This is a genomic window from Streptomyces sp. YKOK-I1, assembly GCF_054660435.1.
Map to the genome: position 1 here is coordinate 3,342,889 of NZ_BAAGDR010000001.1, position 54,978 is coordinate 3,397,866.

The window sequence follows — 54,978 nt, forward strand, 5'->3', positions numbered from 1 at the left end:
GGACCGGTGCGAGCCGGACAGCCGGCGGACGGCCGGGGGCCGTGCGGGGAGGCACGGACCGCAGCGGACGACCCGGGGCCGGTGGGGACTTGGCGGCGGGACCGGGGCCGAGCGGGGGCTCAGGGGCAGGGGCAGGGGCGGCGGCGTACGCCGTCGATGCGACCATGCCCTTGCGTGCGGTACCCGGCGCCGACGTGACCGCACCGCTGGGGACCACCCCGGCACCCGCCCCCGCACTCACACCCGCCCCCGACGAGACGATGCGGCTCCAGCGGATCCTGCCCGGCGCCGACGGGTTCCTCTCGGGCGCCGCGGACGAGACGCGGCCGCTCCAGCGGGTCCCCGCGGCCTCCGTGGACGAGACGCGGCCGTTCCCGCAGGTGCCCTCGAACTCCACGGACGAAACGCGGCCGTTCCGGCGGGGTCCGTCGGGCGGTGAGCCCGGTGGTGGCGAGTCGAGGCTGTTCGAGGGGGCGGAGGCGGCCGGCCGGCCCCGCGCGGGGGACGAGGAGCCGGTGCGGGGGCGGCGACGACGGGTCCTGGTGATCGCGGCCGCCGGCGCCGCCGTGGCGGTGGTGGCCGCGGCCGGGTTCGCGAGCGGGCTGTTCACCTACGAGAAGCCGACGCGCGACGGGGCCGCCCCGAAGGACGTACGGGCCGCCGTGCCCGACTCCTCGACCAGCGCGGCCTCCTCGTCCGCCACCGGCGACTCCGCCTCCCCCTCCGTGTCGAGCGCCCCACCCTCCGAGCAGAGCGCGCGCCCCTCACCGACCCCCACGGAGTCGAGCGCCTCCCCTTCGGCCGCGCCGTCGGCCACGACGAGCACCGCGGCCCCCACGGCTCTGGCCACCGGCACCATCGGCGCCGGCAGCCAGGCCGACGACGGCCAGGAGACCATCTCCGCGCCCGTCCTGCGTCTGGGCGACAAGGGTGACGAGGTCACCGAACTCCAGCTCCGGCTCGGCCAGTTGTACCTGTACAACGGCGAGGCGAACGGCACCTTCACCAGCGAGGTGGAATCCGCCCTGCGCAACTACCAGTGGTCCCGCGGCGTCCAGGAGGACGAGCTGGGGGTCTACGGCGCGGCGACGAGGGCGCGCCTGGAGTCGGAGACCAAGGAGCCGTAGAAGCCACAGAAGCCGTAGGAGCCGCAGAAGCCGCAGAAGCCGCGGGACTTGCGGAACTCACGGCAGGCGCGGAAGGCACGGAAGCGGTCCGGGAGGACTCCCTCGCGCTCACCCCACGTGAATCCGCACCCCGCCCGCCACGGCCTCCACCCGCACCTCGCGCAGGTCCCGCACCACCGCGTCCGGCCCGTGCAGCCCGGCTCGCGCCCCGACGCCCACGACCCGCATCCCGGCGGCGCGCCCGGACTCGATGCCGGCCCCCGAGTCCTCGAACACCACGCAGTCCTCCGGCGCGATACCGAGTTCCGCCGCGGCCTTGAGGAAGCCCTCGGGGTCCGGCTTGCTCGCCCCCACCGACTCCGCCGTGATCCGCAGCCCGGGCAGCGGCAGGCCCGCCGCCGCCATCCGCGCCGTGGACAGCGGTACGTCCGCCGAGGTCACCAGGGCGTGCGGCACCCCGTGCGCGATCAGGGAGGCGAGGAACTCCGGCGCCCCCGGCACCGGCACCACACCGTCCAGGTCGGCGGTCTCCTCCGCCAGCATCCGCGCGTTGTCCGCCAAGTTCTGCTCCATCGGCCGGCCGGGCAGCAGGACGGCCATCGAGGCGTACCCCTGGCGGCCGTGGACGACCTGCATCACCGCGTCGCCGTCCAGCCCGTGCCGTTCGGCCCAGCGCCGCCAGATGCGCTCGACGACGGCGTCGGAGTTCACGAGGGTGCCGTCCATGTCGAGCAGGAGGGCGCGGGCGGACAGGACCGGCATGAGCAGCTCCCCACAAAAGCGTCCGCCCGAAGCAGGGCGGCACGGGACAGGGCGGTACGGGACAAGGCGGCACGGGACAAGGCGGCACGGGACAAGGCGGCCCCGCCCGCCGGTCAGGGAAAACGGGCGGGAGCCACTTTGTTCACCCACGGTACAAAACAATCGGCACCCACCGCCACCCGCCCCGGAAAGCGTTCACCGGGCGTTCAGCTCCACGCCCCGCCCGATGCCCGGCAAACCCGCCTCAGCCCGCGACCGCCTCCCACAGGCTCCACACGCCGAGCGCGAGCATCAGCAGCGCGGCGATCTGCGTGATCAGCTTCAGCGGCACCCGCTTCATCAGCGCCTTTCCGCCGACGATCCCGAGTCCGGCCACCGCCCACAGCGCCAGTACCGCGCCGAGGCCGACGGAGAGCGGGTCGTCGTAGCGGGCGGCGAGGTTGGCGGTCATGATCTGGGTCAGATCGCCGAACTCGGCGACCAGGATCAGCATGAACCCGGCGCCGGCGACCTTCCAGAAGGACTGGTTCTCCGGCCGCCGGACCTCCTCCTCGTCCTCGCCCTTCTTCATCAGCAGCACCGCCGCGCCACCCAGGAACAGCACACCCGTCAGCGCGTGCACGATCTGCTGCGGCAGCAGGGTGAGCACGCTGCCCGCCGCCACGGCGAGCGCGACATGCAGGGCGAAGGCGGCGGCGATACCCGCGAAGACGTAGGAGGCCCGGTAGCGGGTGCCGAGGACGAGGCCGGCGAGCGCGGTCTTGTCGGGCAGCTCGGCCAGGAAGACGACGCCGAAGACGAGCGCCGTGACGGTGAAGCTGATCAAGGTTCCTCAATCGGTCGGGGGCCGCCCCACCGAGAGTCCGCGCACTTCGCGAGCAACGACACCTCGGCACGGCAGCACACGGCATCCGTGCCGTGGGGCACGGATGTGCACTGCTTTGCCGAAGGTCTCGCTGGCCGGCCCTGGAAAACGGGCCTGCCTCCGGGCGCCGGCTCAGACGAGCTGAGCAGTATGTCGACGGTCCGGCGAAGAGCTACTCCCCTTCTGCTGCCCCCAGTGTACGAGAAACCGGCAGAGATCGTTTCGCCGTAAACCTTGTCGTGTCATGTACCCGTCACTAACTTCTTACCGGACACACACCTCCCCGCAATACGGCGCGACGAGCATTCCAACCGCTCGCGCTCCAACACCCCCACCCTTCAAGGGAGTTCGCATGCCCAAGTTCTACGCGCGTCGACGCCTGAGCATACTCGCGGCACTCACCGGACTTCTAGCCTCCGTCGCGCTGTTCAACTCCCCCACCGCCTCCGCCGCCCTCCCCACCCCGGTCAGCGCGGCCACCGCCCGCACCTACCTCGCCTCGCTCACCGTGGCCACCGAGGACCGCACCGGCTACGACCGCGACCTCTTCCCGCACTGGATCACCATCTCCGGCACCTGCAACACCCGTGAGACGGTCCTCAAGCGCGACGGGACGAACGTCGTCACCAGCTCCGCCTGCGCCGCCACCAGCGGCACCTGGTACTCCCCGTACGACGGCGCCACCTGGACCGCCGCCTCCGACCTGGACATCGACCACCTGGTCCCGCTCGCCGAGGCCTGGGACTCCGGCGCCAGCGCCTGGACCACCTCCGAGCGCCAGGCCTTCGCCAACGACCTGACCCGTCCGCAGCTCATCGCCGTCACCGACAACGTGAACCAGGCGAAGAGCGACCAGGACCCGGCCGAGTGGATGCCGTCCGTCACCTCCTACCGCTGCACCTACGTGCGCGCCTGGGTGCAGGTGAAGTACTACTACGACCTCTCCGTCGACTCCGCCGAGAAGTCCGCGCTCACCAGCTACCTCGCGAGCTGCTGATCGAACGGTCGGTGCCGGGCCCTCCCCACACTCCTCCGCCGCTGCGTACCGTACGGGGCGACGGAGGAGAGTGATCTCGTGGCCGGACTGCGCCTTGGCCCCCTGCTGAGATACGCCGACGCCTCGTCCGCGACCGTCTGGGTCGAGGCGAGCCGTCCGTGCGCCGCCGAGGTGCGCTGCACGGACGGCGCCGGCGGCACGGCCCGCACCTTCCAGGTGGCGGGCCATCACTACGCCCTGGTCCCGGTGGGCGGTCTGACGCCGGGGACGACGACGGCGTACGAGGTGCTCCTCGACGGCCGCCGCGTGTGGCCGCCGCCCGACTCCCGTTTCCCGCCCTCCGTCATCCGGACCCCGGCCGGGGACGGCGGCGACCCCGTCCGGGTCGCGTTCGGCTCCTGCCGCTGGGCCGCGCCCCCGGCCGACTCGGAGGACCCCGTCGGCCCCGACGCCCTAGACAGCCTGGCCGCCCGGCTCGCCGCCGACCCCGCCGCCGAACGGCCCGACGCGCTCCTGCTGCTGGGCGACCAGGTGTACGCCGACGAGGTCTCCGACGCCGTCAGGCAGCGCATACGGGCCCGCCGGGGCCTCGCGGACCCGCCAGGCGCCGAGGTCGCGGACTTCGAGGAGTACACCTGGCTGTACTACGAGTCCTGGCTGGACCCCGAGGTGCGGTGGCTGCTGTCCACCGTCCCCAGCTGCATGATCTTCGACGACCACGACGTCATCGACGACTGGAACACCTCCGCCGCCTGGCTCGCCGACATGCGGGCCACGCCCTGGTGGCGGGAGCGGCTGCTGAGCGGCCTGATGTCGTACTGGGTCCATCAGCACCTGGGCAACCTCTCCCCCGCCGAACTGGCCGCCGACCCGCTCTACGCCGCCGTGCGCGCCACCCCCGACGCCACCGACGTCCTGCGCGCCTTCGCCTGCCGTGCCGACGCCGACCCGGCGTCCACGCGCTGGAGCTACCGGCGGGACTTCGGTCGGGTGCGGCTTCTGATGGTGGACACCCGGGCCGCCCGGGTCCTCGACGAGGACGAGCGGGCGATGCTCGACCCCGGGGAGGCCCGGTGGCTGCGCGAGCAGGCCCTCCAGGACCGGGGCTCCTACGACCATCTCCTCATCGGCACCTCGCTGCCCTGGCTGCTGCCGCATCTGGTGCACGACGCCGAGACCTGGGACGCGGCCCTGTGCCGGGGCGAGCGGGGTGCGCGCTGGGCGCGGTTCGGGGAGCGGGTCAGGCGGGCGGCGGATCTGGAGCACTGGGCGGCCTTTCCCGCGTCCTTCGCCGCGCTGACGGCACTGATCGCCGAGGCCGGCACGGGGGCTGACGCGCCGGCGACGGTGCTGGTGCTCTCCGGTGACGTGCACCACGCGTACGTGGCCGAGCCGCGGTGGCCCGGCGACAACTCCGGCGCCGGTGGCAACGGCGGGCCGGACGCGCGGGTGCTTCAGCTCACCTGCTCGCCGGTGCACAACTCGATCCCGCTGTCGATCCGGGCCGGCTTCCGGTTCGGCTGGAGCGCGGTGGCCCGGGCGCTCGGGCGGCGGTTCGCCGCGCACGGCGGCTGCGCCCGGCCGCCGGTCGCCTGGCGGAAAACGGGCGGGCCCTGGTTCGGCAACCAGCTCATGACCCTGGCCCTGCACGGCCGTTCGGCCCGGCTGAGGCTGGAACAGGCGCGCGGCACGGGCGGGTTGGCCACGGTGGAGGAGTCCGACTTGACCTCCCGATGAGGGTCATCCGGGACAACTGGGTCCGGTGGGGCCCGCGTTGGCTTCTGTGACGGCCACCGGCATGATGAGGCGGACCGTCCGCTTCCAGCACCTCGCGCGGACGGTCCACTCCATCGCGCCCCACACGCCCGGGAGTCATCCCCTTGCCATCAGTGAACGCGGAAGTGCAAGCGCCGACGGCGTCCGTCGCCCTGGCCCTGGTCGGCGCGGGGCCGCGCGGGACCAGTGTCCTGGAACGCCTCTGCGCGTCCGCGCCGGAGCTCCTCCCGCCGGGGGTGCGGCTCACGGTCCACGTCGTCGACCCCGATCCGCCGGGGCCCGGCCGGGTGTGGCGCACCGCGCAGTCGCCGGAGCTGCTGATGAACACGGTGGCCTCGCAGGTGACCCTGTTCACCGACGACAGCGTGGACTGCGCCGGCCCGATCCGCCCCGGCCCCAGTCTCCACGCGTGGGCGGGCAGCACGCTGGACCCGGACGAGTACCCGACCCGCGCGCACTACGGCCGCTACCTGGAGTGGGTGTTCGCGCGGACCGTGCGCGAGGCGCCGCCCGCGGTGCGTGTGGAGACGCACGCGGCCCGTGCCGTGCGCCTGGACGACGCGGCCGACGGCCGCCAGGTCCTCACCCTCGACGACGGCCGGGTCCTCTTCGGCCTGAGCGCCGTCGTCCTGGCCCAGGGCCATCTGCCGCTGGTCGCCGACGGCGCGGAGCAGCGCCACACGGCCTACGCCGAACGCCACGGCCTGCGCCACATCGCCCCCGCCAACCCGGCCGACGTCGACCTCTCCCCCGTCGCACCCGGCGAACCGGTCCTGCTGCGCGGCCTGGGCCTCAACTTCTTCGACCACATGGCCCTGCTGACGACGGGGCGGGGCGGCCGCTTCGTCCGGGCGGAGGGCGGCCCGGGCTCCGCCGGGCTGCGCTATCTGCCGTCCGGCCGGGAGCCCCGGATCCACGCCGGGTCGCGGCGCGGGGTTCCGTACCAGGCGCGGGGGGACAACGCGAAGGGTCCCTACGGGCGGCACCTGCCGCTGGTGCTGACGCCTGAGGTGATCGCGGGCCTGCGCAAGCGGGCGGACTCCGGGGAGGCGCCCGACTTCCTGGCGGACATCTGGCCGTTGGTGGCCAAGGAGGTGGAGACGGTCTACTACACGGCCCTGACGGGCCGGGCGGAGTTCGCGGACCGGTTCCTCCCCGTGCCGCACCGGGATCCCGAGGAGGCCCGGATCCTGGACGCGTTCGGGGTGGCGCAGGCCGACCGCTGGAGCTGGGACCGGATCTCACGGCCGTACGCGCGGCGGCGGTTCGCGCACCCGGGGCAGTGGCGGGAGTGGCTGCTGGCCCATCTGCGGCAGGACGCGCGGGAAGCGGAGCGCGGGAACGTGGCGGGCCCGCTGAAGGCGGCCCTGGACGTGCTGCGCGATCTGCGCAACGAGCTGCGGCTGGTCGTCGACCACGGCGGGCTCGCCGGGGCCTCCCGCCGGGACCACCTGGACCGCTGGTACACCCCGCTCAACGCCTTTCTGTCCATCGGCCCGCCCCGGCGCCGCATCGAGGAGCTGACCGCGTTGATCGAGGCGGGTGTGGTGGAGGTGCTCGGCCCGCGTCTGGAGGTGCGCGAGGAGGACGGGGCCTGGGTCGCCCGCTCCCCGGAGGTACCGGGCTCGGCGGTCCGGGTGACCACGCTGGTCGAGGCCCGGCTGCCGGAACCGGAGCTGCGCCGCACCGCCGACGCCCTGCTGGCCCGGCTGCTGAAGACCGGGCGGTGCCGTCCCCACACGGTCGACGGTCATGTCACCGGTGGACTGGACGTGACACAGCGCCCGTACCATCTGATAGACCGTCAAGGTCGGGCGCACGCACGGCGGTTCGCGTTCGGGGTGCCCACCGAGGGGGTGCACTGGGTGACGGCGGCGGGTGCCCGTCCGGGCGTGGATTCGGTCACGCTTTCGGACGCGGATGCGGTGGCGAGAGCCGTCCTACGTGCGGCGACGGCGGAATCGGGGCCCCGGACGGAGCCCGGCCCATGGCCGAATGTTGAACTTGCAAGCATTGATGGAGTGCGCCTAGCGTTGATCGCTCGTTCGGTACCGCCGCCCCCACCGACGGACCGCCCCGTGCCCCACTCGGACGGTCCGCCCGACCCGACACCGAAGGAGCACCCCCCACCATGTCCGCTCGCCTCAACACCGCACAGCCCTATGCGTTAGGGCTGTTCCGCATCGTCGTGGGCCTGCTGTTCGCCTGCCACGGCGCCGCCTCCCTCTTCGGCATCCTGGGCGGAGCCGTCGGCACGTACGCCGGGTGCCCTCGCCACGACGACCGGGAGGGCACCCGTGTTCACAGGCACGGCGTCCGGGGACTGCGAGCGGGTCCGGGAGTGAATGCGCCCTGCGAACACAAACACCCCCCGTGACCCTTCTGTCACCTCTCCCGCGTACGCTGTATGGCTGTCATTGTCACGGGGGAGAGAACGGTGTTCGAGAGTGTGGGGGCCTTGCTGGGCAGCCCTTGGATCTACGCGTTGGTGGGCCTGTCGGTCCTTCTGGACGTGTTCCTGCCGGTCCTGCCGAGCGGGGTGCTCGTCATCACGGCGGCCACCGCGGCGGCCGCCGGCTCGGGCGCGGCGACCGGTCGGGTGCCGCACGAGGTGCCGGACATCCTGGCCCTGATCCTCTCCGCGACGACCGCGTCGGTCCTGGGCGACCTGGTCGCCTACCGGCTGGCCTGGCGGGGCGGTGAGCGCCTGGACCGGGCGATCTCCCGCTCCCGGCGGCTGACCACCGCGCAGGAACGTCTCGGCGAGGCCCTGGCCCGGGGCGGCGGCGCCTTGGTCGTCCTGGCCCGGTTCGCGCCCGCCGGCCGCTCGGTGGTCTCCCTGATCGCCGGTGCCGCGCACCGCCGCGCCCGTGACTTCCTGCCCTGGTCCGCGCTGGCCGGGCTGTCCTGGACCGCGTACAGCGTGGCCCTCGGCTACTTCGGCGCGCACTGGCTGGGCGCCACCTGGCTGGCGACGGGGGTCTCCGTACTGGCCCTGTTCGGGGCGGGCGCCGGAGCGGCGTACGTCATGCGCCGCCCGGCGGCATAGCCCGGCCTAGGGCGTGTTGCGAAAGTCCCGTCGTCCGCCCGGAGGGCGGGCCGACCGGCGTCCGGTGCGTGCTCTGGGGGTCCCCCCGGCCGAAGGCTGGGGGAGTGCCGGGCGGAGGCCCTCGTACTGGATGTACTTGGGTTTTCGCCCGGTGCGGCGAGAGTGCGTGCCGGGCGTCGGGCGGCAGGCGGGACTTTCGCAACACGCCCTAGGACGCCCGGCTCGCCGCGCCCCTCACCTCCAGCCCGCCCAGCAGCTGGGCCGTGGCCTCGGCGATCGCCTCGACGGCGTGGTCGAACACCTCCCTGTTGTGCGCGGCCGGCGCCCGGAACCCGGACACCTTCCGGACGTACTGCAGGGCGGCGGCGTGGATGTCCTCCCGCGTGGCCTGCTCGGGCAACGCGGGAGGACGCAGCGTCTTGATACTCCGGCACATGTCACCAGTCTCCCTCGGACCGGGCGGGGCCGCGCAGGTCGACGTACCAGTCGTTGGATCGGATCGGGTTGCCCTTCGGGTACTCGAAGTCGGCCTGGCCGCGCAGGGTGAAACCGGCCTTGCGGCACACGGCGTTGGAGGCGGCGTGGTCGACCTTGGGGAAGGCGTGCAGGGCGAGGTGACCGCCGCGCGCGGACTCCTCGCGGACGACGGATATCAGCCTGCGCGCGGCCGAGGCGGCGAGGCCTCTGCCCTGGAACTCGGGCAGGACCCCCCAGCCGGTCTCCCACACCTCGGCCCCCTGCCAGACGCACTCCCAGTGACCGATCGCCCCGACGCTCTCCCCGCCCTCCGCGAGCACGACCCGGTACATCCGGCCCGCCGGCAGCTCCAGATAGCGCCGGTGCCGGTCCACGAGCTGCTCCTCGCTCTCCGGTCCGCCGAGATGGCCGGTCATCTCCGGGCTGTTCTGCCGCCGCAGCAGCCAGAAGTCGCCCTCCGCCCAGGGCACCAGCCGCACCTGCTCCACACCTGTGGGGTCCATGCCTCCACCGTAGGACGGGGGTCTGACAATCGACGGTCCACCGAAGGACCTTGGCTTTACTGACCTGGCACCGGCCTGCCCCCGACCCCGAAGGATCCCCATGCGGCGCCGTGTCCCGACCTGTGTCCTGACCTCCGCGGGTCCGCCCGCCCTCGCCGACGGTCACGCCGTCGACCGGTACGTGCAGATCGGCTCGCTCACCAAGGCCGTCACCGGGACGGTGCTGACCCGGATGGCGGCGGCGGGGGCGCTGTCCCCGGACGACCCCCTCGAACGGTGGCTGCCCGAGGCCCCCGCGACCGGGATCACCCTGCTCCAGCTCGCCCGGCACACCTCCGGTCTGCCCCGGCTGCCGCCCGTACCGCTGCCGCGCCGGGACCCGTACGCCGCCTTCGACCGCCCCGCGCTGCGCACCCTGGTCCGCCGCCTCGACACCCTCGTCACCCGTCCCCCGGGCCAGGAGGAGGAGTACTCCAACCTCGGGTACGCGGTGCTCGGCGCGGCGCTGACCGCCGCCGCGTCCGGGGCGTCGTACGAGGAACTGGTGACCGAGCACGTGCTGCGCCCGCTGGACGTCACGGAGGTCGGCGCGCACCCCGCTGCGGAGCGGCGGCTGCTCGCTCCCGGGCGGTTCGGCAGCACCGTGCGGCCCTGGACGATGGACGGCGCGATGCTGCCCGCGGGCGGTCTGTGGGCGACGCCCCGGGCGACGGCCGAGCTGGTCGTACGGCTGCTGGTGGAACGCCGGCTGGGGGATCCCGCGCCGAGCTGGCAGACGGCCGGGCCGCTGCGCTGGCACAACGGGGCGGTGGGCCGCGCCTCGGTCTTCGCCGGGGCCCTGCCGGACGGCACCTGGGTCGTGGTCCATCGCCTCAACGGGGACGCGGACGCCACGGACCACATGGGTGTCGCCACCCTCGAGCAGGGCCGCACGGCCGCCCCCTGACCCCTTCATCGAACATACGTTCACACGAACACCTCAAAGGAGCTCGCCCCTCAAAATCGAACAGGCGTACCATTGCCGTGTGGCTAAGACCTATGACTTTCCCAGCGACCTGCGCGCCGGTCAGGAGGAGCTGCATCAGGTCCGGGCCGAGCTGTCGGCCCTGCTGAAGCGGCTCCCCTGGTCGGTGGAGCCCCTGGACGGATTCAGCGACGCGGGCGGCTGGCGCAAGATCGAGCGCCCCGCGTCCCCGGGCTGGACGGCCGACGAGCAGGCCGAGGTGGAGAAGCTGCGGCGGCGCGAGCACGAGCTCGCGGTGTTCGTGAGCTGCCACCGCTTCTGGTCGGAGGTCGCCGCCGAGGACCGGGTGGAGGCCCGCACGCACCTCAAGCACGTGCACGGCACCCCACCCGGCGGGGCGGACTAGCTCTTCCCGGCGAGCAGCCCCTTCATCTCGGCGATCTCCGCGGTCTGGCCGGTGACGATGTCGTCGGCCGTGTCCTTGGCCGCCTGGTAACGGCCCTTGTCCCGCTCGGTTCCGGCCATCGCGACGGCGCCCTCGTGGTGCTCGACCATCAGGGTCAGGAACGCGGTGTCGAAGGCCGCGCCGGACGCCTTCTCCAGCGTCTTCATCTCGGCGTCGTCCATCATCCCGGCCATGCCGCCGGAGCCGGAGTGGTCCATGCCGGGCATGGAGTCGTCCGCCGACGCGCCCTCCTCGGGCACGTCCTCGCCCCAGGCCTCCAGCCAGCCGGACATCTTCTCGATCTCCGGGTCCTGGGCCTTCTCGATCCGGGCCGCGAGGTCCTTGACCTGGGCGGAGGAGGCGCGGTCGGCGGCGAGCTCCGCCATCTGCAGGGCCTGCCGGTGGTGCGGGATCATGCCCTGCGCGAAGGTGACGTCCTGGGCGTTGTGCTCACCGCCGGAAGCGGCCGCGGAGGCCGAGGAGCCCGAGGAGGCGGACTCGCCGTCACCGCCGCACGCGGTGAGGAGCAGCGCGGCGCTCACGGTCACGGCCGCCAGCGCGGCACGGCGGAACGGGCTGCGGGTGGTGCTGGTCATGCGGGAACTCCTGGGGAGAAAAGGGTGCGTGGACACGTCGGCGCAACCCCGCCGGCCCGTCGTACGGGGGCGTGGCGCGCGAAGCGGTGTCTAGATCCGCAGGAGTTGGAGTTCCGCCAGGGAGGGTGGCGCGCGGGCGCCGTCGGGGGCCGCGACCGCGTACGGGCACGGCGTCTCGTCCGGAACGGCCACGGGGGCGGGGTCGGGCACCAGGCCCGGCAGCACCGGTCCCCCGCTCACGGCGGCCGAGGCGCAGGTGGAGTCGGCGTGCCGGGCGTGTCCGCCCCCGCAGTGGCCCTCGTCCCCCGCACAGCCGTCATGGCCCTCGGCGAAGGCGACGGACAGGCCGGCCGCGACGGCCGGCATGGGGCGCGGCTCCGTATGCGCGGACGCCACTCCCCCGGGCGCGAGGCCGTGCATGCCGAGCAGGCCCACGAGGAGCCCGAGCACGCACACCGCCCGCCGCCACAGTCCGTTCACAGCCGCCATCCTAGGCACAGCGTGCCCCGGACACGCGCAGGGCCCCCGGATCTCTCCGGGGGCCCTGCGGTGTTCCTGGTGGGCGCGGACGGTTTCGAACCGCCGACATCCTGCTTGTAAGGCAGGCGCTCTACCCCTGAGCTACGCACCCAGGACGAGTCGACAGCCTACATTGCCCTGGGCCGTGTCCCGCAAACGTGTATCGGCGCCGGTGGGAAAGTCACGGTCCGAAGTCACGGTCCGCACGGTGAACTGACCGGCCCGTGTGTTCGTCTTCAACCGGTGGGAGAATGAACACCGGTTCAGGCGAATCACAGCACGGGAGAGGGATGTGACGGCGACACCACCGCAGCCGCACTCGCCGTTGGTGCCGCGCGCACACCGCCCGGTGAAGGACGCCCTCACGCTGCTCGCCCTGCCGCTGATCGTCGCGCTCGCGCTGCCCGCCGCGTTCGCCGGCGGCGGCACCCGGCGCTGGTTCGGCGGGCGGGCGGAGGGCCAGCGCGCCGAGGCGCAGGCCGCGAAGGACGCGGCGGCGGCCGCGTTCTACGAGCTGGACACCGCCCAGCGGGATCTGCGGATCTCCATCGAGACGATCACGGCGGTGGACGACAGCCCGGCCGCCCGGCGCGCGGTCTCCGGCTTCGAGGAGATCGGCCGGCGCATCGACGAGGCCAGCGGCCGGTACATCGACGCGGTCGACGCCCATGACCTCGACCGGGACGACCTGGAGGCCTCGGCGGCGGCGCGGGCGCGCACCGAGCTGACCCGGGCCAGGGACGAGCTGGGCAACGTCAAGAAGGAGCTGGATCGTTTCGCCGAGGGGCTCGGCCCGCTGCTCGGCAAGGCCGAGACCCAGCTCGCCCGGCTGGCGCCCGCCGTGGAGCGGGCCCGGCAGGCGCTGCTGGCCGCGTCGAACGCACTGGACGCGGTACGGCGGACCGGGCTGACGGCGGACGACCTGGCGGCCCGGCTCGCCGCCCTCGGGCCCGAGCTGACGCGGATGAACCAGGGCGCGGGACAGCACGGCGTGCCGCAGACGCTGGAGCGGGCCGAGCGGGTCTCGCGGGAGGCCGCGGCGGTGCGGGCGGAGGCGGAGCGGCTGCCGGAGAAGGCCGCGGAGATCGACCACCGGCTGGTGTCGCTGCGGACGCGGGCACAGGCGCTGACGACCCGCGCGGGCCAGGTCGACCCGATCCTGAGCGAGCTGCGGCGGCGGTTCGCGGCGGCCTGCTGGCAGGACCTGCAGCGGGTGCCCGAGCAGGCCGCGGAGAACATACGGCAGGCGGAGGCGAGGCTGCGGGAGGCGCAGACGGCGCGGGACGCCCAGCGCTGGCCGGACGCCACCTCGCTGCTGTCCACCGCGCGGGCGCTGCTGAACACCACCGACGAGGCGGTCTCCGCCGCCGGTGACCGGCTGAACCGGCTGAACGCCGTGCAGAAGGACCCGCAGGCCGAGATCGACCGGACCCGGTTCGCGATCCGGGACGCGCAGCGGCTGGCGATGGCCGGGCGCAACACGCCCGATCCCCGGGACGCCCGTCCCCTGGACGAGGCGGTGGCCCGGCTGGAGCGGGCGATCGGCACCCTGGAGGGCCGCCACCCGGACTACTGGCACTTCCTCACCGAGACGGAGGGGGTGCGGCAGGCGGTGGCCGCCGTGGTGTCCCGGATCCGCGAGGAGCGCGGCGCGGCCCACTGACGGCCGCCGGCACGGACGTTTGCCGCGGGAGCCGGGCGGGCGGATATTGGGGTAGGTACGGGCCTCCCTCGGCACATCCACGCGCAAGGAGGCGGAGATGGCCGCACACGCACTGCACGCCCGTCGGCGGATCCGGCTCGACGACCACCTGCCCGTCGACCACCGGCTGAACCTGGTCTACCGGATCGGCGCCGGGCTGATGGGCCTGGGGCTCGTCGTCTTCGGGATCTTCGGGGTGATCGACGAGATCGGTTTCTTCGACACCGGCGGGGACGAGGTCTGGAGCCTGAACACCAACGGCGCGCTGAGCTGGCTGTCCATCGGGGTCGGACTGCTGCTCTTCGTGGGCATGGTCATCGGCGGGAACTTCGCGTCCACGCTGAACATGACCCTGGGGATCCTGTTCATCCTCAGCGGCTTCCTGAACATGGCGCTGCTGGAGACGGACTACAACTTCCTGGCCTTCAAGATCCAGAACTGCATGCTGAGCTTCGTGATCGGGATCCTGCTGCTGGTCTTCGGGATGTACGGCAGAGTCGGTTCGGCCCTGCCGCACGACAACCCGTACTGGCGGGCCCGCCACCCGGAGGCGGCGGACCGGCCGTCGATCGAATGATCAGGTGCGGTAGGCGTAGTAGTACGCGTTCGGGTACGACGCGACGAGGCTCGCCACCGACCGGCGCAGCGTGTTGTTCGAGTGATAGGTCACGTACGGGATGCCGTTGGCCTTGTACGTGACGATCATGGTGTGGTCCTTGGACCCGTCCCGGTCGAAGTCCATCTGGAGGACGTCGCCGACCTCGAGCTGGTAGACGTTCGCCAGCGCGGTCGTCCGCTTGGAGTTCTGGGCGAACCACGACCACTCGTTGACGCCGACGAACGAGTCCGACTGGATGTCGGCGTTGCCGAACCACTTGGTGTAGTCGTAGACGTAACCCGGGACGTGCTTCCAGCCGCCCGCCTTCAGCGACTGGCTGACGAAGTTGGTGCAGTCGCCGCCCGCGGTGTGGTTGTTGAAGTCCGGGTAGTCCTTGTTGTACGTGTACACGTACTTCTCGGCGTAGGCCGCCATGGCCTTGTAGTCGTACGTGGTGCCCGTCTTCGGCACGGCGACCGGGTTGCGGGTGGTCGCCGCGCGCGCGGCGTTCGGCATGGTGTCGTCGGCCGTGGTGGCCTTGACGGACGCCACCGGCTTGGACAGCGTGTTCACCGCGAGGCCACCCTGGGCGGTGTCCGTGATGCCGGCGAGCTGCCAGTTGCCGCTGCGGTCCGCCTTGAACGTCAGCTCGTGCTGCGCCTGGAAGCCGGTGGTCTTCGGCTGGCCGGCGGCGGCGCTCGCGTAGGTCAGGGTCGTGGTCTCGGTGACCGAGGCCTTGGCCGTACGGCCCGTCACACGCGTGGCGTTCAGCGTGACGGTGGTGGCGGCCTTGCTGTACTTCTCGCCGGCCTTGGCCAGCTTGTCCTTGCGCTGTCCCAGCGAGGACAGGGTGGCGTCCTCGGTGCGGGCGGTGCCGGCGGACAGCTTGACGTCGCCGGAGAAGCCGTTGGTCAGCGGCTTCTCACGGTCGCCCTGCTTGCCGGTGACCAGGGCGTCGGTGCGGTCGGTGAAGACCGCGTCCGCCAGCCGCTGGAAGGTGGCCTTCGTCTTCGCGTCGACCGTGGGGTCGTCGACGACCGCGGCGCCCGCGGACCAGTTCGGGAGCAGCGCCGCCCCCGCCACGACCGAGGCGGCGGCCGCCCCGAATATCGTGGCGCGGCGCCTCGAACGGCTCAATTTCCTTGACTTCACTGATGTTTCCCCTCTTGCCCGGCGGAGGGATGCCGGGGAGGGCATCTTTGCATGGGGTGTGTGGGTGATGTGAAGAGGGGTACGGTTGAGGTTTGGTTACTTCACCGTCGCCTTCGCCGTCAACTGCGCCGTCACTTCACGACGGTCGACCAGTCGGCCGGCGACTGGGCCGGATCCAGGCTGCGCAGCGCCGCCAGCGTCTCGGGCTTCTGCACGTCCATCCAGTCGGCCAACTCCTTGAAGGACACGCACTTGACGTCCTTCTTGGTGCACACGTTCTCGATGACGTGGTCGACGGCCTTCATGTAGATGCCGCCGTTCCAGTTCTCGAAGTGGTTGCCGATGAACAGCGGTGCGCGGCTGCCGTAGTAGACGCGGTTGAAGCCGGACATGTAGGAGTCGATGGTCTCCTGCTGCCACTCGGCGTACTTGGCGGGGTCGCCCTCGGTCTCGCCGTTCGACTGGTTGTAGAGGAAGTTGAAGTCCATGGACAGGGCCTGGATGTCGCCGTACGGGAGTCCCTGGAGCGGGAAGTCCCACAGGCCGTCCTTCTTCGTCGGCCAGACCTGCAGACCGCCGGGGTTGGAGGCGTCGTAGCGCCAGCCGTAGCTCTTGGCCGCCTTGAGCAGGTTGGTCTGCCCCTCCAGGCAGGGCGCCCGGCCGCCGGTGACCTCCTTCTTGAAGTCGAAGGGCAGCGGATCCATGTCCGTGTAGCCGGTGTTGGTCTTCCAGTTCTCCACGAACTCGTAGAACTGGTCGATCTCGCTCTTCCACTGCGCGACGCTCCAGTCGCCGCCGCCCTTGGCCCCGCAGAAGTGCCCGTTGAAGTGGGTGCCTATCTCGTTGCCCTCCTCCCACGACGCGGCGAGCTCCTCCAGCGTGGTGCGGATGTGCTCGTCGGTGGGGAAGCTGATGGCCGCCGCGCCCTTGTCGTGCATCGGCGGGGAGTACAGGTCCCGCTTGCTCTTGGGCAGCAGGTAGATGCCCGTGAGGAAGAAGGTCATGTGGGCGTTGTACTGCTTGGCCATCTCGCGGTAGTGCTCGAAGAGCCCGTCGTCGCCCGCGAGCGCGCCGTCCCAGGAGAGGACGACGAACTGGGGCGGCTTCTCACCGGGCTTGAGGGGTTCCGCCTTCAACTGGTCCTTCTGCGGACCGGTGTACGAGGTGGAGCCGTCCCCCAGGACGTGGGTCTTGCCGTCCCACACCGGCTCCTTGCTCGCCTTCGCCGACGCCTTCTTGCTGTCCCCCGAGGACGCCGTGGGCTGGGTGTTGTCGGTGCGGTCGAGCACCAGGTAGCCGCCCATCAGCGAGGCGACGACGAGAAGCGCCGCCAGGGTGAGGAACCCTGGGTGCGCGGCGGCGGTGCGGCGCGGTTCCGCGGCCTTGCGGCGGCGGCCCGACGGTGACTTCATGTGCGGCTCATTCTCCGGGTTGGGGACGCGGGGCCCGTTCGGTGGTCAGCCGAGCGGGCTCATGGCACTGGACCAGATGCCGTACGGGACGCTGTCGTCGGTGGCTCCGGCGATGCCCTCCAGAGGCAGTGGTTCAAGGCTCTTGGTGAGGTCGATGCGGTACGCGACGACCGCGGTGGAGACCTTCTTGAAGGTGCCGACGTACCAGGCTGCGGTGTCCTTGTCGGTGGTGCCGGCCTTGCCCGCCGGTACGGACCCGGTCGAGGAGACGGGTACGTCGGACGGGTGGGCGGTGCGGAAGGAGTCGGTGAGCGCGGAGGTGACCTCCTCGGCCACCGCGGTACGCAGCGCCCGCTTGGGCTTCGGCGTGTCCAGGGGCAGGTCGGAGCCGTTCCGGGTGATCCTCAGCACCGAGTACGGCTCGGTGTGCCTGCCGTCCGCGGCGAAGGTGGAGTAGCCGCTCGCCATCCGGATCGCGCTGGGTGTGGAGCTGCCCATGGACAGCGCGGGCACCTGGGCGCCGATGCTGGACGCCAGGAAGCCGGAGGCCTCCGCGGTCTGGCGCACCTTGTCCAGGCCGGTGTCCATGCCGAGCTGCATGAACGGCGTGTTCACCGACAGCTCCAGCGCGCGGTGCAGGGAGATCTGCCCGTAGGACCTGCCGCCGTCGTTCTCGGCGGCGACCCGTTTGCCGCTGCGGTCCCAGTAGTAGCCCTCGGGGGTGGTCAGCAGGACCTTGTCGTCGCCGTTGTAGAGCGAGTCGCCGGTGACCTCGACGGCGTCCCCGTCGTCGCGGGTCTTGTGGACGCCGTTCTCCAGCCCGGCGGCGTAGACGAAGGGCAGGAAGGCGGAGCCGGCCGGGACGGTGGTGGCGTTGGACTCGTTGTAGCCCTGCGTACGGTGGTCGGGGCCGCCGTAGACGGCGAGGATCCGTCCGTCGGAGGTGACGGAGGCGGCGCCGTAGTGGGCGGCCTTCGCCTTCTTCGGGTCGTCCTTGAGGGCCTTCTTGCGGGCGGCGGTGACGGCCTTGGTGAGCTTGTCCTCGCGCTTCTTGTCGAAGGTCGTGTAGATCTGGTAGCCGCCCAGGTCGAAGTCCTTGTCGGAGATGCCCCCGGACTTCTTGGCGTACTGGGTGGCGAGCTCCACCAGGTAGTCGCTCTGCTCACCGGTGTCGTACAGCGGGTTGCTCTTCAGCGGCTCGGGGAACTTCGTGTACTTGGCCCGCTCGGCCTTCGACAGCTTGCCGATCTCGACCATCCGGTCCAGGGTCCACTGCCAGCGCTCGACGGCGCGGGCGCGGTTGGCGCTGGACAGGGTCGGGTCGTACAGGCCGGCACCCTTGAGCAGGGAGGCGAGGAACGCGGCCTCGCTGGCGTTGAGCTCGCCGACGTCCTTGCCGTAGTAGGCCTGGGCGGCGCGCTGGATGCCGTAGGTGCCGCGGCCGAACCAGCTGGTGTTGAGGTAGCCCTCGAGGATGTCGTCCTTGCTCATCTGGTTGTCCAGCTTGAGGGAGATCATCGCCTCGGTGAACTTGCGCCCGATCGTCTGTTCCTGGTTCAGGTAGACGTTCTTGACGTACTGCTGGGTGATCGTCGAGCCGCCCTGGGTGTCGCCCTGGCCGATGGTGCGGAACAGGGCGCGGCTGATGCCCTTGACCGAGATGCCGGGGTCGCTGTAGAAGCTCGCGTTCTCGGCGGCGAGGACCGCCCAGCGGACGTCCTCGGGGATGTCCTTCAGCGGCATCGCCTGGCGCTGCACCCAGCCGGTGCGGGCCATGGGCGTGCCGTCGGACCAGAAGAACACGTTGTCCTGCTGGGTCGCGTAGGAGTTGAGGTTCTGCGGCACGTCGGTGGCCGCGTAGGCGACGACGAGGAGGAAGGTGCTCAGGCCCAGGGACGCGAAGAAGCCCCCCAGGCACTGCCGCCAGGAGGGTATCCAGCGCCGCCAGTCGCTGCGGCCGGGGCGCGGGTACTGCGGGCGGAGCTTGCGGGCGTAGGGAGTGACACGAGTCACATAGGGGCCCAGCACCGCGACAAGGGGGGCGAAACGGGATCCCAAAACCCTAGATATTCGGGCAAACAGGGAGGGGCGTGGGGCCTTGCGGCGATTTCCCGAAGTACGCGTTTTCTCCGAGGTTCCCGAAGTCCCCGACGTGTCGGGCACTTGAGGAATGTCCGACACCCGCAGCTGCATGGTCTCGTCCGCCCGGAAAGCGGCGGGGAGCTTCAACTGCATGGTTTCGTCCGGCCTTTGGGGCTCCTCCCCCTGCCCCACCTGGTCCACTACGCGTCTCCCTCCGCACCTTCGTGTTGCTCGCACAGGCAGACGTACAGACGTACGAGGGTCTGACATGGTTGCCGTGGACTCGGCTGCAAACCCTGAATCCCCCCGACCTCGCGGTTCATCGCGGCACCCTCAAATTACCAGCGCCCTTCGCAAATTCTCCACATAAGAAATCGACAGAAGCAAACAGAGGGAAAACTCTGATGGGGTCTGCCCGGCATATGAGGATTAACCTGTCGCCATGCCTCGCTACGAGTACCGCTGCCGGACCTGCGACGACACATTCGAACTGAGCCGTCCCATGGCCGAGTCCGCCGCCCCCGCCGCCTGCCCGGCCGGCCACGACGACACCGTGAAGCTGCTCTCGGCCGTGGCCGTCGGCGGCACGGCGAACGCCCCCGCGCCCAGGGCGGGCGGCGGGGGCGGGGGTGGCGGCGGCTGCTGCGGCGGAGGCTGCTGCTCCTGACCTCAGGGCCTGTCGCCCTACCGGGGTCCTCGGACCTCCTTCAGGAACTCCCGCAGGATGCGCTCCCCGGCGAGGACGCCCCGCTCGGGCAGGGCGGTGATCCCGGGGGCCGTCCACTCCGTCTCGGCCAGCTCGCCGTGGCCCGGCCGCCAGCCGCGGTCCACGGCCAGCAGCAGATCGGCGTCGAGCAGGGAGTCCCCGGCGCCCAGGGTCAGCTCGGCGCCGGTGCGCCGGGCCACCTCGCGCACGGCCGCGCTCTTCGTCAGCGGCTTCGGCACGGCGTAGATCTTGCGGCCCTGCAGCGACACCGTCCAGCCCCGGTTCTCCGCCCAGGCCGCCAGCTCCTTCACCCACTCCTCCGGCAGCAGCTCGCGCTCCACGACGAGATAGGCGAACAGGTCCTCGGCGACCCGGTGCTTGCGCACCCACAGCGGGTCGGCGGTGGCCTCCAGATGCGCCCGGACCTCGTCCAGGGGCGCGCACTGCTCCGCCAGCCGCGCGAGCACCCCCGCGTGCCAGTCCTGGTCGGTGACCCCGTCGACCAGGATGTGGCCGCCGTTGGCGCAGATCGCGTACTTCGGGGCCGGCCCCGGGAGGTTGATCCGCAGATACTGCTTGCGGGTCCGGGTGGTCGTCGGCGTGAACACCGCCGCGTCCCCGAGGTCGGTGAGCAGCCCGGCCGCCGTCTCCGTCATGAACGACAGCGGCCTGGCCTCGTGCACCTCCACGCACAGCAGCCGGGGCGCCCGCGCGTCCGGCATGGTCAGCGCCAGCGCCGCCGGGGAGTAGATCAGCGTTCGGTCGAGGTCGCTCGCCACCAGCACGGCCATCAGAGTGCCACCGCCTTGCCGTCGGCGCCGGTCGCCCCGCGCGTGTACTTCGGATGGATCAGCCCCACACAGGTGTACGGCAGCTCGCCGACCTCCTCCACGGGCACCCCTCTCTGCTCCGCCAGGAGCCGTACGTGGTCCAGGTCGGCGCCCGCCCCGGCCCGCGCCAGGATCTTCCAGGGCACCCGGCGCAGCAGCACCCGGGTGGTCTCGCCGACGCCCGGCTTGACCAGGTTCACATCGTGGATGCCGTACTCCTCGCTGATCCGCTCGACGGCCGCCCAGCCCTCCCAGGTGGGCGTACGGTCGCTCGCGAGCAGTTCCTTCACCGCGGCGGCCACCGCCTCCGCGACCTCGGCGAACCGGTCGGCCACGGCGTCCAGGAAGGCCACGGACACATCCGCGCCGGCCAGCTCCCGGTAGAACTTCGCACCGTGGAAGTCGTCCGGGCCCACCAGGTCGGCCCGCAGGACCGTCCGCGAGATCAGCCCCGAGACCGTCGAGTTCAGGCAGGCCGAGGGGATCAGGAAGTCCTCGCGGGTGCCGTACGTCCGCACGCACGAGCCCGGATCCGCCAGCACCGCGATCTCCGCGTCGAACCCGGCCGCGCCGCCCGCCGCCTCGAACTCCTCGATCGCCGCGGCCAGCTCCCGGGTGATGGCGCCCTTGCCGGTCCAGCCGTCGACGAACACCACGTCCCGCGGGTCGTGGTGGGCGGCCAGCCAGCGCAGCGCGTTGGCGTCGATGCCCCGGCCGCGCACGATCGACACGGCGTAGTGCGGCAGGTCGAGACCGTGGCGGAACTGGGCCCAGCGGCGCATCAGGACGCCCACGGGGGTGCCGGCGCGGGCGAGGGAGACCAGGACCGGCCGGGGGGAGCGCTCGGCGATCACGGTCTCCGTGACGACGCCCACCGCCTGCGCGATCCGCGCGGCCGAGGTCTCGAGCGCCGCCTGGAACAGCTCCTGGTACTGCTCGCTCGGCTGGTACTCGACCGGCAGCGACTCGGCGTAGTGCGCGCCGCCGCTCTGGATGGCCTCCTCCCGCTCCTCGGTCGGTGCCTCCAGGGTCACGTCCGAGAGGTCCTGGAGCAGCCAGCCGACCTCCTCGGGCGCGTACGAGGAGAAGGCGGGGCCGCGGAGGGGCTCGGGCAGCATGGGGAGCCTTTCGGGGACGTACGACGGGATGACCGCCAGGACCACGTGCGGGGTGTGTGCGGCGAGCTGGGCCAGCAGGCCGTCGGGGGCGTGCAGCGCGGGGGTGTCGGCGGCCGAGTCGACGACGGCCACGACGGCGTCGAAACCGGCGCCCGCGACGTTGTAGGCGTACCGGTCGCCGGGGCCGTCGGCGGGGTCGTCGTGGGCCGGGAAGACGAGGCGGCTGCGGATGGCGTAGCCCGGGTCGTCGACGGCGAGGACGGGGGAGCGGGTGGTGGTGCTGTAGCGGACGTCCGTGTTCGTGAGCTGTTCCAGGGCTTGGGCGAGGCGGAGGGGGGCGTACATCAGCTCTTCGAAACCGAGCACCAGGACGCGGCCTGCGTCCTGGGGTAGTGCCTCCGCGAGGCGGGCGGCCATCGCGGGGAGTGCGGTTTCCAGGCGTATTCGGTGCTCGGGGGTGAAGCCGTGGCGACCTCCGTCGGGGAGGTTCGGGGGCCATTCGAGATCGATCGTCTGCGGGCCGGTGGGGGCCTTTCGCGCAGTTCCCCGCGCCCCTGAGTCGGCACACGCGTACTCGGCCACAAGGCTCTGGCCCTTTTCCAGGACCCCCTCCGGCAGTCGTACCGTGCCCGTCGCCGTGGCCACCAGGTCGACGCGGGCGCCGATCTCGCCCGCGAACGCCTCCAGGCGGCCCGTGTCCTGCGGGGACCTCATGTCCACCAGGGCGACCACCACGTAACGCTCCCGTGGGTAGCGGTCGTGCAGGTCCCTGATCGTGTTCATGATCGTGTTGCCCGTGGAGAACTCGTCGTCGACCAGGACCAGGGGGCCGGTGCCGACCAGCAGGGTCGCGTCCTCCGGGAGGAGCAGGTGGGACGTCGCGTGGGAGTGGGACTCCTCGAAGCCGCCCGCGGGGGCGACGCCGGCGACCGGCCGGCGGGTCGAGTGCAGGTAGGGGGCGAGACCGAGGCCGTCGGCGACGGAGTGGCCGAGGCCCGTGGCGGTCTCGGCATAGCCCAGGACGACCGCCCGGCCGCTGTCCGCCTCGCCGAGCAGGTCCCGCACCCTGCGGCCGAGGGCGAGGCCATGGCCGTACACGACGGACGGGGACTGCGGGACGTGCTTGCCCAGCACGTGGGAGACCAGCAGATGGGCCCGCTTGGGGTTGCGGCGCAGGGCCAGTCCCAGCATCTGCGTGAGCGAGTCGTCCCCCGCGATCTCGACCCCGAGCCGCTCGGCGACCCAGCTGCCGGACCAGACCCCGTTGTTCACTGCGTTGTTCATGCGTCCCTAGAGAGTGAGGTGGTATTTCAGCCGGGGATGCCGGCGGCGAGCAGGTCGACGAAGCTGACGTCCTCGTTGGCCACACCGAAGACCTCGGCCCGGAGCATCGTGCGCTCGGCCCAGGCGCGGTGCGGCTTCACCTCGTTCATCTTGTTCGTGTACTGGGACCTGAGCACACCCCCACCGCCGCGTTCCGGCCGCAGGATGTCCGCCGCGTCGCTGTACTCCTCGTGGCTGACGACGGACAGCGCGTGCACGGCCGGGACGTGGGAGGGGTGGATGCAGGTCTTGCCGAGCAGACCGTTGGCCTGGTCGAGGGAGATCTCGCGCAGCAGCCCGTCCATGGCGTGCTCGATCAGTCTCTCGCGCAGTTCCACGGCCTGTCCCTCCAGGAAGGGGCTGTGCCGCAGCATCGGCTTGAACATGCGCTCCGGGACCCGGAAGTACTCCCACACCGGCCCGGTCACCGTGAACCCGGTGCCGTCGGCGCGGCCCAGCATGTTCACCACGTCGGCGATCACGGAGGCGACGATCTGGACGTCGTAGGCGGTCATGTCGGGCGCCCGGCGCAGACCGTACGAGGAACAGAAGTCGGTCACCCCGAGGCGGAGCGCCAGGACCCGGCCGCGGTACTTGTCGACCGCGCGGGCGATGCCCTCCAGGGCGTCCACCCGGGACTCCCGGTACATCAGCTCGGGGGTCTCCAGGACGGGCATGCCGAAGAGCCGGCGGCCGCTCGCGTTCTCCGCGGTGGCGAGGGCCTCCAGGAAGGGGATGCCGCGCTCCTCGGTGAACTTCGGGAACACGAACCCGCTCAGCAGGCTCGTGTGCGGGCCGAGGCGGCGGACGAGGTCGGGGATCTGCTCGGGCGTGCGCACCCGGATGAACAGGAGCGGCCGGTCCAGGTCGGCGCGGCCCGCGAGGTCGGCGAACTGGCGGACGAGGTTCTCCTCGCCCGCCGGGACGTCCTCGTCGCCGATGGAGTCCTCCAGGCACAGCACCATCGAGACCACGCCGCGCGCGGTCTGCTTGACGATGTCGTCGGCCAGCCGGGGGCGGGTGGCCGGGCTGTAGAGCGTGGCGCCCAGGGCCGCGGAGAGCAGCCTGGCCGGGGAGTCGGCGTCGAAGACGCAGGGCTCCCGGTGGAAGAGACGCTGCCGCACCTCGGGGGCGAGGTGCCCGAAATGACGCATAAAACTCCCCCGTGTTGCAGGTCAGGCTGTGGATTCCACCTGAGGTGGCCGGTAATAGTACGTAGAAGTCCATGTCAGGGGTTCCCGCGGGGCATGAATTTCAGGTAACTCGCCCGTGTGGGTTCCGCTGTGTCTCCGTGTACCCCGCGTTGTCGTGATCAGGACCGAGAGGGCAGGATGACCGCATGACGCACGCGATGCTGAAGGGGTCCAACGTCCCGCTCAAGGCAACCACGGTACGCGCTGTACTGCGCTGGACGCCCGGGCAAGGGGTGCCGGACGTCGATGCCTCCGCACTGCTCCTCGGTCCCGACGGCCGCGTGCGCTCCGACGAGGACTTCGTCTTCTACAACCAGCCCCGGCACCCGTCCGGGAAGGTCTGGCGGCTCGGCAAGAAGCGGGGCGCCGAGGGCCTCACCGACACCATCCAGACAGATCTGGCCGGTGTCGAGCCCGGCGTCGGTCAGATTCTCCTGGTCGCTTCGGCGGACGGTGCCACCTTCGACGGCGTACGGTCGCTCAGCATCCTGCTGTACGACGCGACGACCGACGGTGACCCGATCGCCACGTTCGACATCCGTCCCGAGACGGGTGAGGAGACCGCGCTGATCTGCGGCGAGCTGTACCGCCGCGGCGAGGGCTGGAAGTTCCGCGCCCTGGGCGAGGGCTACTCCAACGGGCTGAAGGGCCTGGCGACGGACTTCGGCATCTCGGTGGACGAGTCGGAGGAGGCGGCGGCGGGCGCCGCGGACCCGGCCCCGCTCCCGCCCACCCCGAGCCTCTCCCAGCCCCTCCCGCCGGAGCAGCCCACCGCGCAGGTCCCCCAGCAGCAGCCGGCCTACGGCTACCCGAACAACCTGCCGACCCACGGCTACGCCTACCCGGACGGCTCCTTCCAGCTACCGCCGCAGGGCCCGCAATTCATCGGGCGGTGAGTGATCGCCCTTGCTTTTCTATTTCTCCACCTTCGTCTTGTAACCCCGCCCCCACTGCAACCCCCACCCGTACAGCCGGTCGAGCTCCGCCTGGAACCCGTACACGAACCGCACCTCCCGCCGCACCACCAGCTCCCCCTTCACGTTCTCGATCATCACCACCGCACACGACCGGGCCTGCGGATGCCGCTCGTCGAGGCCTATCTCGATCCGCGGCCCGTTGCTGGGGTACAGCGTCACCATCGCGTGCGTCCGGTCGAACGCCGGCGTCTGGTCGTAGATGTAGACGAACACCAGGAGCCGCTTGATGTCGTCGCGGTGGTCGAGGTTGACGTACATCGTCTCCCCCGACGCCGACCCGAACCGGTCGTCCCCGCTGAGCTTCACGTACGGCGGCGCGTTGACGTCCCCCAGCAGCCCGCCCAGCGGCTGTACGACCCCTTTCGTGCCGTCGGACAGCTCGTACAGGCATCCCAGGTCGAGGTCGACGTTGACCATGCTCTGGCTGTGCCCGATGACCTCCGGCGGTTTGAGCGCCTTGAAGGGGTGCCGCAGCAGACTCTCCCGCTGGGGCCCGCCGATGTCCGAGGTGCGCATCCGCCAGGTCAGGTTGACCCGCAGGTTCCCCGTGGCCGCGCCCTGTTTGGTCAGGGAGACATAGTGATGCCGCTTGGTCAGTTCGATCGCGTTGGTCGCCGCGCTGCCCGAGTCGAACTCGGCCGTACGGCTGCCCAGAAGCCCGTCGAAGAAGCCCATTCCCGCCCCCACGTTTCTCGCACGACATACCGGCGGGGCGGCCGTGGAGGACAGGTGTCCTCACCGACCGCCCCGCAAAGAGCGTTCCTCGGCGCAACCCGGTTCACACCGTGTCTAGACCCCGGACGAGACCTCGGTCTTCTCGTCCGAGCCCTCAGCTTTTCCCTCGGCCGCCGCCAGTGCCTTGTTGCGGCGCACGGAGGACCAGAACGACCAGGCGATCAGGACGACGCCGACGAGACCGGTGATGACCTCGTTGATCTCGTACTGGATGGTGACCATCAGGATCACGGCCAGGGCGCCGATCGCGTAGTGGGCGCCGTGCTCCAGGTAGACGTAGTCGTCCAGGGTGCCCTGGCGGACCAGGTAGACGGTGAGCGAACGGACGTACATCGCGCCGATGCCGAGGCCCAGGGCCATGAGCACGATGTCGTTGGTGATGGCGAACGCGCCGATCACACCGTCGAAGGAGAAGGAGGCGTCCAGCACTTCCAGGTAGAGGAACATGAAGAACGCGGCCTGGCCGGCCAGCAGCACCGCGGATTTCGGCTTGCCGGTGCGCGCGGCCTCTTCCTCCTCCTCGTGCTCGCGTTCCTCCTCTTCCTCGAGTTTGTCCTCGAAGTAGCCGGAGAGACCGCCGACGACCATGTAGGTGATCAGACCGGCGATGCCGGAGATCAGGACGGTCTGGGCCTTGTCGACATGTCCGCCGCCGTGCTGGTGGGCGTGGGTGGCGAAGGTGAAGGAGGTGATCAGCAGGACGATCAGGGCGATGCAGACCGACAGCATGTCGACCTTGCCGAGCTTGGCGAGCGGGCGCTCGATCCAGCGCAGCCACTGGATGTCCCGGTCCTCGAAGATGAAGTCGAGGAAGATCATCAGCAGGAACATGCCACCGAAGGCGGCGATCGACGGGTGCGCGTCGGTGACGAGCTCCTGGTAGCGGTCCTTGTTGTTGAGCGCGAGGTCGACGGCCTCGATGGGGCCCATCTTGGCGCTGATCGCGACGATCACGACGGGGAAGACCAGCCGCATGCCGAAGACCGCGATGAGGACGCCGACGGTGAGGAAGATCTTCTGCCAGAAGGCGTTCATCTTCTTCAGGATTCCGGCGTTGACCACCGCGTTGTCGAACGACAGCGAGATCTCGAGGACGGAGAGGATCGCCACGATGCCGAAGGCCTCCCACCCCCCGTAGAAGACCGCAGCGGCCAGGCCGAGCGCGGTCACCGCGAACGACCAGCCGAAGGTTTTCAGAAGCACTGGCTACCCAATCCCTGTGTGTACGGGTCTCCCCCGCGCCGTACTCGGCTTTACGAACTTTTGAAGCCGAAGTCTAGTCCCGCCCCCCTCGCAGCCCACGGGGGACCGGCTTTTGCTCATAACGCGTTATGTGACGTTGACCCCGAAGTCCATGGCGATGCCCCGCAGCCCCGACGCGTACCCCTGTCCGACCGCCCGGAACTTCCACTCGCCCCCGTACCGGTAGAGCTCGCCGAAGATCATCGCGGTCTCGGTGGAGGCGTCCTCACTGAGGTCGTAGCGCGCGAGCTCCTGGCCGTCGGCCTGGTTGACGACGCGGATGAAGGCGTTGGACACCTGGCCGAAGGTCTGGCCGCGCTCGTCGGCCATGTGGATGGAGACGGGGAAGACGATCTTGTCGCAGTGGGCGGGCACCTTCGCGAGGTCCACCAGCACCGACTCGTCGTCGCCGTCGCCCTCACCGGTGAGGTTGTCGCCGGTGTGCTCGACCGAGCCGTCGGGGCTCTTGAGCTGGTTGTAGAAGACGAACCACTGGTCCCCGAGCACCCGGCCGCTGTTGCACAGCAGCGCGCTGGCGTCGAGGTCGAAGGGGGCTCCGGTGGTGGAGCGCGCGTCCCAGCCGAGCCCGACCATCACCTGTGTGAGGTTCGGCGCGGCCTTGGACAGGGAGACGTTGCCCCCTTTGGCGAGCGTGACGCCCATATTGCTGGTCCTCCCCTGGTGCTGCCACGTGGTGCTTCTTCGGTTGTCCTGCGCGTCCGGCGCCGCCCCTAAACGGTGCGGCGCCGGACAAGGGTGAATCCTTCGGGCGCCCCCGGACTCAGACGTTGACGCCGAAGTCCTGGGCGATGCCGCGCAGGCCGGAGGCGTAGCCCTGGCCGATGGCGCGGAACTTCCACTCCGCGCCGTGGCGGTAGAGCTCGCCGAAGACCATGGCGGTCTCCGTCGAGGCGTCCTCGCTCAGGTCGTAGCGGGCGATCTCGGCGCCGCCGGCCTGGTTCACCACGCGGATGAACGCGTTGCGCACCTGGCCGAAGGACTGCTGGCGGTTCTCGGCGTCGTAGATCGACACCGGGAAGACGATCTTCTCGACGTCGGCCGGGACCGTCGCCAGGTTGACCTTGATCGCCTCGTCGTCGCCCTCGCCCTCACCGGTGGTGTTGTCACCGGTGTGCTCGACGGAGCCGTCGGGGCTCTTGAGGTTGTTGAAGAACACGAAGTTGGCGTCGCTGCCGACCTTGCCGGCGTTGTTCAGCAGCAGCGCGCTCGCGTCCAGGTCGAAGTCGGTGCCGGTCGTGGTGCGGACGTCCCACCCCAGACCGACGATGACCGCGGTCAGGCCCGGGGCCTCCTTGGTCAGCGATACGTTGCCGCCCTTGCTGAGGCTGACTCCCACGAGTCCTCCATTGGTGTCCAGGGGCGGGGAGCCCCGCCGTGCGTGGATAACGGATCTATCGGATCAACGAGTCGATCCTAGTGACGGGTTCCCGGCCCCCGCATGCCCTGGAGCCGATGAATCAGAGGGTGTCGAGCGCCTTGACGTACTCGCCGAGGTCACGGGCGTCCGGCAGCGCGTTGACGACGGTCCAGCGGACCACGCCCTCCTTGTCGATGACGAAGGTGCCGCGCACCGCGCAGCCCTTGTCCTCGGCGAAGACGCCGTAGGCGCGAGAGACCTCGCCGTGCGGCCAGAAGTCGCTGAGCAGCGGGTACTCCAGGCCCTCCTGCTCGGCGAAGACGCGCAGGGTGTGGATGGAGTCGTTGGACACGGCGAGCACCTGGGTGTCGCGGTCGGCGAACTTCGGCAGGTTGTCGCGCACCTCGCACAGCTCGCCGGTGCACACGCCGGTGAAGGCGAACGGGTAGAAGAGCAGGACGACGTTCTTCTCACCGCGGAAGTCGGAGAGCTTCACGGTGGCGCCGTGGTTGTCCTTGAGCTCGAAGTCGGGGGCCTTGTCGCCGACCTGGATCGCCATCGCGTGGATGTCCCTTCGGGTGGGGGCTGTCTGGGTGGGAACACCCTACGCAGCCGCCGCCCGAAGCCGACGGACGGGCCGAGCACGAGGGCTCGGCCCGTCCGAGGACGGTCTGCTTCCTACTTCTTGGACTTCGCGGCCTTGGGCGTCACCAGCCGGCTGCCGCTCCAGTCCTTGCCCACGCTGACGCTCTTGGAGGCGGACAGGCCCGCCGTCGTCGCGGCTTCCGAGATGTCGCTCGGCTCCACGTAGCCGTCACGGCCGGTCTTCGGCGTGAGGAGGAGGATCGAGCCGCCTTCTTCGATGTACGTGGTGGCGTCCACCAGCGCATCGGTCAGGTCACCGTCCTCGTCGCGGAACCACAGCACCACGGCATCGGCCACGTCGTCGTAGTCCTCATCCATCAGCTCGCTGCCGATGGTTTCTTCGATGGACTCGCGGAGCTCCTGGTCGACGTCGTCGTCGTAGCCGATCTCCTGGACCACCTGCTCGGGCTGGAAACCCAGCCTGACGGCAGGGTTGGTCCGCTCCTCCGCGTGGTCCGCGGTCGCGCTCACGGGTTGCCTCCTGATCATGTCTTGGGAATAACTCAGCCACGCGCGTGCGCGAAGCATTGGCCGTAGTCCACACGGGCGGGGCGGATCGCGCAAGTACCCGGCGGTTCAGACCGCCGAAACGGTGACGATCCTGGCCGTGTCGACGCAACTCCAGGCACGAGACCGGGACGGATGGTGACGTACACCACACCTATCTGCCCCGTTTGCGTATTTGAGAACCATCCAAGGGTACGAGACTCGAACGGGCACCGGTTACCACGGGGTAGAGATGACGTTTGGACTTCCGAGGTACACGATGGGGGCGGTGCAGATACTGGAGAACCAGCGAGATTAACAGCGAGAGTAAGGAACAGCGTGGCTTCCGGATCCGATCGCAACCCGATCATCATTGGCGGCCTTCCGAGTCAGGTTCCTGACTTCGATCCCGAGGAAACCCAGGAGTGGCTCGACTCCCTCGACGCCGCGATCGACGAGCGCGGCCGGGAGCGGGCCCGCTACCTCATGCTGCGGCTGATCGAGCGCGCCCGCGAGAAGCGCGTGGCCGTGCCGGAGATGCGCAGCTCGGACTACGTCAACACCATCCCCACCCGGGCCGAGCCGTTCTTCCCCGGCAACGAGGAGATCGAGCGCAGGATCCTCAACGCGACCCGCTGGAACGCGGCGGTGATGGTGTCCAGGGCCCAGCGGCCCGGCATCGGCGTGGGCGGTCACATCGCCACCTTCGCGTCCTCCGCGTCCCTCTACGACGTGGGCTTCAACCACTTCTTCCGCGGCAAGGACGAGGGCGACGGCGGCGACCAGGTCTTCTTCCAGGGCCACGCCTCCCCCGGCATCTACGCCCGGGCGTTCCTGCTGGACCGGCTCAGCGAGCAGAACCTGGACGCGTTCCGCCAGGAGAAGTCGAAGGCGCCGTACGGGCTGTCCTCGTATCCGCACCCGCGGCTGATGCCGGACTTCTGGGAGTTCCCGACCGTGTCGATGGGCCTCGGCCCGATCGGCGCGATCTACCAGGCGCGGATGAACCGCTATCTCCACGCGCGCGGGATCGCCGACACCTCGAAGTCGCGGGTGTGGGCGTTCCTCGGCGACGGCGAGATGGACGAGCCGGAGTCGCTCGGCCAGTTGTCCCTGGCCGCCCGTGAGGGCCTGGACAACCTGACCTTCGTGGTCAACTGCAACCTGCAGCGGCTCGACGGCCCGGTGCGCGGCAACGGCAAGGTGATCCAGGAGCTGGAGTCGGTCTTCCGGGGCGCCGGCTGGAACGTGATCAAGCTGATCTGGGACCGCACCTGGGACCCGCTGCTCGCGCAGGACCGCGACGGGATCCTCGTCAACAAGATGAACACGACCCCGGACGGCCAGTTCCAGACGTACGCCACCGAGTCCGGCGCTTACATCCGCGACCACTTCTTCGGCGACGACCAGCGGCTGCGGGCGATGGTCCAGGGCATGACCGACGACCAGATCCTGCACCTGGGGCGCGGCGGCCACGACCACAAGAAGATCTACGCGGCGTTCAAGGCGGCGGTGGAGCACACCGGCCAGCCGACGGTGATCCTCGCCAAGACGATCAAGGGCTGGACGCTGGGCCCGAACTTCGAGGGCCGCAACGCCACGCACCAGATGAAGAAGCTGACGGTGGCGGACCTCAAGGGCTTCCGCGACCGGCTGCACCTGCCGATCTCCGACAAGGAGCTGGAGTCCGGCCTGCCGCCGTACCACCACCCGGGGCGGAACTCGGAGGAGATCCAGTACATGCACGACCGGCGCCAGTCGCTGGGCGGGTACGTCCCCACCCGTGTCGTGCGCTCCAAGCCGCTCGCACTGCCCGCGGACAAGACGTACGCGAGTGTGAAGAAGGGCTCCGGTCAGCAGTCGATCGCGACGACCATGGCGTTCGTCCGGCTGCTCAAGGACCTCATGCGGGACAAGGAACTCGGCAAGCGGTTCGTACTGATCGCGCCCGACGAGTACCGCACCTTCGGCATGGACTCGTTCTTCCCGAGCGCGAAGATCTACAACCCGCTGGGCCAGCAGTACGAGTCGGTCGACCGTGATCTGCTGCTCGCGTACAAGGAGTCACCGACCGGCCAGATGCTGCACGACGGCATCTCGGAGGCGGGCTGCACGGCCTCGCTGATCGCGGCGGGTTCGTCGTACGCCACGCACGGCGAGCCGCTGATCCCGGTCTACGTCTTCTACTCGATGTTCGGTTTCCAGCGCACCGGCGACCAGTTCTGGCAGATGTCGGACCAGCTGGCGCGCGGTTTCGTCCTGGGCGCGACCGCCGGCCGCACCACGCTGACCGGTGAGGGTCTCCAGCACGCGGACGGCCACTCCCAGCTGCTGGCCTCGACGAACCCGGGCTGTGTGGCGTACGACCCGGCGTACTCGTACGAGATCGCGCACATCGTGCAGGACGGGCTCCGGAGGATGTACGGCAGCTCGGCGGAGCATCCGCACGGCGAGGACGTCTTCTACTACCTCACGGTCTACAACGAGCCGATCCAGCACCCGGCCGAGCCGGACGACGTGGACGTCGAGGGCATCCTCAAGGGCATCCACCGGCTGAGCGTGGGCACGGCGGGCTCGATCCCGGCGCAGATCGTCGCCTCGGGTGTGGCCGTGCCGTGGGCGGTCGAGGCGCAGAAGATCCTCGCCGAGGAGTGGAACGTCAAGGCGGACGTCTGGTCGGCGACCTCCTGGAACGAGCTGCGGCGCGAGGCCGTCGAGGTCGAGCGGCACAATCTGCTCCACCCGGAGGAGGAGCAGCGGGTGCCGTACGTGACGCGCAAGCTGTCCGGGGCCGAGGGGCCGTTCGTGGCCGTCTCGGACTGGATGCGGGCGGTGCCGGACCAGATCGCCCGGTGGGTGCCGGGGACGTACCAGTCGCTGGGCGCGGACGGCTTCGGCTTCGCCGACACCCGTGGCGCGGCGCGGCGCTTCTTCCACATCGACGCGCAGTCGATCGTGGTGGGTGTGCTGACCGAGCTGGCCCGGGAGGGCAAGCTCGACCGGTCGGTGCTGAAGCAGGCGATCGACCGGTACCAGCTGCTCGACGTGGCGGCGGCCGACCCGGGGGCTGCCGGAGGCGACGCGTAGCTCCTGGCGCACGAAGGGGTGGTGGGGCCGATGGCTCCACCACCCCTTACGCGTTCTTTACGATGCGGGCATGCACGAACGAACGGCGCAGGAGCGTTGGGAAGAGCTGAGCCAACGGCCGCTGCTGGCCCTCGCCCTGGTGTTCGCGGTCGCCTACGCCGTGCCGATCGTGGACACATCGGCCGGGCACACGGTGACGTCCGCGTGCACCGTGGTCGAGTGGGCGGTGTGGGGGGCGTTCGCCACGGACTACCTGGTGCGGCTGGCACTGACGCCCGACCGGCGGACCTTCGTCCGGACCCACTGGCTGGACCTGTGCGCGGTGGTGCTCCCGCTCGTCGCGGAGCTGCGGCTGCTACGGCTCGTCTCCACGCTCCTGCTGCTGGGGCGGCGGGCGAGGATGGCCACGCAGATCCAGGTGACGACCTATGTCGCGGGGGTGGTCGTCGGGCTGCTGATGTTCGGGTCGCTCGCCGTGCTGTCGGTGGAGCGGGAGTCACCGGAGGGGAACATCCGCACCCTGGGTGACGCCCTGTGGTGGTCGTTCACCACGATGACCACGGTGGGGTACGGCGATCACGCGCCGACCACCGGGATGGGCCGGCTCATCGCGGTCGGGCTGATGCTGTCGGGCATCGCGCTGCTGGGTGTGGTGACCGCCAACATCGCCGCCTGGTTCATCGAGCGCTTCGAGAAGGACGACGTGGAGGAGCGGGCCCAGACGGAGGCGATCCTCGCGCTGGCCGAGGAGGTCCGCGCGCTGCGCGCGGAGGTGGCGGAACTCAGAGGGGCCGACAAAACGATCAAGTCCGGCTGAGTCTGGCCGCCACGGCGTCGAGGACCCAGTCCAGGCCGGTCGCGAAGGATGTCCCGGCGTCCACGTCCGTGCCGTCGTACACGGCCTTGGACAGCGCCGGGAAGCGGCCCGTGGCCAGCATCCTCGTCAGATGCGGGCCGTGGGCGCGCTGCCAGTCGTGCTTGGACAGGCCCGTGACGCGCTCCGCCCGCAGGTTCGCGATCTCGCGCCGGATCGCGCCGGTCCAGTAGGCGCTGACCGTCTCCACGGCGCGCATGACGGTGTCGACGTCGGCGAGGCCGTCGAGGCTGGCCAGGGTGGCCTCGGCCACGGCGAGGCCGTTCGGGCCCAGGGCCGGGCGGCCGCCGAGCAGGTCGGCCAGCCATTCATGACGGAGGGCGGCCTGCCGGGTGCGGTGGGCGAGGACGCGCAGCGCCTCCCGCCAGTCGCCCGGCTGCTCCTCGGGGAGGATCTCGCCCTGGACCTCGTCCACCATGAGGTCGAAGAGCTCCTCCTTGGTGGAGATGTATCCGTACAGCCGCATCGGGCCGGCGTTCAGCCGGGCGGCGACCTTGCGCACCGACACCGCCTCCAGCCCGCCCTCGTCGGCCAGGGCGACGGCGGCGGCGACGATCCGCTCCCGGTCGAGCGGCACGGGGCGAGTCGGCGGCTCCGGCCGGTCCCAGACAGTCATGGCCACATCGTACTGTTGCGATGCACCGTACCGGGAAAATACAGTGTATCGACATGAGACAACGCATCGCCGTAGTCGGCAGTGGCCCTGGCGGCCTCACCTTCGCCCGTGTCCTGCACCGCCATGACCACCCCGTCACCGTCCTGGAACGCGATCCCGGGCCCGATGCGCGCCCCCCGGGCGGCACGCTGGACCTGCACGAAGGGCTCGGCCAGCCGGCGCTGGACAAGGCGGGGCTGCTGGCGGAGTTCCAGGCGCTGTCCCGCCCCGAGGGTCAGGCCATGCGCATCCTGGACACGGACGGGACCGTCCTGCGGGACTGGCGGCCCCGTGCCGACGAGCGGGCCAATCCCGAGATCGACCGCGGGCAGCTGCGCGACCTGCTGCTCGGCCCTCTCGATGTCCGGTGGGGGCGGGAGGTGACGCAGGTGGTGCCGGGGACCCGGGACGGCGTCCTCGTCCGTTTCGCGGACGGGCGGCAGGAGACGTTCGACCTCGTGGTCGGCGCGGACGGCGCCTGGTCCCGGACCCGCCCGGCCGTCTCACCGGTGATGCCGCACTACACCGGCATCACCACGGTCGAGACCTCCCTGGACGACGTCGACACCCGTCACCCGGACCTCGCCCGGATGATCGGCGACGGCTCCATGGCCGTGTACGGCGTGAACCGCAAGCTCGTCGCCCAGCGCAACAGCGGCGGCCACGTCAAGGTGTACGCCCAGTTCCGCGCGCCGCTGGACTGGCACACGGACCTGGACCCGGCCGACGCCGGGGCCGTGCGAGCGAGTCTGCTGGCCCTGTTCGACGGCTGGGCCGCTCCCGTCCTCGACCTGCTCCACCACGGCGCCGTCTTCGCCCACCGCCCCCTCCACGTCCTGCCCGTGTCGCACACCTGGGAGCACGTCCCCGGGGTGACGCTCCTGGGCGACGCCGCCCATCTGATGCCGCCGCTGGGGGCGGGCGCGAACCTCGCGATGCTGGAGGGCGCCGAGCTGGCCGAGTCCCTCGCCACCGGCACCGGGGATCCGGACGACGTCGTTCGCGCGTTCGAGGAACGGATGTGGGCACGGGCCGGCCGCTGGGCGGAGATCACGACGGCCGGCCTGGAACGCCTGGTGAGCCCGGATCCTGCCGCAGCCGTCGCCCTCTTCGACCAGGTCCAGCCGTCCTGACGCCCGGACGCAGGCCAGGGCCGCGGCGCGCCGTCCCCCTCCGGCAGCGCGTCGCGGCCCTGACCGCCCTCCCATCCGGAGGGCTTGACTAACTGTGACCCGTGGCGTGTTCCGGAGGCGAGGGGCCTTTAGCCTCATCACCCGGATAGGGGAAATCCTTTGAAAATCCGTCAGATTTCCCCTGCCGGGGGTGGCCTCGGATCGTGACCCTCGGATCGTGGCCTCAGATGTGACCGACCCCGGCGCCCGCCTCCGCGTTCTCGCCGCGCTTGGTGAGCAGGGCGACGCACACGGCGACGACCGCGACCCCGGCCGCCACCAGGGACGCCAGGCTCATGCCGGAGATGAAGGTGTCGTGGGCGACGTCGGTGATCTTCGCGGCGACCTCGGCCGGAGTCTCGGGCGTCACCGGCGCCACCCCGACCTGGACCGCCTCGGAGGCCTGGTCGAGCTGGGCGGGGGTGAGTGCGGGCAGACCCGCCGCGGTCCAGTTGCCCGGCAGGTCGCCGTCCACCTTGGAGGCCATCACGGCGCCCAGCACGGCGGTGCCGAGGCTGCCGCCGATCTGCATCGCCGCCTGCTGGAGGCCGCCCGCCACGCCGGACAGCTCCATCGGCGCGTTGCCGACGATGACCTCGGTGGCGCCGACCATGACCGGGGCGAGCCCGAGGCCCAGCAGGGCGAACCACAGGGACATGACGGCGCTGCCGGTGTCCGTCTCCAGCGTGGACATGCCGTACATGGCGATCGCGGTGGCCGCCATGCCGCCGGCCAGCGGGATGCGCGGACCCAGCCTGGTGATCATCGCGCCCGCGAGCGGGGAGCCGACGATCATCATGCCGGTGAGCGGAAGGAGGTGCAGACCGGCGTCGATGGGCTTCATGCCGTGCACGTTCTGCAGGTAGAACGTCACGAAGAACAGGCCGCCCATGAAGGCGATGGCCATGAGGACCATCAGGACCACGCCCGCCGACAGCGGGACGGAACGGAACAGCGCCAGCGGGATCAGCGGCTCCTTCACCTTCGTCTCCCACAGGGCGAAGGCGGCGAACAGCACGACGGACCCGATGACGAAGGCCCAGGTCTTGCCGTCGCCCCAGCCCCAGGTCGGGGCCTTGATCAGAGCCCAGACCAGGCAGAACATCGCGGCCGACAGCAGGGCGATGCCGAGCAGGTCGAACGAGCGGGGCGCGTTCTCGGCCCGGTGGTCGAGCAGGATCAGCACGCCCAGGACGAGGGCGACGAGGCCGACCGGCACATTGATGAAGAACACCGACTGCCAGCTGACGTGCTCGACGAGGACACCGCCGAGGATCGGGCCGCCCGCCGTGGAGGCGCCGATGACCATGCCCCAGATGCCGATGGCCATGTTGAGCTTCTCGGCCGGGAAGGTCGCCCGCAGCAGACCGAGCGCGGCCGGCATCAGCAGCGCGCCGAAGAGGCCCTGCAGCACACGGAAGGTGACGACCAGCGCGATGCTGTCGGACAGGCCGATCGCGCCGGAGGCGGCGGCGAAGCCGACGACGCCTATCAGGAAGGTCTGGCGGTGGCCGAAGCGGTCACCGAGCTTGCCCGCGGTGATCAGGGAGACCGCGAGGGCCAGGAAGTAGCCGTTGGTGATCCACTGCACCTGGGCGAAGGTGGCGCCCAGGTCCTTCTGGATGGCCGGGTTGGCGATGGCCACGATGGTGCCGTCGAGGGCCACCATCATGACCCCGACGGCGACGGTGATGAGGGTGAACCACGGGTGGCCGCGCAGCCCCTGGGCCGGGGGCAGGTCCGACGGGGCCGCCGGCGCCTTGTCCCCCGACCCCGTCGTGTCGATGGTGGTCTGACTAGTCATGCGCTCGAGGCTAAGGACAGCCACTGACAATTGACAAACGAGTTCACAAGTCAGTAACTGACACGTATGCACACACTGCGCGAACAGACCCTGCGTGAACGCAAGAAGCGGCGCACCCGGGACGCGCTGCTGCGGGCCGCGGTGGAGCTGTTCGTGTCGCGGGGGTACGAGCACACCACCGTGGACGCGATCGCCGAGGCCGTCGACGTCTCGCCGCGCACCTTCTTCCGCTACTTCGCCGGCAAGGAGGAGGCCGCGCTCGGCCTGGTGGAGCTGACCGTGGAGCGGTTCGTGCAGGCGGTGCGGGAGCGTCCGGCGCACGAGCCGCCGATGGAGGCGCTGCGGCAGGCCGTGCTGGACGGCTGGTCCTCCCTCAACGAGGTCGTGGAGAGCGTCGTACCCGTGGAGCTGTATCTGCGGATGTACCGGGTGATCGAGTCGACGCCGGTGCTGCTCGCCGCGTATCTTCGGCGGTCGACCGAGGTCGAGGAGGCGCTCGCGGGCGTGATCGCCGAGCGGGAGGGCCTGGACGTGGACACCGATCCGCGGCCGCGGCTCGCGGTGGCGGTGTTCAGCGGGGTGATGCGGGTGACCGAGCGGCAGTGGGTGACAGCGGCGGAGGGGGAGTTCAGCCCGGCCGGTATGCACGCGCTGACGACCCGCCATCTCGACCAGGTCGGACCGGCCCTGCTGGGGGACTGGCGCAAGGCCTGAAGAGGTCTATGACCATCGACACGCCGGTCGAAACGTGATCCCCGCCACTTTATTAACCTGAGACCCGGTCGTTCTCCTAGTGTGTCCTCCCAGTGACTTCCTTCGACACCTCCCCGCAACTGAGCCTCTGGCGCGCGCTCCCCGCGCTGGCGGTGGTGTTCGTGATGCTGGCGACCGCCGGCTGGACCGCGGTACGCCACCACGAGGGGACCACCGCGCTGAAGGCCTCGCGCTCGGCCTGGGAGCACGGCCGGGTGGACGGCCGCGCCCTGCCGGACCCGGACGCGGCACCGGGCCGGATCGCCCGCTTCTTCGCCTCGCTGACCGCCGCCGAGCGCACCGGGCTCGCCCATGACTACGCGCTCGCCGTGGGCAACATGAACGGCGCCCCGGTCGAGCTGCGCTACCGCGCCAACCGGATCGCGCTGCACCAGCAGATCCGCGTCGAGCGGGGGCGGATGCACGACAGCCGCCTCACGCCCGCCGGACAGCAGGAGGCCGGGCGGCGCATGCACCGCTACGAGGCGATGAGCGGCGCCGGCCGGCACATCCTCGCCTTCGACCCGGAGGGCTCGGGCCGGGCCGCCGAGGTCTTCGGCGACCTGGACACCGCCGAGCGGATCTCCGTCGTCGTCCCCGGCGTCGACACCGATCTGCTCACCTTCCAGCGCACCAACCGCAGGTACTCGGCGCCCGTCGGCATGGCCGAGGCGCTGTACGCGGCCGAGCGCGAGGCGCGCCCCTCCGCCCGGACCGCCGTGATCGCCTGGGCCGACTACACCTCCCCCGACGGCCTCGGCATCGACTCGGCGACCGCGATGCGCGCCGAGAGCGGCGCCGTACGGCTGAACGCCCTGCTGCGCGCCCTGCCCGGCACCTCGCCCGTCTCGCTGTTCTGCCACAGCTACGGCTCGGTGCTGTGCGGGGTCGCCGCGCACACGCTGCCGGACCGGGTGAGCGACATAGCGGTGGCCGGCAGCCCCGGCATGCGGGTGGAGAAGGCGGCCGAGCTGGGCACCGACGCCCGGGTGTGGGCGATGCGCGACGCCGACGACTGGGTGGGGGACGTCCCACATCTGGAGGTCGGCGGGCTCGGGCACGGCGAGGATCCGATGGCGCGGGCGTTCGGGGCGCGGGTGCTGTCCTCCGAGGACGCGCAGGGCCACGGCGGCTACTTCGTGCCGGGCACCGACAGCCTGCGCAACCTCGCCGACATCGGCTCTGGCGCGTACCGCTCCGTGGAGTGCGCCGACGACTCCGGCGCCTGCCGGGAGGGTTTGTCCGACACGACGACGGCTGGACGCGCGTAGAGACGCAGGAATTGCGGCATGCGCGAGGAGGGGACGAAGATGCGTGTCCCGCATACGATGAGCCGCATGGGTGACGTACTGGCCGGATTTCATGCCGCCTGGGAGTTCGAGTCCGACTCCGTCCTCATCCGCTACGAACGGGGGATGCGCACGCCCAGGCTGCTGTCGGCGCTGGGTGAACGAAGAATTCCGCTCACTGCCCTGTCCGGGGTGACGCTCTCCCCGGGCCGGCGCGGGACCGTCGTGCTGCGCGCGGAGCCGCGGGCGGGGGCCGATCCGCTGATCGAGGCGGCGGCGGGCCAGCTCAAGGACGGCTCCGACCCCTACCGGCTGGTGCTGCCCGCCGAGCGGGAGGTGCTCGCGGAGTTCTACGCCGACGAGCTGCGCTCCCGGCTGACGGAGTCCGGTCCGGCGGAACGATTCCTCGTCCCGCCTCCCGAGGCGCCGCTGTCGTTCAAGGCGTACGACGGGAAGGCGTCCTTCGACGGCCGGACCGTGCGGTTCCGGTGGTTCTGGACGGGGGCGTCCTCGGCGAAGTGGAAAGCCGGCGACCAGAGTTTCGCCGTGTCCGAGCTGAGCGGGGTGGAGTGGCGCTCGCCGGAGGTGTTCGAGGGGCATCTGCGGCTGGTGCGCGGTGCGGACTCCCCGGCGCAGGCGCAGGCCGACCAGGACCCGGGGACCGTGGTGTTCGGGCTGGGGTACGGGCCGGTGCACGAGTCTCTGCCGTTCGCGGCGGCGGTCCTCTCCGCGGTCCGGACGCGGGGGCCCGTGGCCTCGGTCACGGGCCCCCGTCGCGATCCCTCGGACATCGCCGAACGGATCAGGCATCTGGGAGAACTGCATCAGGCCGGTCTGGTGACCGATGAGGAGTTCTCCGCGAAGAAGGCCGAGTTGTTGGCTGAGCTTTAGGGGTGCGTGGTCGGGTGCGGGTCGGTGGGGGTTGATCGCGCAGTTCCCCGCGCCCCTAAAGGCAAAAGACCCCTACTCGCGGCCGGCTGAAGCGAACCGCATGTCCGCGTACCTGTCTCCTGCCACCTTGCCCGCGATCGGCTCCAGCAGCACCAGTTCCTCGTCCGTGAGTCGGATCGTGGCCGCCGTCGTGTTCTCCTCCACCCGGCCGGGCTTCCTGGTGCCCGGGATCGGGATCACCGGGAGGCCGAACGCCTCCGACCGCTGGTGGACCCAGGCCAGCGCGATCTGACCGAGGGTGGCCCCGTGGGCCGCCGCCACCGCGCGGATCGGCTCCAGGAGGGCCCCGTTGGCGGCCGCGTTCTCGCCGGTGAAGCGCGGCTGGGTACGGCGGAAGTCGTCGGCGCCGAGGTCCTGGGCGGCGTCGGCGAAGGAACCGGTGAGGAAGCCGCGACCGAGCGGGGAGTACGGGACGAGGCTCACGCCGAGTTCGGTCGCCGCCGGGACGACATGGGCCTCGATGTCCCGGCTGAACAGGGACCACTCCGACTGCACGGCGGCGATGGGGTGCACCGCGTGCGCCGCGCGCAGTTCGGCGGCCGTCACCTCGCTCAGGCCCAGCTGCCTGACCTTGCCCTCGCGGACCAGCTCCGCCATCACGGCCACGGTGTCCTCGATCGGCACGTCCACATCGCGCCGGTGCATGTAGTAGAGGTCGATCACATCGACGTCCAGCCGCTTCAGGCTGTCCTCGACGGCCTGGCGGATGTACGGCTCGTCGTTGCGGATGATCCGCCGGGACGGGTCCTCGGGCGGGATCCACAGCGCGAACTTGGTCGCGATGACGACCTCGTCGCGGTGCGCCCTGAAGAAGGGGGAGAGGAAGCGTTCGTTGTCCCCCGCGCCGTACGCGTCCGCCGTGTCGTACAGGGTGACACCGAGCTCCAGGGCGCGTTCCAGGGTGTCCCGGGACTCCTTCGCGTCCGGGGGGCCGTACGCGAAACTCATGCCCATGCAGCCGAGGCCCTGGACACCGACCTCGGGGCCGCTCTCGCCGAGTCGCGCGGTCGGGATCCCGCTGTCGGTCATCGGGTGGTCCTCTCCCCTTCGTACGCCTGGACGCGCGAGGCGTCCGCGTAGAACATGATCTTGCGGTCGAGCACGGCGAGCGTGTCCTGGAGCTCGGCGATCCGGGCCATGACGTCCCGCCGTGTCGCCTCCAGCAGCTCGTAGCGCTCCCCGTACGTGCTGTCGCCCTCGCGCACCAGCTCCGCGTACCGCACCATGTCGGCGACCGGCATCCCGGTGAGCCGCAGCTTGCCGACGAGGTCGAGCCAGTCCAGGTCCCGGTTGCTGTAGCGGCGCTGGCCGGTGTGCGAGCGGTCGATGTGGGACATCAGCCCGATCCGCTCGTACCAGCGCAGGGTGTGGGCCGTCAGGCCGGTGAACGCGACGACCTCGCTGATCGTGTAGCTGTCCTGCCCGTCGGGGCGGGGATGCCGCGGTGGTGGCGCGGAGCAGACGTCTGCGGGGCTCGGGTCCTGCTCGGTGGTCACGGGCGTGGTCTGCAACACCGTCATGGCCTCCACGCTATGACCTTGGAGTGGGCTCCAAGCAAGCGGAATCGGTAAGAATTCGGGGGACGCGGCCTGATCATGACGGTTAGCGTGCGGGGCCATGACCGTTGTGCGCCGGGCGCTGCCCGAGGACGCCGCCGAGGTACTGCGGCTGCGTCAGGTGATGATCGACTCCCTGGCCGGCACCAACGCCGGGCCGACCGACTGGCAGAGGGAGTCCCTGCCCGGACTGCGGGCCCGGCTCGCCGAGCCCGACGGGGACTTCGGCGCGTTCGTCGTCGACCATCCCGCACGGGCGGGGGCGCTGGCCGCGCTGGTGGTGGGGACGGTGGAGTACCGGATCGGACGGGCCGGCAACCCGCTCGGCGCCGTCGGGTACGTCTTCAGCGTCGCGACCGACCCGGACGCCCGCCGCCGGGGCTACGCACGGGCCGGGATGGACGCGCTGCTGGCGTGGTTCCGGGAACGGGGGGTGCGCCAGGTGCACCTCACCGCGTCCACCGAGGCCGAGCCGCTGTACGTGTCCCTGGGCTTCCGCCCCAAGCCGGACCCCTTGCTGGAGCTGCTGTTGTGAGGGACATAGGCTCGTCGGCATGTCGCTGCAGAGCCTCGCGCTGATCGAGAACTGGCCGGTTCCCTCCGCCGCCGCGGGTGTCGTACGGGCCGACGGCACGGTCCTGGGCACCCAGGGGCCGGTCGGGCGGCGGTTCCCGCTGGCCTCGGTCACCAAGCCGCTGGCCGCGTACGCCGTGCTCGTCGCGTACGAGGAGGGGGCGGTGGAGCTGGACGAGCCGGCCGGGCCACCCGGGGCGACGGTACGGCACCTCCTCGCGCACACCTCGGGGCTCGCCTTCGACGAGCACCGGGTGACGGCGGCGCCCGGGGAGCGGCGGCTGTACTCCAACGCCGGGTTCGAGCAGCTCGGCGACCACCTCGCGAAGGCCACGGACATCCCGTTCGCGGAGTATCTGCGGCAGGCGGTGCTGGAGCCGCTGGGCATGACGGCCACCACCCTGGAGGGCTCCCCCGCCAAGGACGGCGTCTCGACGGTTGAGGACCTTCTCCGCTTCGCGGCCGAGGTGCAGGCGCCCCGGCTGCTGGACCCGCGCACGGTGGCGGAGGCGATGAGCGTCCAGTACCCCGGCACGAAGGGCGTCCTGCCGGGGTACGGCCATCAGAACCCCAACGACTGGGGTCTCGGCTTCGAGATCCGCGACGGCAAGTCCCCGCACTGGACGGGGAGTTCGTCCTCCCCGCGCACCTTCGGCCACTTCGGCCAGTCCGGTACGTTCCTGTGGATCGACCCGGCCGCGGGGCTGGCGGCCGTCGCGCTGACCGACCGCGCCTTCGGGCCGTGGGCGGTGGAGACCTGGCCGGCGTTCACGGACGCGGTGCTCGCCGAGGCGGGGGCCGACGGCCACTGATCAGCCAAGATGCGCCGCCCCTTCCCTGCCCACAGGATGGGAAGGGAATCGACGTCCCGACAGCTTCCCCGGACAGCTGGAGAAGACGGTGAACGCTGAACGACTTCCGCCGTCGTGGCTCTTTCCCCCGGTCCAGCCCCAGGGACCGCGCACGGCGGTCACCGACCGTGCGGCGACGCTCTATCTGTACGTCAATCCCGCCTGGTCCCAGGCCACTGGCCTGCCCGCGTCCTGATCGAGGTGCTGGTGGACGGGCGCCCCCGGGAGGTGACGCTGACCACCGTCCTCACCCCCGCGCCGGGCGGACGCCGGCTGTGGCGGGCGGTGATCCACCGGCTGGAGTCGCACGCGAGATGACAACGTTCTCCTTCGAGCCCGGAGACGTCCTGCTGCTCTACACCGACGGTCTCGTGGAGCAGCGCGGGGTGGACATCGACGACGGCATGCGCTCCCTCACCGAGATGGGCCTGTCGGCCGACGGCCCGCTGGAGCAGCTGCTCGACACCCTGCTCACGCGGCTGACCAGCGGCATGTTCGAGGACGACATCGCGTTGCTGGCGGCCCGCAGGAGAACACCGGCGCCCTAGCCGGACAGCTCCCAGATCAGCGCCTCCGCCGGGCCCGTCAGGGTGTGCAGGTCGAGGTCCTTCTCGTCCGCGGCGCGCACCGCGTCCCCGGGGCCCAGCTCGTGCGGGCCCATCCGGACGGTGCCGCGCACCACGTGGACGTACACCCGTGGCGCGTCCGGCACCGCCGTCCGCTCCCCCGGCACCAGCCGTCGTACGTGGAGCATCGCCCCGGCGCCGGGGACGGCGTAGGGCGTGGAGTCCGCGATGCCGTGGACGATCTCGTACGACGGGTCGCCGCCGGGGTCCAGCGGGGCCAGCCACATCTGCACGAAGGTGAGGGGGGCGGTGCCGTCGTTGCGCTCGACGTGCCGGACGCCGCCCGCCGCGCTGAGGCGCTGGACGTCCCCCGGCCGGACCGTCGTCTCGTGGCCCTGTGAGTCGCGGTGCGTCAGCTGACCCTCCACGACCCAGGTGACGATCTCGGTGTGGCTGTGGGGGTGCTCGTCGAACCCGGCGCCGGGTGCGAGCCGCTCCTCGTTGCAGGCGATCAGCGCGCCGAAGCGGAGGTTGTCGGGGTCGTAGTGGGACCCGAAGGAGAAGGCGTGCCGTGTCTCGATGCCGGCCGCCGGGTCCCCTCCGGGATAGCGCGCGTCGGCGCGGCGTACGTCCATCACGCCCCCACGGTAGCCCCAGGGCGCGTGAGTCGGACCACGCGAGGCCCCGCCCACGCACATCGCCCTCGCGATAAGGCAACCTTGTGCACGTGCCCGAACCCGAAACCACCCACCCCGACACCGCAGCGCACCCCGACCACCCGCACCCCGCGACCCTGAAGCGGCTGGTGAAGTCCTCCGGGAGCCTCGCCGCGCAGGCCATCGCGCGGATGGACGAGACGCTGCCGTGGTACCGGGCGATGCCCCCGGAGAACCGTAGCTGGATCGGGCTGGTCGCCCAGGCCGGCATCGCCGCCTTCACGGAGTGGTTCCGGCACCCGGACGCCCCACAGGCGATCTCCACCGATGTGTTCGGGACCGCGCCCCGGGAGCTGACCCGGGCCATCACGCTGCGCCAGACCGTGGAGATGGTCCGCACCACGATCGAGGTCATGGAGTCCGCGATCGACGAGGTCGCGGCCCCCGGTGACGAGGGTGTGCTGCGCGAGGCGCTGCTCGTCTACGCGCGCGAGATCGCCTTCGCGACCGCCCAGGTGTACGCCCAGGCCGCAGAGGCGCGCGGCGCCTGGGACGCCCGGCTGGAGTCGCTGGTCGTCAACGCGGTGCTCAGCGGGGAGGCCGACGAGGGTGCCGTGAGCCGGGCCGCCGCGCTCGGCTGGAACGCGCCGGAACATGTGTGCGTGGTGCTCGGCACCGCCCCGGACGGGGACTCCGAGCTGACCGTCGAGGCCATCCGGCGCGCTTCCCGGCACGCCAAGCTCCAGGTGCTCACCGGGGTGCTGGGCTCGCGGCTGGTCGTCATCGCGGGCGGCAGCGACAATCCGATCGCCGTCGCCAAGTCGCTGATCGGGCCGTTCGCCGCCGGTCCGGTGGTGGCCGGGCCCGTCGTGCCCGATCTGCTGGCGGCCACCCGGTCCGCGCAGGCGGCCGCCGCGGGCCTCAAGGCGTGTTCGGCCTGGCAGGACGCGCCGCGCCCGGTCCTGGCGGACGATCTGCTTCCGGAACGCGCGATCGCCGGTGATCCCAGCGCGCGCGAGCAGTTGGTGGAGGAGATCTACAGACCGCTGGAGGAGGCCGGCTCCGCGCTGCTGGAGACGCTCTCCGTGTATCTCGAACAGGCGAGCAGTCTGGAGGGCGCGGCGCGGATGCTGTTCGTGCATCCCAACACCGTGCGCTACCGGCTCCGACGTGTGACTGACGTCACCGGCTGGTCACCATCCGATGTACGCTCCGCATTCACCCTGCGGATCGCGCTCATCCTGGGGCGCCTCGTCGACGGAGATCCCCAGACGTAGGCTTTTGTCGGGGGTCCACAAAACCCCCTGCCGTTCTTCGTCCCTGTCCCCACGGGCGGCCCCGGCCGTCCACAAGAGAGAGTGTGAGAGTGCTCGTACTCGTCGCTCCCGGCCAGGGCGCCCAGACGCCCGGCTTCCTGACCCCCTGGCTCGACCTCCCCGGTGTCGAGGACCGCCTGCGTGCCCTGTCGGCGGCCATCGACCTCGACCTGGTGCACTACGGCACGCACGCCGACGCGGACGAGATCCGTGACACCGCGATCGCCCAGCCGCTGCTGGTGGCGGCCGGGATCGTCTCGGCCACGGCGCTCGGTGACATCACGCCCGGCGCGGTCGCCGGTCACAGTGTCGGCGAGATCACCGCGGCCGCCTTCGCGGGTGTCCTCGACGACACCGCCGCGCTGACCCTCGTACGCCGCCGTGGCCTCGCGATGGCCGAGGCCGCCGCGGTCACCGCGACCGGGATGTCGGCGCTGCTCGGCGGCGACCCCGAGGTCACCGTGCCGCATCTGGAGAAGCTCGGGCTGACCCCGGCGAACGTCAACGGCGCGGGCCAGATCGTCGCGGCCGGCACCCTGGAGCAGCTCGCCGCGCTGAACGAGGACAAGCCCGAGGGCGTCCGCAAGGTCGTCCCGCTGAAGGTCGCCGGCGCGTTCCACACGCACCACATGGCCCCGGCCGTCGAGACCCTCGCCAAGGCCGCCGCGGAGCTGGCCCCGGCCGACCCGACGGTCGTGTACGTCTCGAACAAGGACGGCAGGACCGTCGCGACCGGCGCCGAGGTGCTGGAGCGGCTGGTCGGCCAGGTCGCCAACCCGGTCCGCTGGGACCTGTGCATGGAGACCTTCAAGGAGCTCGGCGCGACCGCGATCATCGAGGTCTGCCCCGGCGGCACCCTGGTCGGCCTCGCCAAACGCGCCCTGCCCGGCGTCAAGACGCTCGCGCTGAAGACCCCCGACGACCTCGACGCCGCTCGTGAGCTCCTCTCCGAGCATGGCGCCGCCTGACAAGGAGCCCTGATGGCGAAGATCAGGCCCAGCAAGGGCCATCCGTACGCGCGCATCCTCGGCGTCGGCGGCTACCGGCCCACCCGGGTCGTGCCCAACGAGGTCATCCTGGAGACGATCGACTCCTCCGACGAGTGGATCCGCTCGCGCTCGGGCATCGAGACCCGGCACTGGGCGAACGACGAGGAGACCGTCGCCGCCATGTCGGTCGAGGCGGCCGGCAAGGCGATCGCCGACGCCGGGATCACCGCCGAGCAGGTCGGCGCCGTGGTCGTGTCGACCGTCTCGCACTTCAAGCAGACGCCGGCCGTCGCGACCGAGATCGCCGACAAGCTCGGCACCGACAAGGCCGCCGCCTTCGACATCTCGGCCGGCTGCGCGGGCTTCGGCTACGGCCTGACGCTCGCCAAGGGCATGGTCGTCGAGGGCTCCGCCGAGTACGTCCTCGTCATCGGCGTGGAGCGGCTGAGCGATCTGACCGACCTGGAGGACCGGGCCACGGCCTTCCTGTTCGGCGACGGCGCCGGCGCGGTCGTCGTCGGTCCTTCCACCGAGCCGGCGATCGGGCCGACGGTGTGGGGTTCCGAGGGCGACAAGTCGGAGACCATCAAGCAGACCGTGCCGTGGACGGACTACCGCGACGGTGACGTGGCGAAGTTCCCCGCGATCACGCAGGAGGGCCAGGCGGTCTTCCGCTGGGCCGTCTTCGAGATGGCCAAGGTCGCCAAGGAGGCGCTGGAGGCCGCCGGCATCACCGCCGACGAGCTGGACGTCTTCATCCCGCACCAGGCCAACGAGCGGATCATCGACTCGATGGTCAAGACTCTCAAGCTGCCGGAGTCCGTCATGGTCGCCCGTGACGTGCGCACCACCGGCAACACCTCGGCCGCCTCGATCCCGCTCGCGATGGAGCGGCTCCTGGCGACCGGTGAGGCGAAGAGCGGCGACACCGCGCTCGTCATCGGTTTCGGGGCGGGTCTCGTCTACGCCGCGACTGTCGTTACCCTCCCCTAGGCACTCCGTGCCGGATCATGCGATCCGGTCGCGGAAAAGCACCACTGCCACACCCTCTGGAACACAACGAAGGAGCGCCATCATGGCCGCCACTCAGGAAGAGATCGTCGCCGGTCTCGCCGACATCGTGAACGAGATCGCCGGCATCCCGGTTGAGGACGTCCAGCTGGACAAGTCCTTCACCGACGACCTGGACGTCGACTCGCTGTCCATGGTCGAGGTCGTCGTCGCCGCCGAAGAGCGCTTCGACGTCAAGATCCCGGACGAGGACGTCAAGAACCTCAAGACGGTCGGCGACGCGACCGAGTACATCCTCAAGCACCAGGGCTGATCTTCCGATCCTCTGGGCTGAACTGCCCCGCCACCCGGCGGTGGCGCCGCTGAATCCTCGTAACGTTGGAGAAAGAATCCGTGAGCCCGACCAATCGCACCGTGGTCGTCACCGGTATCGGCGCAACCACACCGCTGGGTGGCGACGCAGCCTCTACCTGGGAGGGCCTGGTCGCCGGCAAGTCCGGTGTCAAGGTCCTGGAGCAGGAGTGGGCGGCCGACCAGGCCGTCCGGATCGCGGCCCCGGTCGCCGTGGAGCCCCTCGAGGTCATCCCGCGCCCGCAGGCCCGCAAGCTGGACCGCTCGGCGCAGTTCGCGCTGATCGCGGCTCAGGAGGCCTGGAAGGACGCCGGTTTCACCGGCAAGGCCGGCGAGGACGGCGGTGACGGCAAGGTCGACCCCGACCGGCTCGGCGCGGTCATCGCCTCCGGCATCGGCGGTGTCACCACCCTCCTCGACCAGTACGACGTGCTGAAGGAGAAGGGCGTCCGCCGGGTCTCCCCGCACACCGTGCCGATGCTGATGCCGAACAGCCCGTCCGCCAACGTCGGTCTGCTCGTGGGCGCCCGCGCCGGCGTGCACACCCCGGTCTCCGCCTGCGCGTCGGGCGCCGAGGCCATCGGCTACGCCATCGAGATGATCCGTACCGGCCGCGCCGACGTCGTCGTCGCCGGTGGTACCGAGGCGGCGATCCACCCGCTGCCCATCGCCGCGTTCGGCAACATGATGGCGATGTCCAAGAACAACGAGGACCCGCAGGGTGCCTCCCGTCCCTACGACGTGGCCCGCGACGGCTTCGTGCTGGGCGAGGGCGCCGGTGTCGTCGTCCTGGAGTCCGCGGAGCACGCGGCGAAGCGCGGGGCCCGGGTGTACGCCGAGGCCGTCGGGCAGGGCATCTCCGCCGACGCCCACGACATCGTGCAGCCGGAGCCGGAGGGCCGCGGCATCTCGCACGCCCTGCAGAACCTGCTGGAGCGCACCGACCTGGACCCGGCGGAGATCGTGCACGTCAACGCGCACGCGACCTCGACGCCGGCCGGTGACATCGCCGAACTGAAGGCGCTGCGCAAGGTCTTCGGCGACGACGCCGACCACATGGCCGTCTCGGCGACCAAGTCGATGACCGGGCATCTGCTCGGTGGCGCGGGCGGTGTCGAGACCGTCGCGACCGTGCTCGCCCTGTACCACCGGGTGGCGCCGCCGACGATCAACGTCGAGAACCTCGACCCCGAGGCCGAGGCCAACGCGGACATCGTCCGCGGCGAGGCCCGCAAGCTGCCCGTGGAGGGCCGTATCGCCGCGCTGAACGACTCGTTCGGCTTCGGCGGGCACAACGTGGTGCTGGCGTTCCGGACGGTCTGAGAGACGTCCCTACGCAGGTGAAGGGCCCCCGCCTCGAGAGGTGGGGGCCCTTCACGCGTTCACGTCTCAGACGACCTGGTGCAGCCAGCGGACCGGGGCTCCCTCGCCCGCGTGTCTGAACGGTTCCAGTTCGTCGTCCCAGGGCTTGCCGAGGAGTTTGGCGAGTTCGGCCTCGAGGTCGGTCTCGCCGCGCCGGCTGCGCAGCAGGGCCGCGCGCAGCCGGTCCTCGGGGATGAGGATGTCGCCGTGGATGCCGGTGACGGCGTGGAAGATGCCGAGGTCGGGGGTGCAGCTGTAGCGCTCGCCCTCGGCGGTGGCGCAGGGTTCGGCGGTCACCTCGAAGCGGAGCATCTGCCAGCCGCGCAGCGCGGAGGCGAGCTTGGAGGCGGTGCCGGCCTCGCCCTTGAAGGAGAACTCCGAGCGCCAGGTGCCGGGCGCGGCGGGCTGCCGGATCCAGTCGAGGTTGACGCGCGTGCCGAGCACCCCGGCGATGGCCCACTCGACGTGCGGGCAGAGCGCGCGCGGCGCGGAGTGCACGTACAGAACTCCACGTGTCGTCACCGGGACCTCCGGGCAGAGCGGGACATCTTGCAGGCGGGCAGGGCGGCGGTGTCGGGGCAGCCGCGTTGATGGCGAGGCTACCGTGCGGCGGCGCAAGGAGTGTGACGTACCGTCGGTCCCGGTGCCGTGAACGTCCGCCTTTCACTCGGCAGGACGCCTGTACGGGTGTGAAGCGTTCCATCTTGTGGGTCCTGTTGTGTCCCGGTCCCGGCGCACGGTCCGGGCGCGCGGGAACTCCTGTGCGTTGTCATGGGTGGGGCCTGTCATGGGTGGGGCCGCCCGTCCGAGCAGCGAGGGGATCACCAGGGGATGCGGATGCGAAACCGGCGGGTGCGGGCGGTGCTGGCCGTCACCGGCGCGGCCGTCCTGGGGCTGGCCGGCTGTGACGTGCTGGGCGGGGGCGGCGGCTCGGGGGACACGGGGGCAAGGAAGGCGAGGGCGGCCCAGGCGCCGTTGTGGGACACGAGCCCGGCGTCGATGGCGGCGGTGGGCGACTCCATCACCCGTGGCTTCGACGCCTGTACGGTCCTCCAGGACTGCCCTGAGGTGTCCTGGGCGACGGGGGCGAGCGCCGAGGTCGACAGTCTCGCGGTCCGGCTGCTGGGTGCTTCGAAGGCGGCCACGCACAGCTGGAACTACGCGGTGACCGGGGCCAGGATGGCGGATGTGGCGGACCAGATGACCCGTGCGGCGGCGGAGAAACCGCAGCTCGTGACGGTGATGGCGGGGGCGAACGACGCCTGCCGGGAGTCGACGGCGGCGATGACGCCGGTGGCGGACTTCCGGGCGGAGTTCGAGGAGGCGCTGCGCACGCTGCGCCGGTCGCTGCCGAAGGCGCAGGTGTATGTGGCGAGCGTGCCGAACCTGAAGCGGCTGTGGTCGCAGGGGCGGACCAACGCGCTGGGCAAGCAGATCTGGAAGCTGGGCATCTGCCCCTCGATGCTGGGCGACGCGGACGCGCTGGACGCGGCGGCGACCGCGCGGCGGGACACCGTGCAGCGGCGGGTGGAGGACTACAACCGGGTGCTGGAGGAGGTCTGCGCGAAGGACGCGCGGTGCCGGTTCGACGGCGGCGCGGTGTACGACTTCCGGTTCGGGACGGATCAGTTGAGTCATTGGGACTGGTTCCATCCGAGCAGGGACGGGCAGGCGCGGCTCGCGGAGATCGCCTACCGAAAAGTCACCGCGCGGGTCATGTGACTTAGTGTTCCGACCATGAGCGAACACTTCGGAACACTTTCCGATGGCACCCCGGTACACCGCTGGACACTGGAGCGGGCGGGCACCCGGGTGCGGGTGCTGTCGTACGGCGGGATCGTGCAGTCCGTGGACGTCCCCGACCGGGACGGGCGGACGGCGGACGTGGTGCTGGGGTTCGCGGACCTGGACGGCTATCTCTCCCACCCCGAGCCATTCCTGGGCGCCCTGGTCGGCCGGTACGCGAACCGGATCGCCGGCGCCCGCTTCCCGCTGGACGGGCTGACGTACGCGCTGGAGCCCAACAACGCGCCCAACTCGCTGCACGGCGGTCCGCGCGGCTTCGACAAGCGGGTGTGGGAGGTGGAGCCGGTCGAGCACGGGCTCAGGCTGAGCCGGGTGAGCCCGCACGGCGAGGAGGGCTTCCCGGGGCGGCTGGAGGTCTCGGCGACGTACACGCTGGACGCGTCGGGGGCGCTGCGGCTCGGGTACGAGGCGGTCACGGACGCGCCGACGGTGGTGAACCTGACCAACCACAGCTACTTCAATCTGGGCGGGCCGGACAGCGGGGACGCCGGGGGCCATGAACTGCGGCTGGCCGCCGCGCGGTACACCCCGGTGGACGCGGATCTGATCCCGACCGGGGAGCTCGCGGAGGTGGCGGGCACCCGCTTCGACTTCCGTACGGCCCGCAAGACCGGCTCCGGCTACGACCACAACTTCGTGCTGGACAAGGGCGTCACGGCCGTGGCGCAGGAGGTGGCGGAGCTGCACGATCCGGCGAGCGGGCGGGTGCTGACGGTGTCGACGACCGAGCCGGGCATCCAGGTGTACACCGCGGACCACCTGGGCGAGCCGTTCGCGCCGTGCCGGGGGATCGCGCTGGAGACCCAGCACTTCCCGGACTCGCCGAACCGCCCGGAGTTCCCCACGACCGTGCTGCGGCCGGGTGAGGTGTACCGGTCGGAGACGGTGTACGGGTTCGGCGTCCGGTGAGAGGCGTCCGGTGAGAAATAGCCCCGGCCCAGGGGTCAGGTCCCGGGCCGGGGCTGTTCATGGGGTGAGGAGTACCCGCCTCAGACGTTAGTCGTCGCGGTGATCCTGCGGTCCGCGATGGACCTACCCACCTGGATTTCGTACGAACCCTTCACAAAGAACCACCGGTGGTCGGCCTCGTCCCAGACCTCGAAGGCGCGCTGCGGGATCTCCACGGTGACCTCGGCGTTCTCCCCCGGTCCGGCCTCGACGGCGGCGAATCCGGCGAGCCGGCGGGCGGGGCGGTCGGGGCCGGGCTCGCTGGGCGCCAGGTACACCTGGACGACCTCGCGGCCGGCCCGCTCACCGGTGTTGCGCAGCCGCACCGTGACCGTCGTACCGGCGACCTCGACGGACTCGTAGGCCCAGTCGGTGTAGCCGAGGCCGTGGCCGAAGGGGTACGTGGGGGTCCTGCCCTCCCTGTCCCAGGCGCGGTAGCCGATGAAGAGGTCCTCGGTGTACGGCAGTTCGCCGTCGGCCGGGGTGACCCGGGTGACCGGGGCGTCGGTGAGGGAGCCCCAGGTGGTGGGGAGGCGGCCGCCGGGCTCGCGGGCGCCGGTGAGGACGTCGGCGAGGGCCGCGCCGCCCTCCTGGCCGGGGAACCAGGTGAGCAGCACGGCGGCGACCTCCTCGCGCCAGGGCAGTTCGACCGGGGAGCCGGAGTTGACGACCACCACGGTGTTCGGGTTGGCGGCGGCGACCGCGCGGACCAGGTCGTCCTGGCGGCCGGGGAGGGCGAGGTCCTTGCGGTCGAAGCCCTCGGACTCGACGCGGTCGGTGGTGGCGACCACGACGACCGCGGTGTCGGCGGCGCGGGCGGCCTCGACGGCCTCGGCGATCAGCTCGTCCTCGCCGCGCTGCGGCTCCTGGTGGGCGAGGGCGAAGGCGACGACCTTGAAGGGGATCTCGTCGGGGAGGGCGAAGACATAGGTGAGGGAGACCTCGACCGGTTCGCCGGCGGTCAGGTCCACGCGGGCGTGCGGCACGGGGGCGCCGAAGAAGGCCTCGAAGGGGTCGCCGTCGTCGGCGGGCAGCTGGGGGCCGTCGAAGTACGTCGTCCCGGCGACGGTGAGGGTGAAGGCGCCGGTGCCCTTGACGCCGAAGGAGTGCGGGCCGCTCTCGCGCGGGGTGAAGGTGCCGGTCAGCTCGACGGTGTGGAGGGTGTCGTGGGTGACGCCCTCGGGGAGGTCGGTGCCCATCCACTGGATCTGGCCGTTGGGGGCGGAGCCGGTGCCGAGGACGTTCCCCTCGGTGTCCCGGCAGATCGCCCGGAGCGTGAAGCCCTTGTCGGCGACGGCGAGTTCGGTGGTGGGGTCGGCGCCGACGGCGTAGGTGACGGTGCCCTCGGGGAGGGCGGCGGTGAGGCCGTCGAGCGGGGAGACGATCCGGGCCGGGAAGACGGTGGCGGAGCCGCCGCCGAGGACCCGGGCGTCGCGGGCGGCGGCGCCGATGAGGGCGACGGTGCCGGGCTTCAGGGGCAGCGCGGCGCGTTCGTTGCGGAGCAGGACGAAGGAGCGGCCGGCCAGCTCGCGGGCCAGGGCCTCGCCGTCGACGGGCTCGGGAAGTTCGGTGACGGCGGGCTCGGCGTCGGCGAGGACACCGACCCGGGCGGCCAGGCGGAGCACGCGGCGGACGGCCTCGTCGACCTCGGACTCCGCCACCTTGCCGTCGCGGACCGCCTGGGCGAGGGCCTCGCCGTAGACGGTCTGCGGGCCGGGCATGGCGACGTCGAGGCCGCCGCGCAGCGCGCCGACGGTGTCGCGGGCCGCCATCCAGTCGGAGACGTTGTAGCCGTCGAAGCCCCATTCGCCGCGCAGGACCTCGTTCACCAGGTGGTGGTGCTCGGTCATGGTGGTGCCGTTGACCGTGTTGTAGGCGGTCATGATGCCCCACGGGTGGGCGTTCTCGACGATGGCCTCGAAGGGGGCGAGGTACAGCTCGCGCAGGGCACGCTCGCCGACCAGGTTGTTCACGGTGAAGCGGTCGGTCTCGGCGTCGTTGGCGACGTAGTGCTTGACGGTGGTGCCGACGCCGCCCTCCTGGACGCCCTTGACGTACCCGGTGCCGATCCGGCCCGTCAGGTAGGGGTCCTCGCTGTAGGCCTCGAAGTGGCGGCCGCCGAGCGGGGAGCGGTGCAGGTTGACGGTGGGGGCGAGCAGCACGTGGACGCCCTTGCGGCGGGCCTCCTGGGCGAGCAGGACGCCCGCGCGGCGGGCGAGCTCCGGGTCCCAGGTGGCGGCGAGGGCGGTCGGTGAGGGCAGGGCGACGGACGGGTCGTCGGCGGTCCAGCGCACGCCCCGGACGCCGATCGGGCCGTCGGACATGACGAGCGACTTCAGGCCGATCTCCGGCAGCTCGGGCAGTGACCACATGTCCTGTCCGGCCAGCAGCCGGGTCTTGGCGTCCAGGTCGAGCTTGCCGAGGGCCGCCTCGACGGCCTGTTCCGTTCCCGCCATGGCGGTGCCTCCTCGTTGAGTGCGTGCGGTGCGCTGTCCCCATCGTGCATCGGTTACCTGTAGAACGGTAGGTTTCGTTACTTCGCTGTTATCTTTCGCCGCTCGGATGCCGTACCGTGACGGCATGAGCGCCAGAACCAGGAGCGAGGAGCGGCGGGCCGAGATCGTCCGGGCGGCCCTGGAGGTGATCGCCGAGCGCGGTTACCGGGGGGCGAGTCTGGCGGCCGTGGCCGAGCGGGTCGGGCTGACCCAGCAGGGGCTGCTGCACCACTTCCCCACCAAGGAGGCGCTGC

At 71.2% G+C, this 54,978-nt stretch carries 54 protein-coding genes, 1 tRNA gene and 1 pseudogene (1 of these 56 only partly in view); 30 read left to right on the forward strand and 26 right to left on the reverse strand.

Annotated features, from left to right (window positions below; genetic code table 11):
* The first annotated feature begins 164 nt into the window (after window positions 1-164).
* A complete protein-coding gene (locus ACYQ8Q_RS14445) occupies window positions 165-1,127 on the forward strand; it encodes a peptidoglycan-binding domain-containing protein (protein ID WP_460065075.1) in 963 nt (320 codons plus the stop codon).
* A gap of 108 nt (window positions 1,128-1,235) precedes the next feature.
* Here ACYQ8Q_RS14445 and ACYQ8Q_RS14450 read toward each other — a convergent pair whose 3' ends face one another.
* Both ACYQ8Q_RS14450 and ACYQ8Q_RS14455 read right to left on the reverse strand, forming a co-directional pair.
* Complete coding sequence (locus tag ACYQ8Q_RS14450; RefSeq protein WP_460065076.1) at window positions 1,236-1,889, reverse strand: HAD family hydrolase; 654 nt, start codon at window positions 1,887-1,889, stop codon at window positions 1,236-1,238.
* 244 nt (window positions 1,890-2,133) lie between these two features.
* The gene (locus tag ACYQ8Q_RS14455; RefSeq protein ID WP_460065077.1) at window positions 2,134-2,715 is read right to left on the reverse strand and encodes a TMEM165/GDT1 family protein; all 582 of its coding nucleotides are present in this window, start codon (window positions 2,713-2,715) and stop codon (window positions 2,134-2,136) included.
* A 391-nt stretch (window positions 2,716-3,106) separates the two neighbouring features.
* On the opposite strand from ACYQ8Q_RS14455, the gene ACYQ8Q_RS14460 reads away from it, so the two are divergent.
* The 5 genes and pseudogenes from ACYQ8Q_RS14460 to ACYQ8Q_RS14480 all read left to right on the forward strand — a co-directional run bounded on the left by ACYQ8Q_RS14460 (window position 3,107) and on the right by ACYQ8Q_RS14480 (window position 8,576).
* The gene (locus tag ACYQ8Q_RS14460) at window positions 3,107-3,751 is read left to right on the forward strand and encodes an HNH endonuclease family protein (RefSeq protein ID WP_460065078.1); all 645 of its coding nucleotides are present in this window, start codon (window positions 3,107-3,109) and stop codon (window positions 3,749-3,751) included.
* A 78-nt stretch (window positions 3,752-3,829) separates the two neighbouring features.
* Complete coding sequence (locus tag ACYQ8Q_RS14465; RefSeq protein ID WP_460065081.1) at window positions 3,830-5,488, forward strand: alkaline phosphatase D family protein; 1,659 nt, start codon at window positions 3,830-3,832, stop codon at window positions 5,486-5,488.
* 143 nt (window positions 5,489-5,631) lie between these two features.
* Window positions 5,632-7,698, forward strand: coding sequence for an FAD/NAD(P)-binding protein (locus ACYQ8Q_RS14470; protein ID WP_460065083.1), 2,067 nt, complete (start codon window positions 5,632-5,634; stop codon window positions 7,696-7,698).
* Window positions 7,659-7,784: pseudogene (locus tag ACYQ8Q_RS14475) on the forward strand (DoxX family protein); the annotation flags it as partial. The gene ACYQ8Q_RS14470 and the pseudogene ACYQ8Q_RS14475, both read left to right, overlap by 40 nt.
* A gap of 180 nt (window positions 7,785-7,964) precedes the next feature.
* Entirely contained in the window at window positions 7,965-8,576 is a 612-nt protein-coding gene (locus ACYQ8Q_RS14480; protein ID WP_460065085.1) for a DedA family protein, read from the forward strand.
* A 208-nt stretch (window positions 8,577-8,784) separates the two neighbouring features.
* On the opposite strand, the gene ACYQ8Q_RS14485 is transcribed toward ACYQ8Q_RS14480, so the two are convergent.
* Both ACYQ8Q_RS14485 and ACYQ8Q_RS14490 read right to left on the reverse strand, forming a co-directional pair.
* Window positions 8,785-9,012 carry a DUF2277 domain-containing protein gene (locus tag ACYQ8Q_RS14485; protein WP_460065087.1) on the reverse strand — a complete coding sequence of 76 codons (228 nt, stop codon included), beginning with the start codon at window positions 9,010-9,012 and terminating at the stop codon, window positions 8,785-8,787.
* Window position 9,013: 1 nt separating this feature from the next.
* Window positions 9,014-9,556 carry a GNAT family N-acetyltransferase gene (locus ACYQ8Q_RS14490; RefSeq protein WP_460065088.1) on the reverse strand — a complete coding sequence of 181 codons (543 nt, stop codon included), beginning with the start codon at window positions 9,554-9,556 and terminating at the stop codon, window positions 9,014-9,016.
* A 100-nt stretch (window positions 9,557-9,656) separates the two neighbouring features.
* Between ACYQ8Q_RS14490 and ACYQ8Q_RS14495 the strand changes: the two genes are divergently transcribed.
* Both ACYQ8Q_RS14495 and ACYQ8Q_RS14500 read left to right on the forward strand, forming a co-directional pair.
* Window positions 9,657-10,502 (forward strand): serine hydrolase domain-containing protein, encoded by an 846-nt coding sequence (locus ACYQ8Q_RS14495; RefSeq protein WP_460065090.1) that lies wholly within the window; start codon window positions 9,657-9,659, stop codon window positions 10,500-10,502.
* Between the two features lie 79 nt (window positions 10,503-10,581).
* Window positions 10,582-10,926 carry a hypothetical protein gene (locus ACYQ8Q_RS14500; RefSeq protein WP_460065092.1) on the forward strand — a complete coding sequence of 115 codons (345 nt, stop codon included), beginning with the start codon at window positions 10,582-10,584 and terminating at the stop codon, window positions 10,924-10,926.
* Here ACYQ8Q_RS14500 and ACYQ8Q_RS14505 read toward each other — a convergent pair.
* The 3 genes from ACYQ8Q_RS14505 to ACYQ8Q_RS14515 form a co-directional block, all read right to left on the reverse strand.
* Window positions 10,923-11,561, reverse strand: coding sequence for a DUF305 domain-containing protein (locus ACYQ8Q_RS14505; protein WP_460065094.1), 639 nt, complete (start codon window positions 11,559-11,561; stop codon window positions 10,923-10,925). The genes ACYQ8Q_RS14500 and ACYQ8Q_RS14505 overlap by 4 nt on opposite strands.
* Window positions 11,562-11,651: 90 nt before the next feature.
* Complete coding sequence (locus tag ACYQ8Q_RS14510) at window positions 11,652-12,050, reverse strand: DUF6153 family protein (protein ID WP_460065095.1); 399 nt, start codon at window positions 12,048-12,050, stop codon at window positions 11,652-11,654.
* Window positions 12,051-12,117: 67 nt separating this feature from the next.
* Window positions 12,118-12,192 (reverse strand) — tRNA-Val (locus ACYQ8Q_RS14515).
* A 180-nt stretch (window positions 12,193-12,372) separates the two neighbouring features.
* On the opposite strand from ACYQ8Q_RS14515, the gene ACYQ8Q_RS14520 reads away from it, so the two are divergent.
* Window positions 12,373-13,743: a hypothetical protein gene (locus ACYQ8Q_RS14520; RefSeq protein WP_460065096.1), complete on the forward strand. Its 1,371-nt coding sequence runs from the start codon at window positions 12,373-12,375 to the stop codon at window positions 13,741-13,743.
* Window positions 13,744-13,840: 97 nt separating this feature from the next.
* Window positions 13,841-14,359 (forward strand): DUF4383 domain-containing protein, encoded by a 519-nt coding sequence (locus ACYQ8Q_RS14525; protein ID WP_460065098.1) that lies wholly within the window; start codon window positions 13,841-13,843, stop codon window positions 14,357-14,359.
* Here ACYQ8Q_RS14525 and ACYQ8Q_RS14530 read toward each other — a convergent pair whose 3' ends face one another.
* The 3 genes from ACYQ8Q_RS14530 to ACYQ8Q_RS14540 form a co-directional block, all read right to left on the reverse strand.
* On the reverse strand, window positions 14,360-15,532 hold the full coding sequence (locus ACYQ8Q_RS14530; protein WP_460065100.1) for an amidase domain-containing protein: 1,173 nt from the start codon (window positions 15,530-15,532) through the stop codon (window positions 14,360-14,362).
* Window positions 15,533-15,663: 131 nt separating this feature from the next.
* On the reverse strand, window positions 15,664-16,944 hold the full coding sequence (locus ACYQ8Q_RS14535; RefSeq protein WP_460065101.1) for a polysaccharide deacetylase family protein: 1,281 nt from the start codon (window positions 16,942-16,944) through the stop codon (window positions 15,664-15,666).
* A 45-nt stretch (window positions 16,945-16,989) separates the two neighbouring features.
* Window positions 16,990-19,179: a transglycosylase domain-containing protein gene (locus ACYQ8Q_RS14540; protein ID WP_460073315.1), complete on the reverse strand. Its 2,190-nt coding sequence runs from the start codon at window positions 19,177-19,179 to the stop codon at window positions 16,990-16,992.
* Window positions 19,180-19,468: 289 nt separating this feature from the next.
* Between ACYQ8Q_RS14540 and ACYQ8Q_RS14545 the strand changes: the two genes are divergently transcribed.
* Complete coding sequence (locus ACYQ8Q_RS14545; RefSeq protein WP_460065104.1) at window positions 19,469-19,693, forward strand: FmdB family zinc ribbon protein; 225 nt, start codon at window positions 19,469-19,471, stop codon at window positions 19,691-19,693.
* A 17-nt stretch (window positions 19,694-19,710) separates the two neighbouring features.
* Here ACYQ8Q_RS14545 and ACYQ8Q_RS14550 read toward each other — a convergent pair whose 3' ends face one another.
* From ACYQ8Q_RS14550 to ACYQ8Q_RS14560, 3 genes are read right to left on the reverse strand one after another with little or no spacing between them, the layout of a single operon-like run.
* Window positions 19,711-20,523 carry an HAD family hydrolase gene (locus ACYQ8Q_RS14550; protein WP_460065106.1) on the reverse strand — a complete coding sequence of 271 codons (813 nt, stop codon included), beginning with the start codon at window positions 20,521-20,523 and terminating at the stop codon, window positions 19,711-19,713.
* Window positions 20,523-22,964, reverse strand: coding sequence for a phosphoribosyltransferase (locus ACYQ8Q_RS14555; protein WP_460065108.1), 2,442 nt, complete (start codon window positions 22,962-22,964; stop codon window positions 20,523-20,525). The genes ACYQ8Q_RS14550 and ACYQ8Q_RS14555 overlap by 1 nt, the downstream gene beginning before the upstream one ends.
* Before the next feature lie 26 nt (window positions 22,965-22,990).
* A complete protein-coding gene (locus tag ACYQ8Q_RS14560) occupies window positions 22,991-24,157 on the reverse strand; it encodes an HpcH/HpaI aldolase/citrate lyase family protein (protein WP_460065111.1) in 1,167 nt (388 codons plus the stop codon).
* A gap of 185 nt (window positions 24,158-24,342) precedes the next feature.
* Here ACYQ8Q_RS14560 and ACYQ8Q_RS14565 point away from each other — a divergent pair, with 185 nt between their 5' ends.
* A complete protein-coding gene (locus ACYQ8Q_RS14565; protein WP_460065113.1) occupies window positions 24,343-25,092 on the forward strand; it encodes a TerD family protein in 750 nt (249 codons plus the stop codon).
* Window positions 25,093-25,110: 18 nt separating this feature from the next.
* On the opposite strand, the gene ACYQ8Q_RS14570 is transcribed toward ACYQ8Q_RS14565, so the two are convergent.
* The 6 genes from ACYQ8Q_RS14570 to ACYQ8Q_RS14595 all read right to left on the reverse strand — a co-directional run bounded on the left by ACYQ8Q_RS14570 (window position 25,111) and on the right by ACYQ8Q_RS14595 (window position 29,644).
* Complete coding sequence (locus ACYQ8Q_RS14570; protein WP_460065114.1) at window positions 25,111-25,848, reverse strand: TerD family protein; 738 nt, start codon at window positions 25,846-25,848, stop codon at window positions 25,111-25,113.
* Between the two features lie 114 nt (window positions 25,849-25,962).
* Window positions 25,963-27,111 carry a DUF475 domain-containing protein gene (locus ACYQ8Q_RS14575; RefSeq protein WP_340380042.1) on the reverse strand — a complete coding sequence of 383 codons (1,149 nt, stop codon included), beginning with the start codon at window positions 27,109-27,111 and terminating at the stop codon, window positions 25,963-25,965.
* A 126-nt stretch (window positions 27,112-27,237) separates the two neighbouring features.
* On the reverse strand, window positions 27,238-27,813 hold the full coding sequence (locus ACYQ8Q_RS14580) for a TerD family protein (RefSeq protein WP_460065115.1): 576 nt from the start codon (window positions 27,811-27,813) through the stop codon (window positions 27,238-27,240).
* A gap of 118 nt (window positions 27,814-27,931) precedes the next feature.
* Window positions 27,932-28,507, reverse strand: coding sequence for a calcium homeostasis/redox stress adaptation protein (locus tag ACYQ8Q_RS14585; RefSeq protein WP_055632983.1), 576 nt, complete (start codon window positions 28,505-28,507; stop codon window positions 27,932-27,934).
* A gap of 121 nt (window positions 28,508-28,628) precedes the next feature.
* Window positions 28,629-29,087 carry a peroxiredoxin gene (locus ACYQ8Q_RS14590; protein WP_359287187.1) on the reverse strand — a complete coding sequence of 153 codons (459 nt, stop codon included), beginning with the start codon at window positions 29,085-29,087 and terminating at the stop codon, window positions 28,629-28,631.
* Between the two features lie 119 nt (window positions 29,088-29,206).
* Window positions 29,207-29,644, reverse strand: coding sequence for a DUF3052 domain-containing protein (locus ACYQ8Q_RS14595; RefSeq protein ID WP_340380034.1), 438 nt, complete (start codon window positions 29,642-29,644; stop codon window positions 29,207-29,209).
* A gap of 354 nt (window positions 29,645-29,998) precedes the next feature.
* Between ACYQ8Q_RS14595 and aceE the strand changes: the two genes are divergently transcribed.
* Complete coding sequence (aceE, locus tag ACYQ8Q_RS14600) at window positions 29,999-32,746, forward strand: pyruvate dehydrogenase (acetyl-transferring), homodimeric type (protein ID WP_460065117.1); 2,748 nt, start codon at window positions 29,999-30,001, stop codon at window positions 32,744-32,746.
* Between the two features lie 70 nt (window positions 32,747-32,816).
* A complete protein-coding gene (locus tag ACYQ8Q_RS14605; RefSeq protein WP_460065119.1) occupies window positions 32,817-33,563 on the forward strand; it encodes a potassium channel family protein in 747 nt (248 codons plus the stop codon).
* Here ACYQ8Q_RS14605 and ACYQ8Q_RS14610 read toward each other — a convergent pair.
* Entirely contained in the window at window positions 33,550-34,236 is a 687-nt protein-coding gene (locus ACYQ8Q_RS14610) for a TetR/AcrR family transcriptional regulator (RefSeq protein WP_460065120.1), read from the reverse strand. The genes ACYQ8Q_RS14605 and ACYQ8Q_RS14610 overlap by 14 nt on opposite strands.
* Window positions 34,237-34,289: 53 nt before the next feature.
* On the opposite strand from ACYQ8Q_RS14610, the gene ACYQ8Q_RS14615 reads away from it, so the two are divergent.
* Window positions 34,290-35,408, forward strand: coding sequence for an FAD-dependent oxidoreductase (locus tag ACYQ8Q_RS14615; protein WP_460065122.1), 1,119 nt, complete (start codon window positions 34,290-34,292; stop codon window positions 35,406-35,408).
* A gap of 223 nt (window positions 35,409-35,631) precedes the next feature.
* Here ACYQ8Q_RS14615 and ACYQ8Q_RS14620 read toward each other — a convergent pair whose 3' ends face one another.
* Window positions 35,632-37,251, reverse strand: a complete 1,620-nt coding sequence (locus tag ACYQ8Q_RS14620) for an MFS transporter (protein WP_460065123.1) — start codon at window positions 37,249-37,251, stop codon at window positions 35,632-35,634.
* A 66-nt stretch (window positions 37,252-37,317) separates the two neighbouring features.
* Between ACYQ8Q_RS14620 and ACYQ8Q_RS14625 the strand changes: the two genes are divergently transcribed.
* From ACYQ8Q_RS14625 to ACYQ8Q_RS14635, 3 genes are all read left to right on the forward strand, one after another.
* The gene (locus tag ACYQ8Q_RS14625) at window positions 37,318-37,965 is read left to right on the forward strand and encodes a TetR/AcrR family transcriptional regulator (protein WP_460065125.1); all 648 of its coding nucleotides are present in this window, start codon (window positions 37,318-37,320) and stop codon (window positions 37,963-37,965) included.
* 92 nt (window positions 37,966-38,057) lie between these two features.
* Window positions 38,058-39,275 carry an alpha/beta hydrolase gene (locus ACYQ8Q_RS14630; protein WP_460065127.1) on the forward strand — a complete coding sequence of 406 codons (1,218 nt, stop codon included), beginning with the start codon at window positions 38,058-38,060 and terminating at the stop codon, window positions 39,273-39,275.
* A gap of 57 nt (window positions 39,276-39,332) precedes the next feature.
* The gene (locus ACYQ8Q_RS14635; RefSeq protein ID WP_460073317.1) at window positions 39,333-40,184 is read left to right on the forward strand and encodes a DUF4429 domain-containing protein; all 852 of its coding nucleotides are present in this window, start codon (window positions 39,333-39,335) and stop codon (window positions 40,182-40,184) included.
* 72 nt (window positions 40,185-40,256) lie between these two features.
* Here ACYQ8Q_RS14635 and ACYQ8Q_RS14640 read toward each other — a convergent pair whose 3' ends face one another.
* A complete protein-coding gene (locus ACYQ8Q_RS14640; protein WP_460065130.1) occupies window positions 40,257-41,273 on the reverse strand; it encodes an aldo/keto reductase in 1,017 nt (338 codons plus the stop codon).
* Window positions 41,270-41,764, reverse strand: coding sequence for a MerR family transcriptional regulator (locus ACYQ8Q_RS14645; protein WP_460065131.1), 495 nt, complete (start codon window positions 41,762-41,764; stop codon window positions 41,270-41,272). The genes ACYQ8Q_RS14640 and ACYQ8Q_RS14645 overlap by 4 nt, the downstream gene beginning before the upstream one ends.
* A 97-nt stretch (window positions 41,765-41,861) precedes the next feature.
* Here ACYQ8Q_RS14645 and ACYQ8Q_RS14650 point away from each other — a divergent pair, with 97 nt between their 5' ends.
* From ACYQ8Q_RS14650 to ACYQ8Q_RS14665, 4 genes are all read left to right on the forward strand, one after another.
* Window positions 41,862-42,335 (forward strand): GNAT family N-acetyltransferase, encoded by a 474-nt coding sequence (locus ACYQ8Q_RS14650; protein ID WP_460065132.1) that lies wholly within the window; start codon window positions 41,862-41,864, stop codon window positions 42,333-42,335.
* 19 nt (window positions 42,336-42,354) lie between these two features.
* The gene (locus ACYQ8Q_RS14655) at window positions 42,355-43,185 is read left to right on the forward strand and encodes a serine hydrolase domain-containing protein (RefSeq protein ID WP_460065133.1); all 831 of its coding nucleotides are present in this window, start codon (window positions 42,355-42,357) and stop codon (window positions 43,183-43,185) included.
* A gap of 88 nt (window positions 43,186-43,273) precedes the next feature.
* On the forward strand, window positions 43,274-43,420 hold the full coding sequence (locus tag ACYQ8Q_RS14660; protein WP_460065135.1) for a hypothetical protein: 147 nt from the start codon (window positions 43,274-43,276) through the stop codon (window positions 43,418-43,420).
* 118 nt (window positions 43,421-43,538) lie between these two features.
* Window positions 43,539-43,772, forward strand: a complete 234-nt coding sequence (locus ACYQ8Q_RS14665) for a SpoIIE family protein phosphatase (RefSeq protein WP_460065137.1) — start codon at window positions 43,539-43,541, stop codon at window positions 43,770-43,772.
* Here ACYQ8Q_RS14665 and ACYQ8Q_RS14670 read toward each other — a convergent pair.
* The gene (locus ACYQ8Q_RS14670) at window positions 43,769-44,425 is read right to left on the reverse strand and encodes a pirin family protein (protein ID WP_460073318.1); all 657 of its coding nucleotides are present in this window, start codon (window positions 44,423-44,425) and stop codon (window positions 43,769-43,771) included. The two genes, ACYQ8Q_RS14665 and ACYQ8Q_RS14670, sit on opposite strands and share 4 nt — an antisense overlap.
* Window positions 44,426-44,517: 92 nt before the next feature.
* Here ACYQ8Q_RS14670 and fasR point away from each other — a divergent pair, with 92 nt between their 5' ends.
* From fasR to ACYQ8Q_RS14695, 5 genes are all read left to right on the forward strand, one after another.
* The gene (fasR, locus tag ACYQ8Q_RS14675; RefSeq protein ID WP_460065138.1) at window positions 44,518-45,723 is read left to right on the forward strand and encodes a fatty acid biosynthesis transcriptional regulator FasR; all 1,206 of its coding nucleotides are present in this window, start codon (window positions 44,518-44,520) and stop codon (window positions 45,721-45,723) included.
* 89 nt (window positions 45,724-45,812) lie between these two features.
* The gene (locus ACYQ8Q_RS14680; RefSeq protein WP_460065139.1) at window positions 45,813-46,730 is read left to right on the forward strand and encodes an ACP S-malonyltransferase; all 918 of its coding nucleotides are present in this window, start codon (window positions 45,813-45,815) and stop codon (window positions 46,728-46,730) included.
* Window positions 46,731-46,742: 12 nt separating this feature from the next.
* Complete coding sequence (locus tag ACYQ8Q_RS14685; protein WP_460065141.1) at window positions 46,743-47,744, forward strand: beta-ketoacyl-ACP synthase 3; 1,002 nt, start codon at window positions 46,743-46,745, stop codon at window positions 47,742-47,744.
* A gap of 82 nt (window positions 47,745-47,826) precedes the next feature.
* The gene (locus ACYQ8Q_RS14690; protein WP_030040115.1) at window positions 47,827-48,075 is read left to right on the forward strand and encodes an acyl carrier protein; all 249 of its coding nucleotides are present in this window, start codon (window positions 47,827-47,829) and stop codon (window positions 48,073-48,075) included.
* 80 nt (window positions 48,076-48,155) lie between these two features.
* On the forward strand, window positions 48,156-49,436 hold the full coding sequence (locus ACYQ8Q_RS14695; protein ID WP_460065144.1) for a beta-ketoacyl-[acyl-carrier-protein] synthase family protein: 1,281 nt from the start codon (window positions 48,156-48,158) through the stop codon (window positions 49,434-49,436).
* 66 nt (window positions 49,437-49,502) lie between these two features.
* Here ACYQ8Q_RS14695 and ACYQ8Q_RS14700 read toward each other — a convergent pair whose 3' ends face one another.
* Window positions 49,503-49,997, reverse strand: a complete 495-nt coding sequence (locus ACYQ8Q_RS14700; protein WP_460065146.1) for a DUF3145 domain-containing protein — start codon at window positions 49,995-49,997, stop codon at window positions 49,503-49,505.
* Window positions 49,998-50,306: 309 nt separating this feature from the next.
* On the opposite strand from ACYQ8Q_RS14700, the gene ACYQ8Q_RS14705 reads away from it, so the two are divergent.
* A complete protein-coding gene (locus tag ACYQ8Q_RS14705; RefSeq protein WP_460065148.1) occupies window positions 50,307-51,197 on the forward strand; it encodes an SGNH/GDSL hydrolase family protein in 891 nt (296 codons plus the stop codon).
* A 15-nt stretch (window positions 51,198-51,212) separates the two neighbouring features.
* On the forward strand, window positions 51,213-52,190 hold the full coding sequence (locus ACYQ8Q_RS14710; RefSeq protein WP_460065150.1) for an aldose epimerase family protein: 978 nt from the start codon (window positions 51,213-51,215) through the stop codon (window positions 52,188-52,190).
* Window positions 52,191-52,270: 80 nt separating this feature from the next.
* Here the strand turns inward: ACYQ8Q_RS14710 and ACYQ8Q_RS14715 are convergent, their stop codons facing one another.
* Complete coding sequence (locus ACYQ8Q_RS14715; RefSeq protein WP_460065152.1) at window positions 52,271-54,685, reverse strand: beta-glucosidase family protein; 2,415 nt, start codon at window positions 54,683-54,685, stop codon at window positions 52,271-52,273.
* A gap of 106 nt (window positions 54,686-54,791) precedes the next feature.
* Between ACYQ8Q_RS14715 and ACYQ8Q_RS14720 the strand changes: the two genes are divergently transcribed.
* Window positions 54,792-54,978, forward strand: partial view of a TetR/AcrR family transcriptional regulator gene (locus tag ACYQ8Q_RS14720; RefSeq protein WP_460065153.1) — the beginning only. Its footprint extends 404 nt past the window's final position; 187 of the gene's 591 nt are visible here — the first part of the coding sequence; its start codon is at window positions 54,792-54,794; the stop codon falls past the right edge of the window.

Bases quoted from the DNA above. Each gene is read 5' to 3' on its own strand.
- ACYQ8Q_RS14445 (WP_460065075.1), top strand. From the start codon at position 165: ATGCCCTTGCGTGCGGTACCCGGCGCCGACGTGACCGCACCGCTGGGG.
- ACYQ8Q_RS14450 (WP_460065076.1), bottom strand. From the start codon at position 1,889: ATGCCGGTCCTGTCCGCCCGCGCCCTCCTGCTCGACATGGACGGCACC.
- ACYQ8Q_RS14460 (WP_460065078.1), top strand. From the start codon at position 3,107: ATGCCCAAGTTCTACGCGCGTCGACGCCTGAGCATACTCGCGGCACTC.
- ACYQ8Q_RS14485 (WP_460065087.1), bottom strand. From the start codon at position 9,012: ATGTGCCGGAGTATCAAGACGCTGCGTCCTCCCGCGTTGCCCGAGCAG.
- ACYQ8Q_RS14490 (WP_460065088.1), bottom strand. From the start codon at position 9,556: ATGGACCCCACAGGTGTGGAGCAGGTGCGGCTGGTGCCCTGGGCGGAG.
- ACYQ8Q_RS14495 (WP_460065090.1), top strand. From the start codon at position 9,657: ATGCGGCGCCGTGTCCCGACCTGTGTCCTGACCTCCGCGGGTCCGCCC.
- ACYQ8Q_RS14505 (WP_460065094.1), bottom strand. From the start codon at position 11,561: ATGACCAGCACCACCCGCAGCCCGTTCCGCCGTGCCGCGCTGGCGGCC.
- ACYQ8Q_RS14510 (WP_460065095.1), bottom strand. From the start codon at position 12,050: ATGGCGGCTGTGAACGGACTGTGGCGGCGGGCGGTGTGCGTGCTCGGG.
- ACYQ8Q_RS14525 (WP_460065098.1), top strand. From the start codon at position 13,841: ATGGCCGCACACGCACTGCACGCCCGTCGGCGGATCCGGCTCGACGAC.
- ACYQ8Q_RS14535 (WP_460065101.1), bottom strand. From the start codon at position 16,944: ATGAAGTCACCGTCGGGCCGCCGCCGCAAGGCCGCGGAACCGCGCCGC.
- ACYQ8Q_RS14540 (WP_460073315.1), bottom strand. From the start codon at position 19,179: ATGCAGTTGAAGCTCCCCGCCGCTTTCCGGGCGGACGAGACCATGCAG.
- ACYQ8Q_RS14545 (WP_460065104.1), top strand. From the start codon at position 19,469: ATGCCTCGCTACGAGTACCGCTGCCGGACCTGCGACGACACATTCGAA.
- ACYQ8Q_RS14550 (WP_460065106.1), bottom strand. From the start codon at position 20,523: ATGGCCGTGCTGGTGGCGAGCGACCTCGACCGAACGCTGATCTACTCC.
- ACYQ8Q_RS14555 (WP_460065108.1), bottom strand. From the start codon at position 22,964: ATGAACAACGCAGTGAACAACGGGGTCTGGTCCGGCAGCTGGGTCGCC.
- ACYQ8Q_RS14560 (WP_460065111.1), bottom strand. From the start codon at position 24,157: ATGCGTCATTTCGGGCACCTCGCCCCCGAGGTGCGGCAGCGTCTCTTC.
- ACYQ8Q_RS14565 (WP_460065113.1), top strand. From the start codon at position 24,343: ATGACGCACGCGATGCTGAAGGGGTCCAACGTCCCGCTCAAGGCAACC.
- ACYQ8Q_RS14570 (WP_460065114.1), bottom strand. From the start codon at position 25,848: ATGGGCTTCTTCGACGGGCTTCTGGGCAGCCGTACGGCCGAGTTCGAC.
- ACYQ8Q_RS14580 (WP_460065115.1), bottom strand. From the start codon at position 27,813: ATGGGCGTCACGCTCGCCAAAGGGGGCAACGTCTCCCTGTCCAAGGCC.
- ACYQ8Q_RS14590 (WP_359287187.1), bottom strand. From the start codon at position 29,087: ATGGCGATCCAGGTCGGCGACAAGGCCCCCGACTTCGAGCTCAAGGAC.
- ACYQ8Q_RS14605 (WP_460065119.1), top strand. From the start codon at position 32,817: ATGCACGAACGAACGGCGCAGGAGCGTTGGGAAGAGCTGAGCCAACGG.
- ACYQ8Q_RS14610 (WP_460065120.1), bottom strand. From the start codon at position 34,236: ATGACTGTCTGGGACCGGCCGGAGCCGCCGACTCGCCCCGTGCCGCTC.
- ACYQ8Q_RS14615 (WP_460065122.1), top strand. From the start codon at position 34,290: ATGAGACAACGCATCGCCGTAGTCGGCAGTGGCCCTGGCGGCCTCACC.
- ACYQ8Q_RS14620 (WP_460065123.1), bottom strand. From the start codon at position 37,251: ATGACTAGTCAGACCACCATCGACACGACGGGGTCGGGGGACAAGGCG.
- ACYQ8Q_RS14625 (WP_460065125.1), top strand. From the start codon at position 37,318: ATGCACACACTGCGCGAACAGACCCTGCGTGAACGCAAGAAGCGGCGC.
- ACYQ8Q_RS14635 (WP_460073317.1), top strand. From the start codon at position 39,333: ATGAGCCGCATGGGTGACGTACTGGCCGGATTTCATGCCGCCTGGGAG.
- ACYQ8Q_RS14640 (WP_460065130.1), bottom strand. From the start codon at position 41,273: ATGACCGACAGCGGGATCCCGACCGCGCGACTCGGCGAGAGCGGCCCC.
- ACYQ8Q_RS14645 (WP_460065131.1), bottom strand. From the start codon at position 41,764: ATGACGGTGTTGCAGACCACGCCCGTGACCACCGAGCAGGACCCGAGC.
- ACYQ8Q_RS14650 (WP_460065132.1), top strand. From the start codon at position 41,862: ATGACCGTTGTGCGCCGGGCGCTGCCCGAGGACGCCGCCGAGGTACTG.
- ACYQ8Q_RS14655 (WP_460065133.1), top strand. From the start codon at position 42,355: ATGTCGCTGCAGAGCCTCGCGCTGATCGAGAACTGGCCGGTTCCCTCC.
- ACYQ8Q_RS14665 (WP_460065137.1), top strand. From the start codon at position 43,539: ATGACAACGTTCTCCTTCGAGCCCGGAGACGTCCTGCTGCTCTACACC.
- ACYQ8Q_RS14670 (WP_460073318.1), bottom strand. From the start codon at position 44,425: ATGGACGTACGCCGCGCCGACGCGCGCTATCCCGGAGGGGACCCGGCG.
- ACYQ8Q_RS14685 (WP_460065141.1), top strand. From the start codon at position 46,743: ATGGCGAAGATCAGGCCCAGCAAGGGCCATCCGTACGCGCGCATCCTC.
- ACYQ8Q_RS14690 (WP_030040115.1), top strand. From the start codon at position 47,827: ATGGCCGCCACTCAGGAAGAGATCGTCGCCGGTCTCGCCGACATCGTG.
- ACYQ8Q_RS14705 (WP_460065148.1), top strand. From the start codon at position 50,307: ATGCGGATGCGAAACCGGCGGGTGCGGGCGGTGCTGGCCGTCACCGGC.
- ACYQ8Q_RS14710 (WP_460065150.1), top strand. From the start codon at position 51,213: ATGAGCGAACACTTCGGAACACTTTCCGATGGCACCCCGGTACACCGC.
- ACYQ8Q_RS14715 (WP_460065152.1), bottom strand. From the start codon at position 54,685: ATGGCGGGAACGGAACAGGCCGTCGAGGCGGCCCTCGGCAAGCTCGAC.